58 protein-coding genes (2 of these 58 running past the window's edge) are annotated in these 55,445 nt (G+C 63.4%); 25 read left to right on the forward strand and 33 right to left on the reverse strand.

The genetic code is table 11. From position 1 onward, the window contains the following. A protein-coding gene (locus tag FJ543_RS25550) for an ABC transporter substrate-binding protein (protein ID WP_140878062.1) crosses the window boundary here: on the reverse strand, nt 1-532 show its start. 1,124 nt of this gene lie to the left of the window's left edge; the window shows 532 of its 1,656 coding nt (coding positions 1-532); its start codon is at nt 530-532; its stop codon lies beyond the left edge, outside the window. A 116-nt stretch (nt 533-648) separates the two neighbouring features. Between FJ543_RS25550 and FJ543_RS25555 the strand changes: the two genes are divergently transcribed. Next, nucleotides 649-1,551, forward strand: a complete 903-nt coding sequence (locus tag FJ543_RS25555) for a LysR family transcriptional regulator (RefSeq protein ID WP_140878064.1) — start codon at nt 649-651, stop codon at nt 1,549-1,551. A gap of 22 nt (nt 1,552-1,573) precedes the next feature. On the opposite strand, the gene FJ543_RS25560 is transcribed toward FJ543_RS25555, so the two are convergent. The 10 genes from FJ543_RS25560 to FJ543_RS25605 all read right to left on the reverse strand — a co-directional run bounded on the left by FJ543_RS25560 (nt 1,574) and on the right by FJ543_RS25605 (nt 15,376). Continuing rightward, on the reverse strand, nt 1,574-3,637 hold the full coding sequence (locus FJ543_RS25560) for an ABC transporter ATP-binding protein (protein ID WP_140878066.1): 2,064 nt from the start codon (nt 3,635-3,637) through the stop codon (nt 1,574-1,576). Further along, on the reverse strand, nt 3,630-4,508 hold the full coding sequence (locus FJ543_RS25565; RefSeq protein WP_140878068.1) for an ABC transporter permease: 879 nt from the start codon (nt 4,506-4,508) through the stop codon (nt 3,630-3,632). Before FJ543_RS25565 ends, FJ543_RS25560 begins: the two co-directional genes overlap by 8 nt. Continuing rightward, nucleotides 4,505-5,458, reverse strand: coding sequence for an ABC transporter permease (locus FJ543_RS25570; RefSeq protein ID WP_140878189.1), 954 nt, complete (start codon nt 5,456-5,458; stop codon nt 4,505-4,507). Before FJ543_RS25570 ends, FJ543_RS25565 begins: the two co-directional genes overlap by 4 nt. Before the next feature lie 69 nt (nt 5,459-5,527). Beyond that, nucleotides 5,528-7,192 (reverse strand): ABC transporter substrate-binding protein, encoded by a 1,665-nt coding sequence (locus FJ543_RS25575; protein WP_140878070.1) that lies wholly within the window; start codon nt 7,190-7,192, stop codon nt 5,528-5,530. Nucleotides 7,193-7,457: 265 nt separating this feature from the next. Beyond that, nucleotides 7,458-8,642, reverse strand: a complete 1,185-nt coding sequence (locus tag FJ543_RS25580) for a mandelate racemase/muconate lactonizing enzyme family protein (protein ID WP_140878072.1) — start codon at nt 8,640-8,642, stop codon at nt 7,458-7,460. Nucleotide 8,643: 1 nt separating this feature from the next. Then, nucleotides 8,644-9,750: a mandelate racemase/muconate lactonizing enzyme family protein gene (locus FJ543_RS25585; RefSeq protein WP_140878074.1), complete on the reverse strand. Its 1,107-nt coding sequence runs from the start codon at nt 9,748-9,750 to the stop codon at nt 8,644-8,646. Between the two features lie 33 nt (nt 9,751-9,783). Next, the gene (locus FJ543_RS25590; RefSeq protein ID WP_140617351.1) at nt 9,784-10,476 is read right to left on the reverse strand and encodes a GntR family transcriptional regulator; all 693 of its coding nucleotides are present in this window, start codon (nt 10,474-10,476) and stop codon (nt 9,784-9,786) included. Nucleotides 10,477-10,664: 188 nt separating this feature from the next. Next, the gene (locus FJ543_RS25595) at nt 10,665-11,816 is read right to left on the reverse strand and encodes an efflux RND transporter periplasmic adaptor subunit (RefSeq protein WP_015318882.1); all 1,152 of its coding nucleotides are present in this window, start codon (nt 11,814-11,816) and stop codon (nt 10,665-10,667) included. Nucleotides 11,817-11,831: 15 nt separating this feature from the next. After that, the gene (locus FJ543_RS25600) at nt 11,832-15,008 is read right to left on the reverse strand and encodes a multidrug efflux RND transporter permease subunit (RefSeq protein ID WP_140617599.1); all 3,177 of its coding nucleotides are present in this window, start codon (nt 15,006-15,008) and stop codon (nt 11,832-11,834) included. Beyond that, nucleotides 15,002-15,376 (reverse strand): hypothetical protein, encoded by a 375-nt coding sequence (locus FJ543_RS25605; RefSeq protein WP_224622707.1) that lies wholly within the window; start codon nt 15,374-15,376, stop codon nt 15,002-15,004. The genes FJ543_RS25600 and FJ543_RS25605 overlap by 7 nt, the downstream gene beginning before the upstream one ends. A gap of 123 nt (nt 15,377-15,499) precedes the next feature. Between FJ543_RS25605 and FJ543_RS25610 the strand changes: the two genes are divergently transcribed. Continuing rightward, nucleotides 15,500-16,090, forward strand: a complete 591-nt coding sequence (locus FJ543_RS25610; protein ID WP_015318879.1) for a TetR/AcrR family transcriptional regulator — start codon at nt 15,500-15,502, stop codon at nt 16,088-16,090. Between the two features lie 310 nt (nt 16,091-16,400). Here the strand turns inward: FJ543_RS25610 and FJ543_RS25620 are convergent, their stop codons facing one another. The 5 genes from FJ543_RS25620 to FJ543_RS25640 form a co-directional block, all read right to left on the reverse strand. Continuing rightward, nucleotides 16,401-17,423, reverse strand: a complete 1,023-nt coding sequence (locus tag FJ543_RS25620) for a LacI family DNA-binding transcriptional regulator (protein WP_140878076.1) — start codon at nt 17,421-17,423, stop codon at nt 16,401-16,403. Nucleotides 17,424-17,454: 31 nt separating this feature from the next. Continuing rightward, nucleotides 17,455-18,246, reverse strand: a complete 792-nt coding sequence (locus FJ543_RS25625) for an ATP-binding cassette domain-containing protein (protein ID WP_015318877.1) — start codon at nt 18,244-18,246, stop codon at nt 17,455-17,457. A gap of 3 nt (nt 18,247-18,249) precedes the next feature. After that, complete coding sequence (locus FJ543_RS25630) at nt 18,250-19,236, reverse strand: ABC transporter permease (RefSeq protein WP_015318876.1); 987 nt, start codon at nt 19,234-19,236, stop codon at nt 18,250-18,252. 117 nt (nt 19,237-19,353) lie between these two features. Next, nucleotides 19,354-20,289 carry a substrate-binding domain-containing protein gene (locus FJ543_RS25635; RefSeq protein WP_015318875.1) on the reverse strand — a complete coding sequence of 312 codons (936 nt, stop codon included), beginning with the start codon at nt 20,287-20,289 and terminating at the stop codon, nt 19,354-19,356. Nucleotides 20,290-20,584: 295 nt separating this feature from the next. After that, the gene (locus FJ543_RS25640; protein ID WP_140788066.1) at nt 20,585-21,742 is read right to left on the reverse strand and encodes a fumarylacetoacetate hydrolase family protein; all 1,158 of its coding nucleotides are present in this window, start codon (nt 21,740-21,742) and stop codon (nt 20,585-20,587) included. Nucleotides 21,743-22,354: 612 nt separating this feature from the next. On the opposite strand from FJ543_RS25640, the gene FJ543_RS32000 reads away from it, so the two are divergent. Both FJ543_RS32000 and FJ543_RS25650 read left to right on the forward strand, forming a co-directional pair. Beyond that, the gene (locus FJ543_RS32000) at nt 22,355-22,603 is read left to right on the forward strand and encodes a hypothetical protein (RefSeq protein WP_246678881.1); all 249 of its coding nucleotides are present in this window, start codon (nt 22,355-22,357) and stop codon (nt 22,601-22,603) included. Between the two features lie 125 nt (nt 22,604-22,728). Then, nucleotides 22,729-23,082, forward strand: coding sequence for a SnoaL-like domain-containing protein (locus FJ543_RS25650; RefSeq protein ID WP_015318872.1), 354 nt, complete (start codon nt 22,729-22,731; stop codon nt 23,080-23,082). A 94-nt stretch (nt 23,083-23,176) separates the two neighbouring features. Here the strand turns inward: FJ543_RS25650 and FJ543_RS25655 are convergent, their stop codons facing one another. Together FJ543_RS25655 and FJ543_RS25660 are read right to left on the reverse strand one after the other, a co-directional pair. After that, nucleotides 23,177-23,656 carry an SRPBCC family protein gene (locus tag FJ543_RS25655; protein ID WP_140661449.1) on the reverse strand — a complete coding sequence of 160 codons (480 nt, stop codon included), beginning with the start codon at nt 23,654-23,656 and terminating at the stop codon, nt 23,177-23,179. Continuing rightward, nucleotides 23,653-24,009, reverse strand: a complete 357-nt coding sequence (locus FJ543_RS25660; protein WP_140661448.1) for a metalloregulator ArsR/SmtB family transcription factor — start codon at nt 24,007-24,009, stop codon at nt 23,653-23,655. Before FJ543_RS25660 ends, FJ543_RS25655 begins: the two co-directional genes overlap by 4 nt. A 174-nt stretch (nt 24,010-24,183) precedes the next feature. Here FJ543_RS25660 and FJ543_RS25665 point away from each other — a divergent pair, with 174 nt between their 5' ends. Further along, nucleotides 24,184-24,534: an ArsC family reductase gene (locus FJ543_RS25665; RefSeq protein WP_140878080.1), complete on the forward strand. Its 351-nt coding sequence runs from the start codon at nt 24,184-24,186 to the stop codon at nt 24,532-24,534. A gap of 96 nt (nt 24,535-24,630) precedes the next feature. Here the strand turns inward: FJ543_RS25665 and FJ543_RS25670 are convergent, their stop codons facing one another. Genes FJ543_RS25670 through FJ543_RS25680 form a run of 3 tightly spaced genes read right to left on the reverse strand, consistent with a single transcriptional unit; the run spans nt 24,631 to nt 27,253 of the window. Then, nucleotides 24,631-24,984 carry a DUF488 domain-containing protein gene (locus tag FJ543_RS25670; protein WP_015318868.1) on the reverse strand — a complete coding sequence of 118 codons (354 nt, stop codon included), beginning with the start codon at nt 24,982-24,984 and terminating at the stop codon, nt 24,631-24,633. A gap of 23 nt (nt 24,985-25,007) precedes the next feature. After that, complete coding sequence (locus tag FJ543_RS25675; protein WP_015318867.1) at nt 25,008-26,264, reverse strand: aminopeptidase; 1,257 nt, start codon at nt 26,262-26,264, stop codon at nt 25,008-25,010. After that, entirely contained in the window at nt 26,261-27,253 is a 993-nt protein-coding gene (locus tag FJ543_RS25680) for a LysR substrate-binding domain-containing protein (RefSeq protein WP_140878082.1), read from the reverse strand. The genes FJ543_RS25675 and FJ543_RS25680 overlap by 4 nt, the downstream gene beginning before the upstream one ends. Before the next feature lie 84 nt (nt 27,254-27,337). Between FJ543_RS25680 and FJ543_RS25685 the strand changes: the two genes are divergently transcribed. The 3 genes from FJ543_RS25685 (at nt 27,338) to sbmA (ending at nt 30,183) form a co-directional block, all read left to right on the forward strand. After that, entirely contained in the window at nt 27,338-27,568 is a 231-nt protein-coding gene (locus tag FJ543_RS25685) for a hypothetical protein (RefSeq protein ID WP_246678882.1), read from the forward strand. Between the two features lie 78 nt (nt 27,569-27,646). Further along, nucleotides 27,647-28,807, forward strand: coding sequence for a YbfB/YjiJ family MFS transporter (locus tag FJ543_RS25690; RefSeq protein ID WP_140878084.1), 1,161 nt, complete (start codon nt 27,647-27,649; stop codon nt 28,805-28,807). Between the two features lie 113 nt (nt 28,808-28,920). After that, nucleotides 28,921-30,183 carry a peptide antibiotic transporter SbmA gene (gene sbmA / locus FJ543_RS25695; protein ID WP_140878086.1) on the forward strand — a complete coding sequence of 421 codons (1,263 nt, stop codon included), beginning with the start codon at nt 28,921-28,923 and terminating at the stop codon, nt 30,181-30,183. A 28-nt stretch (nt 30,184-30,211) separates the two neighbouring features. Here sbmA and FJ543_RS25700 read toward each other — a convergent pair whose 3' ends face one another. Next, entirely contained in the window at nt 30,212-31,219 is a 1,008-nt protein-coding gene (locus tag FJ543_RS25700; protein ID WP_140878088.1) for a polysaccharide deacetylase, read from the reverse strand. 213 nt (nt 31,220-31,432) lie between these two features. On the opposite strand from FJ543_RS25700, the gene FJ543_RS25705 reads away from it, so the two are divergent. Beyond that, complete coding sequence (locus FJ543_RS25705; protein WP_140878090.1) at nt 31,433-32,098, forward strand: tetratricopeptide repeat protein; 666 nt, start codon at nt 31,433-31,435, stop codon at nt 32,096-32,098. 61 nt (nt 32,099-32,159) lie between these two features. Further along, the gene (gene der, locus FJ543_RS25710) at nt 32,160-33,590 is read left to right on the forward strand and encodes a ribosome biogenesis GTPase Der (protein WP_140878092.1); all 1,431 of its coding nucleotides are present in this window, start codon (nt 32,160-32,162) and stop codon (nt 33,588-33,590) included. Nucleotides 33,591-33,626: 36 nt separating this feature from the next. Here the strand turns inward: der and FJ543_RS25715 are convergent, their stop codons facing one another. Further along, on the reverse strand, nt 33,627-34,547 hold the full coding sequence (locus FJ543_RS25715; RefSeq protein WP_140878094.1) for a LysR substrate-binding domain-containing protein: 921 nt from the start codon (nt 34,545-34,547) through the stop codon (nt 33,627-33,629). A 116-nt stretch (nt 34,548-34,663) separates the two neighbouring features. On the opposite strand from FJ543_RS25715, the gene FJ543_RS25720 reads away from it, so the two are divergent. The 7 genes from FJ543_RS25720 (at nt 34,664) to FJ543_RS25750 (ending at nt 40,205) form a co-directional block, all read left to right on the forward strand. Next, nucleotides 34,664-35,950, forward strand: a complete 1,287-nt coding sequence (locus FJ543_RS25720; RefSeq protein WP_140878096.1) for an MFS transporter — start codon at nt 34,664-34,666, stop codon at nt 35,948-35,950. A gap of 144 nt (nt 35,951-36,094) precedes the next feature. Next, a complete protein-coding gene (locus FJ543_RS25725) occupies nt 36,095-37,276 on the forward strand; it encodes a cell wall hydrolase (protein ID WP_140878098.1) in 1,182 nt (393 codons plus the stop codon). A 257-nt stretch (nt 37,277-37,533) separates the two neighbouring features. Continuing rightward, nucleotides 37,534-37,935 (forward strand): AtpZ/AtpI family protein, encoded by a 402-nt coding sequence (locus FJ543_RS25730; protein ID WP_140617331.1) that lies wholly within the window; start codon nt 37,534-37,536, stop codon nt 37,933-37,935. Nucleotides 37,936-37,991: 56 nt separating this feature from the next. Continuing rightward, nucleotides 37,992-38,750, forward strand: coding sequence for a F0F1 ATP synthase subunit A (locus FJ543_RS25735; protein WP_140617330.1), 759 nt, complete (start codon nt 37,992-37,994; stop codon nt 38,748-38,750). A 66-nt stretch (nt 38,751-38,816) separates the two neighbouring features. Further along, nucleotides 38,817-39,041: a F0F1 ATP synthase subunit C gene (locus FJ543_RS25740; RefSeq protein WP_013896722.1), complete on the forward strand. Its 225-nt coding sequence runs from the start codon at nt 38,817-38,819 to the stop codon at nt 39,039-39,041. Nucleotides 39,042-39,103: 62 nt separating this feature from the next. After that, nucleotides 39,104-39,703: a F0F1 ATP synthase subunit B gene (locus FJ543_RS25745; protein ID WP_140617329.1), complete on the forward strand. Its 600-nt coding sequence runs from the start codon at nt 39,104-39,106 to the stop codon at nt 39,701-39,703. Between the two features lie 10 nt (nt 39,704-39,713). Continuing rightward, nucleotides 39,714-40,205 carry a F0F1 ATP synthase subunit B gene (locus tag FJ543_RS25750; protein ID WP_015318854.1) on the forward strand — a complete coding sequence of 164 codons (492 nt, stop codon included), beginning with the start codon at nt 39,714-39,716 and terminating at the stop codon, nt 40,203-40,205. Between the two features lie 129 nt (nt 40,206-40,334). On the opposite strand, the gene FJ543_RS25755 is transcribed toward FJ543_RS25750, so the two are convergent. Together FJ543_RS25755 and FJ543_RS25760 are read right to left on the reverse strand one after the other, a co-directional pair. Beyond that, a complete protein-coding gene (locus tag FJ543_RS25755) occupies nt 40,335-41,030 on the reverse strand; it encodes a ribonuclease HII (RefSeq protein WP_015318853.1) in 696 nt (231 codons plus the stop codon). 152 nt (nt 41,031-41,182) lie between these two features. Beyond that, on the reverse strand, nt 41,183-42,337 hold the full coding sequence (locus FJ543_RS25760) for a PA0069 family radical SAM protein (RefSeq protein WP_041163509.1): 1,155 nt from the start codon (nt 42,335-42,337) through the stop codon (nt 41,183-41,185). Nucleotides 42,338-42,487: 150 nt separating this feature from the next. On the opposite strand from FJ543_RS25760, the gene FJ543_RS25765 reads away from it, so the two are divergent. Next, entirely contained in the window at nt 42,488-43,015 is a 528-nt protein-coding gene (locus tag FJ543_RS25765; protein ID WP_015318851.1) for a glycosyltransferase, read from the forward strand. Nucleotides 43,016-43,043: 28 nt separating this feature from the next. Here the strand turns inward: FJ543_RS25765 and moaB are convergent, their stop codons facing one another. The 6 genes from moaB to FJ543_RS25795 form a co-directional block, all read right to left on the reverse strand. Beyond that, nucleotides 43,044-43,598, reverse strand: a complete 555-nt coding sequence (gene moaB, locus FJ543_RS25770) for a molybdenum cofactor biosynthesis protein B (RefSeq protein WP_015318850.1) — start codon at nt 43,596-43,598, stop codon at nt 43,044-43,046. Beyond that, nucleotides 43,585-44,496 carry a 4-(cytidine 5'-diphospho)-2-C-methyl-D-erythritol kinase gene (locus tag FJ543_RS25775; RefSeq protein WP_041163508.1) on the reverse strand — a complete coding sequence of 304 codons (912 nt, stop codon included), beginning with the start codon at nt 44,494-44,496 and terminating at the stop codon, nt 43,585-43,587. The genes moaB and FJ543_RS25775 overlap by 14 nt, the downstream gene beginning before the upstream one ends. Before the next feature lie 17 nt (nt 44,497-44,513). Further along, nucleotides 44,514-44,699: a membrane protein gene (locus FJ543_RS25780; RefSeq protein ID WP_015318848.1), complete on the reverse strand. Its 186-nt coding sequence runs from the start codon at nt 44,697-44,699 to the stop codon at nt 44,514-44,516. 82 nt (nt 44,700-44,781) lie between these two features. Continuing rightward, nucleotides 44,782-45,645: a S49 family peptidase gene (locus tag FJ543_RS25785; protein ID WP_140823537.1), complete on the reverse strand. Its 864-nt coding sequence runs from the start codon at nt 45,643-45,645 to the stop codon at nt 44,782-44,784. Nucleotides 45,646-45,722: 77 nt separating this feature from the next. Beyond that, nucleotides 45,723-46,523, reverse strand: a complete 801-nt coding sequence (locus tag FJ543_RS25790) for a methyltransferase (RefSeq protein WP_015318846.1) — start codon at nt 46,521-46,523, stop codon at nt 45,723-45,725. Then, nucleotides 46,523-46,747: a DUF2007 domain-containing protein gene (locus tag FJ543_RS25795; RefSeq protein ID WP_015318845.1), complete on the reverse strand. Its 225-nt coding sequence runs from the start codon at nt 46,745-46,747 to the stop codon at nt 46,523-46,525. Before FJ543_RS25795 ends, FJ543_RS25790 begins: the two co-directional genes overlap by 1 nt. A gap of 188 nt (nt 46,748-46,935) precedes the next feature. On the opposite strand from FJ543_RS25795, the gene FJ543_RS25800 reads away from it, so the two are divergent. The 5 genes from FJ543_RS25800 to FJ543_RS25820 all read left to right on the forward strand — a co-directional run bounded on the left by FJ543_RS25800 (nt 46,936) and on the right by FJ543_RS25820 (nt 51,785). After that, nucleotides 46,936-47,952 carry a polyprenyl synthetase family protein gene (locus tag FJ543_RS25800; protein WP_015318844.1) on the forward strand — a complete coding sequence of 339 codons (1,017 nt, stop codon included), beginning with the start codon at nt 46,936-46,938 and terminating at the stop codon, nt 47,950-47,952. A 99-nt stretch (nt 47,953-48,051) separates the two neighbouring features. Next, nucleotides 48,052-48,720 (forward strand): GntR family transcriptional regulator, encoded by a 669-nt coding sequence (locus FJ543_RS25805; RefSeq protein ID WP_015318843.1) that lies wholly within the window; start codon nt 48,052-48,054, stop codon nt 48,718-48,720. Nucleotides 48,721-48,827: 107 nt separating this feature from the next. Next, a complete protein-coding gene (locus tag FJ543_RS25810; RefSeq protein WP_140878100.1) occupies nt 48,828-49,421 on the forward strand; it encodes a biotin transporter BioY in 594 nt (197 codons plus the stop codon). Then, nucleotides 49,418-49,867, forward strand: coding sequence for a DUF1284 domain-containing protein (locus tag FJ543_RS25815; protein ID WP_140878102.1), 450 nt, complete (start codon nt 49,418-49,420; stop codon nt 49,865-49,867). Before FJ543_RS25810 ends, FJ543_RS25815 begins: the two co-directional genes overlap by 4 nt. 142 nt (nt 49,868-50,009) lie before the next feature. Beyond that, nucleotides 50,010-51,785 (forward strand): tetratricopeptide repeat protein, encoded by a 1,776-nt coding sequence (locus FJ543_RS25820; RefSeq protein WP_140724901.1) that lies wholly within the window; start codon nt 50,010-50,012, stop codon nt 51,783-51,785. A 74-nt stretch (nt 51,786-51,859) separates the two neighbouring features. Here the strand turns inward: FJ543_RS25820 and FJ543_RS25825 are convergent, their stop codons facing one another. Next, entirely contained in the window at nt 51,860-52,321 is a 462-nt protein-coding gene (locus FJ543_RS25825; protein ID WP_140878103.1) for a GNAT family N-acetyltransferase, read from the reverse strand. A 196-nt stretch (nt 52,322-52,517) separates the two neighbouring features. On the opposite strand from FJ543_RS25825, the gene FJ543_RS25830 reads away from it, so the two are divergent. Then, the gene (locus tag FJ543_RS25830; RefSeq protein ID WP_140617319.1) at nt 52,518-53,462 is read left to right on the forward strand and encodes a glycine--tRNA ligase subunit alpha; all 945 of its coding nucleotides are present in this window, start codon (nt 52,518-52,520) and stop codon (nt 53,460-53,462) included. A gap of 3 nt (nt 53,463-53,465) precedes the next feature. Here the strand turns inward: FJ543_RS25830 and FJ543_RS31585 are convergent, their stop codons facing one another. Beyond that, a complete protein-coding gene (locus tag FJ543_RS31585; RefSeq protein WP_181174086.1) occupies nt 53,466-53,642 on the reverse strand; it encodes a hypothetical protein in 177 nt (58 codons plus the stop codon). 195 nt (nt 53,643-53,837) lie between these two features. Between FJ543_RS31585 and glyS the strand changes: the two genes are divergently transcribed. Continuing rightward, a protein-coding gene (gene glyS, locus FJ543_RS25835) for a glycine--tRNA ligase subunit beta (RefSeq protein WP_140878104.1) crosses the window boundary here: on the forward strand, nt 53,838-55,445 show its 5' portion. It continues 708 nt past the right edge of the window; only the first 1,608 of its 2,316 coding nucleotides appear in the window; the start codon lies at nt 53,838-53,840; the stop codon falls past the right edge of the window.

Consider the following 55,445-nt stretch of genomic DNA (forward strand, 5'->3'; position numbering starts at 1 on the left):
ACAACAGGCCCTTGAACACCGACAGCGCGTTGGAGGCGCCGTTGGGATCGGCCAGCCGGTCGAACGTTGCGACGACGTCATCGGCTTTGAATTCCTCACCATTGTGGAATTTCACGCCCTTGCGCAGCTTGAAGGTCCAGACGCTGCCGTCCGCATTGGGCGACCAGCTTTCCGCCAGAACCGGCTTCAGCGTGAGGTCCGGCTGTGTGACGCAGAGGAATTCGGCGGTCTGGAAAACCAGTTGGTAGCTGCCACTGTCATAGTAGGTGACGGGATCAATGGCGCCGCCTGGCGTCGCCACGCCGGCGCGCACCGTGCCGCCCGGCTTGCCCTCGGCGCTGGCCTTCCGCGTGTCGAAACCGGCCGCTCCCAAAATGCCGCCAAGCAACGGCAGCGACAAGCCAAGCATGCTGCCGTGGCGGAGAAAATCACGCCGGTCGAGCCTGCCTGCCAGCAACTCGTCGACAGCGGAATTTTCGATTTCCGTGAGGCTTTTGCGGGCGGCGTCGATCGTCATGAAGTGCCTTGGCATGGCTGCATTCCTCGCTTGCCCTCGGGAGAGTGGCCATTTAGGTCATTGTTGACCGCGACCGGAAAGCGATATTTTTTGATGAGGCCCATCGAAATTTTCGATGCTGGAGTGATGGCATGGATACCGAAAACCTGCGCAGCTTCCTGGAGGTCGCCGAGCATGGCAGTTTCACGGTCGCTGCCAGCCGGCTCAATCTCGCGCAGTCAACCGTCAGCGCCCGGATAAGGGGGCTGGAGGAGCAGTTGGGGCGCCGGCTTTTCGTAAGGGATCGCGACGGCGTCACGCTAACGCCGGCTGGCCGGCAGTTCCTGCCGCATGCCTCCTCCATCACCCGCACTTGGGAGCAATCGCGGCAGGACATCGCCGTTCCCGACGGCTACGAGTCGCTGTTGCGCTTCACCGCGCCCGCCTATCTCTGGGATCGCGTCACCTCGCCATGGATCGCGTGGATGCGGGCCCAGCGGCCGAACGTGGCGCTGCGGCTCGAAGGAAGCTTTCCCGACCTGGCGATCGACCAATTGGCCGAAGGACTGCTCGACATCTGCATTCTCTATCTGCCGCGGCCGCATCCCGGCATCGTCTACGAGACGCTGGCCGTCGATCAGGTCGTGCTTGTCCAGCATTCCGCACAGACGAAGCCGTGGACCGAGAACTACATCCTGATGGACTGGGGACTCGAATTCCGCATCGAGCATGATCGGGCGTTCGCTGGCATGGTCAAGCCGGCCATTTCGGCCGGGCTGGTCTTCATCGGCTTGCAGCATGTGCTGTCGCAGCAAGCCGCCGCCTATCTGCCGCTCAGCGCCGTCAGCGGCCATATCGAGCGTGGCGAAATGAAACGCATCGCGAACACGCCCGTGTTCCAGCGGCCGATCTATCTTGCCTATCCCAGCAATCCGGCGTCGTCGGACGTGCTCGACGTGGCATTGGCGGGATTGCGGGCGCTGACGAGGGATTGGGCCGGCGAGCAGGGCTTTGCCGAAGGCGACCGGCCCTTCAGCATGGCCGGCCAGCCGTGAAGGGCAGGGGCCGCGTTTCCGACTACGCCGGCTCGGTATCGACCGCTGCCAGCCTCTGCAGCCTGGCGAGTTCCGCGTAGGGAATATGGCAGCGGATCGAGTGTTCGGGCCGCGCCTCGGCCAGCGGCGGCTCCTGCTGCTCGCAGATCGGCCCGATCTTGCGTGGGCAGCGCGTGTGGAAGACGCAGCCCGATGGCGGGTTGCTGGCGCTGGGGATTTCGCCATCGAGCCGGATGCGTGCCGTCTCGGTCTGATCGAGCTTGGGCACGGCCGATAGGAGCGCCTCGGTATAGGGGTGATGCGGTCCGGAAAAAACGTCCTCCGATGGCCCGATCTCCATGATGCGGCCGAGATAGAGCACGGCGATCTTGTCGGAGAGATAACGCACCACGCCAAGGTCATGCGAAATAAAGATGTAGCTGACGTCTTCCTTGGCCTGCAGGTCGGCGAGCAGGTTGAGGATCGCCGCCTGGACGGAAACGTCGAGCGCCGAGGTCGGCTCGTCGCAGACGACGATGCGCGGGTCGCCGGCGAAGGCACGCGCAATGGCGACGCGCTGCTTCAGTCCGCCCGAAAGCTGGCGCGGCTTGACCGCCAGATGCCGGTCGGTGAGCCGCACCGAGCGGACGAGATCGTTGAGGCGTGCCTCCAGTGCGGCACCCCTCAAGCCCGCCAGCCGCTTCAGCGCACGGCCGATCAGATGGCGGATCGAATGCGAGCGGTTGAGGGCGGAGTCCGGGTTTTGGAAGACGATCTGCATCGCCTTGACCTGGTCGTCGCCGCGGTTCTCCAGCTTCGACGCCAGCGCCTTGCCCTCGAGCTCGATGGTGCCGCCCTCATCGGGAGGCACCAGCCCGAGCAGCAGCCTGGCGAAGGTGGTCTTGCCCGAGCCGGATTCGCCGACCAGCCCGAGCGTCTCGCCGGGCCTGAGATCGAGCGAAACGTCCTTGACGGCGCGCAATGCATGGCCGTGGCTGGCGTAGGTCTTGTTCAGCCGGGCGACGCGCAGCACCGGCGCCGTCGTGGGTTTCGGTGCGGGCACCACGTTGGCGGGCGTGGCACGTGGCAGGGCCTGCGCCTGGTCGTGGTAGTGGCAGCGCGACAGCCGCCTCCCGCGCTCGTCGGTCAGATCATAGAGCGGCGGCAATTCGGTGCGGCAGCGGTCGGTGGCCAGCGCGCAGCGGTCGGCGAAGGCGCAGCCCTTGATGTCAGCGCCGATGCCGGGCAGGAAGCCCGGGATGGTGTCGAGCCGGCCCTGGTCCTTGCGCTGGCCGCCGCGCGGCAGGCAACGCAGCAGTGCCACCGTGTAGGGGTGGCGCGGATCGTTGAAGACGACATCGGTCGGTCCTTCCTCGACCAGCATGCCGGCATAGAGCACGCCGACCCGGTCGCACATGTTGGAGACGACGGCGAGGTTGTGGCTGATGAACAGGATCGACGCCGACAGTTCCTGCCTGAGCTGCGCGATGAGGTCGAGCACCTCGGCCTCGACCGTCGCGTCGAGGCCGGTGGTCGGCTCGTCGAGGATCAGCATCGAGGGATCGTTGGCCAGCGCCATGGCGATCGCCACGCGCTGCTGCATGCCGCCCGACAGCTGGTGCGGATAGCGCTGCATGACGCTTGGCGGATCGGAGATGCGCACGCGGTTCAGCATGGCGATGGCGCGATCGGTGGCAGCTTGGCCCGTGATGCCGCCAAGCTCGAAAATTTCGGTCAATTGCCGGCCGATGCGGATCGACGGGTTCAGCGCCTTTCCCGGGTCCTGATAGACCATGGAGACGCTTTCGGCGCGCGCGCGCCGAAGCGCCTCCGCGTCGAGCTTCATCACGTCCTGGCCGTCGAGTGAGATGGCGCCACCCGATATCGAGCCGTTGCGCGGGAGGTAGCGCACCACCGTGAGGGCTACAGTCGACTTGCCGCAGCCGGATTCGCCGACCAGCCCATAGGCCTCGCCCTGACCGATGGTGAGGCTGAGATCGCGCAGCACCGCGCGATTGCGGCCGGCGACCCGGTAGGCGACCGACAGGTCCTTGATATCGAGCGCGTCCTTTGCCTTCCCTGTCGTTGTATTGGCGGGTTCAGTCATTGAAGGCCCCATGCACGCCGTCGGCGGCCAGGTTGACGCCGATCACCAGCGAGGCGATGGCGAGCGCGTCGAACAGCACCGTCCACCAGAAGCCGCCGCCGATCATGCCGTAATTGCTGGAAATGGAGAGCCCCCAGTCGGGTGACGGCGGCTGGATGCCAAAGCCCATGAAGGAGAGGGTAGCGACCGCAAAGATGGCGTAGCCCAACCGCACCGTGGTCTCGACCAGGATCGGCGGGATGACGTTGGGCAGGATCTCGACGAACATCGTATGCAGCGCGCTCTCATGCCTGAGCTGTGCGGCGGCGACATAGTCGAGCTCGCGCTCGGCCAGCACCGCCGAACGCACGGTACGTGCGATGATCGGCGCGAAGCTCAGGCCGATGACGATGATGACGGTGGTCTTGGATGTGCCCAGCGCGACGATGGCAAGCAGCGCCACGATCACCACGGGGATCGCCATGAAGGCTTCAAGGATGCGGCTGACGACATCGTCGACGAGGCCGCGGAAATAGCCGGTGAGCAGGCCGAGCGCGGTGCCGGCGACCGTCGCCAGCAAGGTCGCCAGGGGCGCGACGGTGAGGATATCGCGCGAACCGACGATGACGCGCGAGAACACGTCGCGGCCGATCTGGTCGGTGCCGAACCAGTGTTCGCGCGAAGGCGGCGCCAGCGCGTTGATGATGTCGTCGGCGAGCGGATCGTAGGGGACAAAATGTTCGCCAAACAGCGCGCAGGCAACCCAGAACAGCACGATGGCGATGCCGACGAGGAACGTTCGCGAGCGCAGCAGTGAAAAAAACACTTCGGCCAGCGGGCCGCGGCGCCGCATGTCGTCCTGTGCGGGGGCGGGGGTCTGGACGGCGCTCATTGGCTCGACCCCAGGCGGATGCGCGGATTGAGCACGGAGTAGAGGAAGTCGGCGATCAATGTGGCCACCGCATAGACGATGCCGATGGTGAGGATGCCGGATTCCAGCATCGGAAAATCCTTGCCGCGCGCGGCGGTGAAGATCAGCGAGCCGATGCCCTGGTAGCGGAACAGCGTCTCGATCACGACAAGGCCGCCGATGAGATAGCCGGTCTGGGTCGCGATGACGGTGATGGTAGGCAGCAGCGCATTGCGCAGCACATGGCGCCAGATCACAGTGCGCCAGGGCAGGCCTTTGAGCACGGCGGTTCGCGTATAGTCGGAATCGAGCGCCTCGATCATGCCGGAACGCGCCATGCGCGCGATATAGCCGAACAGCACCAGGAACAGCGGCAGCGACGGGAGGATCAGGTAATAGAGCTGGGTGAAGAAGCCGGCATCCCTGGGCCACGCGGCCGAGATCGGCAGCCAGCGCAGCCACACGCCGAAGATCAGGATCAGGATGATGCCAGTGACGAATTCCGGCAGCACCGTCACCGACAGGCCGCCGAGGCTGATGATACGGTCGAGCGGGCGGTTGAGGTTGAGTGCGGCAATGACGCCGCCGAGGATGCCGATCGGCACCACCAGCACGAAGGCGACCCCCGCCAGCTTCATCGAATTGCCAAGCGCACCGATGACGAAGGGCGCCACCGGCGAACGGAAAATGTAGGACGTGCCCATGTCGCCCTGGACGAAGTTCGATATCCAGCTCCAGTACTGGGTGAGCAGCGGGCGATCGACGCCGAGCGTGTGATTGAGCGCGTCGACCGCGCGTTGGTCGGCGAACGGGCCGAGGATCGCGCGCCCGACATTGCCAGGCAGGACCTGGCCGCCCAGGAACACCATGATGCTGAGCAGGAACAGCGTCACGAGCGACAGGGACACACGCCGCGCAAAGAAGGAGAGAATGGCTAAGACTCCTTGCAAAGCCAGCCCCCTGGGGAGCTGGCTGTTAGAGGACTGGCTTTCCCTTTTCGCTTACGCCTTCGATGCCTTTTCGAGGAACAGCTGCGACATGGCTGTCGGTTGCACGCCGGCCACGCTCTTCGACGTCGCCGTCAGGTAGTCGTAGAAATAGCCGAAGATGACAGGCGTTTCCTCGAACAGAAGCTTCTGGATCTTGCCGGCGTCAGCCTTCTGCGCCTCGAGGTCGAGCGCCGCGATATAGCTGGTCGCCAGCGCGTCGTAGTCCTTGTTCTTGAAGTGCGCGGCATTCCAGGTGCCGTCGCTCTTCAGGGGAGCGGCAAGATAAACATTCGGCACGCCGCGATGGCCATAGTCGGTGATGCCCATCACCGAATCCAGCCAGTTCGATTTGCCGAACACCGCGTCACCATAATAGGCGCTCTGGTCGAGGATGTTGAGTTCGAGCTCGATGCCGATCTCCTTGACCCAGTTCTGGATGAGCTGGGCATATTCGGGGATTTCGAGATAGCGCTCGGTGGTCAGCGTGATCTTGAAGCCCTTGCCGGCACCGGCCGCTTCCATGAGCTGCTTGGCTTGTGCGATGTCCTGCTTGCGCTGCGGTATGCTTGTATCGGTCGAGGGGTAGACCGCGGCGAATGGACTGTCATTGCCAAGCGCCGAGCGTCCCTTCATCAGGCCGGCGGCGAGCTTGTCGCGATCGAGGCAGAGCGCGATGGCGCGGCGCACGCGTGCATCCTTCAACGGGCCATCGTCGCAGCGCAGATGCAGTTGCTGGTGAGCCGACGACTTCAGGCTGAGGATTTCGAAGCCCGGATCGTTGAGCAGGGCCACGCCGGCCAGCACCGGCATCTGGTTGATGACGTCGACCTGCCCACCCTGCAGCGCCAGGATCATCGGCTGCACGTCGGTAAAGAAGGTGAACTCGGTACGGTCAGGCAGCGCCTTCGCTCCCCAGTAGTTCTCGTTGCGGACGAAGGAAGCGCCGACCTTCGGCGTGTATTTCTCCACCTTGAACGGGCCGGTGCCATCGAAGCTCTTCTCGTAGTCGCCCTTGTAGTCCGCCGGGATGATGACGGCGTTGTAATTGTCCGACGAGACCATGTAGGGAAAATTGCCGTTCGGCGCGTCGAGGTGGAATTCCACGGTGTAGTCGTCGACCTTCTTGCTGGCCCCCTTCGACAGGATACCGGTGAACACCGACAGCGCGTTGGACGAGTTTGCCGGATCGGCCAGGCGGTCGATGCTCGCCACCACGTCCTCGGCCTTCATTTCGCCGCCGCTGTGGAATTTCACGCCCTTGCGCAATTTGAAGGTCCAAACCGAGCCGTTGTCGTTCGGCTTCCAGCTCTCGGCCAATGCGGGCTGCAGCACCAGGTCGGGGCCGTCGACACAGAGGAATTCCGCAACCTGCTGCATGATCAGCAGGCCGCCGGCGTCGGCGATCGTGACGGGATCGATGGCTGCCGCCGGCACGCTGCTGGCGACACGGATGGTGGCGCCGGGTGCGCCCTGGGCGCGGGCCAGCGATGGCATGCCGCCAAGGCCGGCAGCCGTGGTGATGCCTCCAAGCAGCGGCAGCGACAGGCCAAGCAGGCTGCCATGGCGGATGAAGTCGCGGCGGCTGACACGGCCGTCGACGAGGCCGTCGATCAGGTGATTTTCAAGCGGCGAGCGATTGCGCCGGATCAGGTCGAGAATGCGGTAGTTCTTGATCATGGGTTTTAACCCTTCCCCTGTTTCTTATGGTTTGATGAATGCGTTTTTCAGTTGACGAAGTCCGTGGAGTTCTCCTGTCCCGGCCATCAACGTTGTCAGTCGACCGGACTGTAGCATGCGGTTTTCCCTGGTCCATCCGATCCTTGCGGCGCGGGGGTCAGATTTTCTTGAGGCAATGCTTCCACCCGTCCGGTCCTGCCGTCGCCATCGATCGCGGCGGCGGACTCTTGTTCTTGAAATACGTCTCCTTTCCCGTGTCGTTCTCCTAGTTCAGCGGCAAACGGCGATATGTCCCTGGCTTGGCCGGGTCATGATATTTGTTGCAAGGGCCGTTGTCGGCAAAGTCGCGATGGCAGGCCGCGAGATTTTTCCGCGACAAGGTGACACCAAGACCGGGACCTTCCGGGACACGCACCGTATTGTTCCTGGGGCAAAACGGCCCCTCCTCGGTGATATCCATAGGTTGCATACGAAACAGCGACTGGTTCGGCTCCCGGATCCAGCCCAGGGCCGCGCACAGATGCAGGTAGGCCGCGCTGCCGATGCCGCTGTCGCCGCTGTAGCACCAGAAATCGATGCCCGCGTGCTCGCAGGCGCCGACAAAGCGCAGCATCCGGCCGATGCCGCCATGCGCGGTCGGGTTGCCGACGAATGCATCCGGCACCTTGAGGTCCATGGCGCGCGCGATGTCGATATTGTGGGTCGAGAACGGGATCGAGCAATGGCGGCGCAGTTGGCGCATCTCCTCCGATGTCGCCACCGGATCTTCCCAGTTGCGCACGCCGAGCTCTTCCAGCGGCCGTGCTAGCCGCCGCGCCGTGGCCAGCGAATAGGCCTGGTTGGAATCGATGCGGATCATCGCCTCGTCGCCGAGTTTTTCGCGGAGCAGCTCGACCATTCTCAGCGAGACTTTCGGATCTTCGGTCGAGAATTTGCCTTCGAAGAAGGTCGTTCCATGCGTCTCGTGCAGTTCGACGCAATAGTCGGCGACTTCTTCCGGCGTCGTTTCGCCCTTTACACCATCCCCATCGCCGCGCAGCGAGAAATAGTCGGTGAACGGGATGTCCTTGCGCACGGCCCCGCCGAGCAACTGATAAAGCGGCTGGTTCCAGGCCTTGCCGCGCAGGTCCCAAAGCGCCATCTCGATGGCGCCGAAGGCCATGATGCGGGTGCGGTCGTTGATCGACTGCACGCCGGTCCAAAACGGCAGGCAGACATGTTCGGCGCCGGCAATGTCGAAGGCGTCGCGGCCGACCAGCCGCTGGGCAAGAACATCATTGATGATGGCGGCCGCTGCCGGCGTCGGTGCTTCGCCCAGCCCGACAAGGCCGTCCTCGGTCTCGACTTCGACGATAACAGGCGAAAAACCGTCGAGTTCGCCGAACACCCAGGCATAGGGCGCTTCGAGGCGAAGATTGATCGGCGTGGCCTTGATGCCGCGGATCTTCATCTCAGCGTCCAACTTCGAAGAAGGGCTTGCCGAGCAGGTCTGGAACGACGTCGATGCCAAGGCCTGGGCCGGCGGGAATACCCATGCGGCTGCCGGTGACCGGCGGCGCGTTCGACGCGGTGCGCACCGTCACCCATTCATGGAAGGCGATCGCGTGCAGCCGGCGCTCCTCCGGCGTCGACAGCGACAGATGCGCCATGGCGGATGTGTCGATCTCGGCGCCGCCGGTATCCTCGACCGTGATCATGAAGCCGAGATCGACGGCGACGTCACGGATCAGCCGGGTCTTGGTGACGCCGCCGAGCCGCGAGATCTTCAGTGTCAGCCCGTCCGCCGCGCCGAGGCGACGGATTTCCAGCATCGCCTCCAGCGAGGTGACGGATTCGTCGAGCACCATCGGCTTGTCGAGCATGCGGCGCACCGACATGTTTTCGTCGATCGTCGTGCAGGGCTGCTCGAACGTATAGTCGATCGCCCGCGTCGCGTCAGTGAACTGCCGCGCCTGGTATGGCGTCCACCCGGCATTGGCGTCGCAGAAAATGACAGTGCCTTTCGGCACCGAGGCGGCGACCGCCATGACGCGCTCGACGTCGTCATGGACATTGCCGCCGACCTTGACCTGGAGCCGGCGGAAACCATCCTCGACGATGCGCTTGGCAAGTGCGGCCATTTGATCGACCGTGCCATGGGTGACGACCTTGTAGAGTTCGGCCGTGTCGCTTTCCCTGCCGCCGAGCAGCGTCACCAGCGGTACGCCGGCGGCCCGCGCCGCCAAATCCCAGCAGGCCATGTCGAGCGCCGATTTGATGTAGGGATGGCCCTTGAACACCGTGTCCATCAGTCGGCCGATGCTGGTCAGCCCGCACGGGTCCTGGCCGATAAGGTGCGGTGCGATCTCCGGCACGCCGGCCCGGGTGCCGGCCGGGAAGGCGGCCGAGTAGAAATTGCCGAGCGGCGCCGTCTCACCCCAGCCGGTGACGCCGCTGTCGGAGGTGATGGAGACGATCACAGCGTCGAAGCAGTCGGCCACACGCCCCTTGGACATGCGATAGGGGCCGTCAACGAAAGGCTGCACGACGTGATAGGCTTTGATGGTTTCGATCTGCACGTGGAGTATCCATTATCCGCGGTGAGGGGAGGGTCAGGCGCCTTTCGACGGGCGCTTTTCGAGGTCGCGCGCGTAGGCAAGAAGCTCTTCGAAATCGTGGTCGATATGCTCTCGTGCGTGGCGCTGGGCGGCACGCATGTCGTCGCTCTTGAGCAGCCGCACGTAAGTCTCGTGAACGTCTTCGGCGGGCACGGCTTCGTTGCGTGCCTGCTGGTGCAAGGCGAAATACATCTGCAAACGGCTGGTCAGTCTTTGCCAGGTTTCCAAGAGCACTGAATTGTCGGCCCATTCATGGATCAGGCCATGCAGTTGCAGCGCGGTCTCGATCTGGCGCGTGGTGTCGCGGTCGCGCGTCGCCTGCTTCACCGCCTCGTGGCGCCGGTCGAGCTCATCGAAAAAGCGCTGGTCGCGCAGTTCCCACGTCCGCTCGATGGCGAATTCGTCGAGCACCTTGTTGAGCGAATAGACGTCGTCGATGTCCTTGGCGGTGACATTGATGACGAAGGTGCCTGCATAGGGAATGCTGGTCAGTATGCCTTCCTGGACCAGCTCGCGCATCGCCTCGCGCAGCGGGGCGCGGCTGACCCGCATCTGTTCGGAAATCCTGAGCTCGTTGACCTTCTGGCCTGGCTCGAGCTGACCGGTCAGGATCGCGCGTCTGAGCAGCGCCACGATTTCGGCACGGCGTGTCGTGTCGGCAATCGGACTGAATTCCGTCTTCACCATCCGGCCCACTCCCGCGAGAACAGAAGCAGAGACAATCAGATTGTCGACAATCTAACAAGAGCAAGTGATCGGATTTTTCGGTCTCCCAGCGCCAATGTCGCCGCTCTGGTCGGCCTGCTCGTGAAAACGGCGCCCGCGACCTGAGAAAAGGTCGGGGGCGCCGCGCGGAAACCGGGCCTGCGGGGGAGTCAGGTAGCCGGTTTCTGTGGCAGGGGCGAAATCGGCATTCCGGGGCCGATCTTCTGCAGATTGCCTGTGATCACCTGGTCGCCTTCAGCGACGCCGCTGAGGATGGCGACCATGTCGCCGCTGGTCGGCCCCAGCGAAACCAGCCGCTGGTCGACCGTATTGCCCTTGCCGACGACATAGAGATACTTGCCGAGTTGGCTCGATCCCAGTGCGACCTGCGGCACCATCAGCGCATCGGGCTGTTGTTTGACGTGCAGCCGCACGCGAACATACTGGCCAGGCAAGAGCGTGAACTTGGCGTTGCCGATTGTGGCGCGTGCGGTGATCGTGCCGGTCGAGTGATCGATCGTGTTGTCGATAAAGGTGAGCTCGCCCTTCTGGTGGGCCTCGGTCTCACCGGGAAGCAGGACCTCGACCTCGATCGGGCCGGCGGCACGCGCTTCCTCGATCTGCGCCAGATCCGTCTCGCTCGGATTGAAGGTGACGTAGATCGGATCGAGCTGCACCAGCGTGTTGAGCACGGTGCCGGCAACGCTGACCAGCGTTCCCACGGAAGCCTGGTTGCGGCCCAGACGTCCAGCGAACGGCGCGTGGATTTCAGCGTAGCTCAAATTGAGCTCGGCCGTGCGCACAGCCGCCTGGTTCAGCGCCAGCGACGCCTGCGCCTCGCGCAAGGTGCTGGTGCGCTGGTCGAAGCTGTCCTTGTCCAGGTAGCCGCTCTTGGCGAGTTCGGTACCGCGACCGAGATTGGAACGTGCATAATCGAGGGTCGCCGTGTCGCGCTGAACCTGTGCCTTCGCCTGGTCGAGCGAGGCCTGGAAGTCATCGGGCGAGATCCTGTAGAGCAGGTCGCCTTGCCGCACGTCGGCGCCGTCTTGCGCCGTCTGTTCCTGCAAATAGCCGGGGACGCGTGCCTGCAGCGTGATGCTGCGGATCGGCTCGGTCCGCGCGGCATAGTCGAGATAGATCGGGATCGTCTTCTTGACCACGTTCGCCACCGGCACCGGCATGACGAACGCTGCTGGAGCCGGCGCGGCCCCGGCCGTGCCGGCATTCAGGCTGAGATTGCCCATGTCCAGCAGGTGGACACTGGCCACCGAGATCGCACCCAGCGCGACAGCCGTTCCCAACGCGATTTTCCATTTACGCATGATGATTCTCCAATCTTATTCGGCCGCTTCCGCCAGAGGAGGAAAGGCGGGTTTGGCCGTTGGTTCAGTGTGTTGAGAAGCGGGCTCGTCGCCGCCGCGCCGTTCGCGCAGCTGTTCGATGACCGCGTAGAAGACCGGCACGAACACCAGCGACAGGATGGTCGCGGCGACCATGCCGCCGAACACGGTGGTGCCGATGGACTGGCGGCTGGCGGCACCCGCACCGGTGGCGATCATCAGCGGCACCACGCCGAGGATGAAGGCAAACGCGGTCATCAGGATCGGCCGCAGTCTCAGCCGGGCGGCCTCCATTGATGCCTCGACGATGCTGAGGCCTTCCTCGCGCCGCCGTCTTGCGAACTCGACGATCAGGATCGCGTTCTTGGCCGCCAGGCCGATCAGCATGACGAAGCCGATCTGCGAATAGACGTCGATCTGCATGCCGCGCACCCAAAGTGCGGCGAACGCGCCGAACAGTGCGAGCGGCACGGCCAGCAGCACCATGAAGGGCATCGCCCAGCTCTCGTACTGCGCCGCCAGGATCAGGAAGACGAAGACGATGGCGAGGGCAAAGACCACCGACGCGATCGACCCCGCCTTGAGCTCCTGGAAAGTGATGCCGGTCCATTCGAAACCGAAATCCCTGGGCAGCGCGGTCGCCGCGGCCCGTTCCATGGCGGCGACCGCCTGGCCCGACGAATAACCGGGAGCGGCGCCGCCATTGATGGTGGCCGAGGCGTTGTTGTTGTAGTGCGGCACGGTTTCCGGGCCGACGAACGGCACCAGTTTCCCCAACGTGCTGAGCGGCACCATGCCGCCGGAGGCATTGCGCACATAGAGCCGTGAAATGTCGGCTGCACCGGCACGTGAATCCTTGTCGGCCTGGATGGTCACCCGGAAGGTGCGGCCAAACAGGTTGAAGTCGTTCACGTAGAGCGAGCCGAGATAGATCTGCAGCGTGTTGAAGACGTCGGGCAGGTTGAGGCCGAGCAGCTTCGCCTTGGCGCGGTCGAGATCGTAGTTGAACTGCGGCGTCGAGGTCGAGAACGGCGAAAACAGCTGCTGCGGATTGATTTCAGGCTGCTTGCGGGCCTCGGCGATCACCGCTTGCGTGGCGTCGTTGAGGGCCGTGCTGCCGCGGCCGGTGAGGTCCTCGACGACGAATTCGAAGCCGCCCGTGGTGCCGATGCCGGGGATGGAGGGCGGATCGAAGGAGAGCGCGAAGGCCTCCGGAATCTGCATCAGCTTGCCACGCACGTCGCCGACGAGCTTCGAGGCGCTCTGGTCGGGGCCACGCTCCTCCCACGGCTTGAGGATGGCGAACTCGACCGCCGAGTTCGACTGCGCCGCGCTGGTGAGGAAGTTCAGGCCGCTGATCGAGCCGACGATGTCGACGCCTGGCGTTGCCTGCAGGATGTCGCGCGCCTTCTGTGCCACCGCATCGGTACGCTCCAGCGAAGCGCCGTCGGGCAGCTGGATGACGACGAAGAAATAGCCCTGGTCCTCGACCGGAAGGAAGGTCGAGGGCAGCTTTTGCCAGACGAAGTAGGTGGCGACCAGGCCGGCGGCGAACAGGCCAAGCATGATCCAGCGCAGCCGGATAAGGATGCGCACGCCATGGGCATAAGCATGCGACAGTCTGTCGAAGCCCGTATTGAACCAGCGGAACAGGAAGAATTGCGTTTCGCCGCGATGGCGCAGGAAGGCTGCACTGAGCGCCGGGCTGAGCGTCAGCGAGTTGAAGGCGGAGATGCCGACGGAGATCGCCACCGTCAGCGCGAACTGGTTGTAGAGCTTGCCGGAGACACCGGGAATGAAGGCAACCGGCACGAACACCGCCATCAGCACCGCGGTGGTCGCAATGATCGGGCCGGTGACCTCGGCCATGGCGGCCTTTGTCGCCGCCAGCGGTTTCAGTCCGGCCTCGAGCTGTCGTTCGACATTCTCGACCACGACGATGGCATCGTCGACGACAAGGCCGATCGCCAGCACCATGCCGAGCAGCGAGAGCATGTTGAGCGAGAAACCCATCATCTCCATGATGACGAGCGTCGCCACCAGCGACACCGGAATGGCGATGGTCGGAATGATGGTCGTGCGCCAGCTCTGCAGGAAGATGAAGACCACGGCGACGACGAGCACCAGGGCTTCGCCAAGCGTGATCAGCACGTCATGCATCGAGGCCGAGACGAAGCGCGTCGTATCGTAGTGCATCGCATAGTCGACGCCCTTGGGAAAACGGGCCGAAAGTTCCTGCATCTTGTCCTTAACGCGCTGCTGCAGATCGAGCGCGTTGGAGCCGGGCATCTGATAGACGGCGAGCACCACGGTCGGGTCCTTGCCGAAAAAGGCCGAGGACGAATATTGCAGGGCGCCAAGCTCGATACGGGCGACGTCGCGCAGCCGCACCAGCGAACCGGTATCGGTGTTGGCACGTACGACGATGTCGCCGAATTCCTTCGGGTCGCTCAACCGGCCGACGGCGTTGACCTGCATCTCGAAGGCGGTGCCGGCGGGCGCCGGCGACTGGCCGATCTTGCCGGCCGCCACCTGGACGTTCTGTTCGGCGATGGCATTTTGCACATCGACCGCGGTGATGCCGAGATTGGCGAGCTTGTCGGGATCGAGCCAGACGCGCATCGAATAGCGCCGTTCGCCGAAAATCTGCACGTCTCCGACACCAGGCAGCCGCTTCAGCGGGTCCACCACCTGCAGATAGGCAAGGTTGGAGAGCGCCACCGGATCGACCGAATGGTCGGGCGAGGTCAGGTTGACGATGAGCACGAAGTTCGGGTTCTGCTTCTTGATCGTCACGCCGCCCTGGTTAACGATCGCCGGCAGCGACGAGGCCGCCTGCGAGACGCGGTTCTGGACGTCGACGGCGGCCGTGCTCAGGGAATAGCCGACATCGAAGGTGATGGTGATGGTCGACGAGCCGTCATTGGAGCTCGTCGAGGACATGTAGGTCATGCCCTGCACGCCGTTGATCTGCTGCTCCAGCGGCGTCGTCACCGTGTCTGCCACCACTTGCGCGCTGGCGCCCGGATAGTGGGCGCTGACCACGACTTGCGGCGGTGTGATGTCGGGAAACTGCGAGACGGGCAGCAGGAAATAACAAATCGTGCCGGCGAGCACCATGATGATGGCGATCGCCGAGGCGAAGATCGGACGATGGATGAAGAAGTTTACCACGACACGCACGCCTCTCCGGCCGCTCTTGCCCGCCCGAAGGCGCTGGCGACCCTGGATAACTGGCCGCGCCCGTCCCCGGACCCTTCCCGTGAACGCAGCAACGGCACCTCGCGACGCTGCCCATCGGCAAGCGAACGCAACATGTTCTCGAACGCGCGGGGGTCGACCCCATCTGCTTTCATGACCAGCCGGATCATCGGATCCCGGACGGCCTCATCTATGGTAAGATCGCGGCGCTGTGGCATTGGCCGGCTCCTTGTCTGTCGATTCGCAGCCCGTGCTCGCGAACCGTTTTTCATCTCTTCACCGGCCGAGGCCGCATGATTGGCAATCTTTTCGTCCATCTCGATCTGGTAGGACCAGTTCACGACCTTGTTATTGACGACGGACGATATAGGTGTTACCAGTAAGTAACATTCAGGAAGTTACAGACCGGTAACACCCTAGTCAAGAGGTGGCCGAGGGTTTTTTGGAAACGAAAGGAGATCATGATGACAGACGGCGTCGTGGAGCGCTCTCGTCCCCGGGATCGAATTCTGGAGACGGCGCGTGACATGTTCCACAAGCACGGCATCAAGGGCGTCGGCGTCGACGCCATCACCGAGGCTGCCGGCACGAACAAGATGACGCTCTATCGTCACTTCGAATCCAAGGACGAACTGATCGTCGAATGCCTGCGCGCCAACGCACTGAAAGCTGGCGCGATGTGGGAAACGTTCGAGGCCGAGCATCCGGGTGACAAACTCGCTCAACTTCATGCCTGGGTTCGCAAGGCCGCCGCCATGCTCAACACCGACGGCCGTGGCTGCGACATGGCCAACGCCGCCGCCGAGCTGACCGAACCCGATCATCCGGCAAGGCGCGTCATCAAGGAACTCAAGGAAGCCCAGCGCGAACGCCTGGTCGGGCTCTGCCGGGATGCCGGCATCGGCCAGGCCGAGCTTCTCGCCGATACGCTGTCGCTGCTGTTTGAAGGTGCGCGGGTCAGCGTGCAGACCGTCGGTGCCGAGGGCCCGAGCACGCAGTTCGTGCGGATGGCTGAAGGACTGATCGTTTCCTTCCGGGGCACTGCCGCCGGTTAAGTATTGCCGTGGCTGCTGGTGATTTTGCGGTCGCGTGACCGAAACGATGTCTGCTGCCCTATAGGCAGCACGCTATTTCCCGTTGACTGAACGAAAAAAGCCCGCTGCCGGGAGGAGGTGGCAGCGGGCTCGATTTCGAATGTGGCGCGGGAGGAGGTGCACCCCATTCAGCGTCGGCATCGCATCTGGGAGGAGTAGATGGCCGACAACCAGAACGTACGAGTTGCCCAATGATTCGGCAACAATGAATTGTGCATAGCTGCTGTGCAGATTTGCAGGGGCGGTCAGGTTCCCCAGGAGATGCGGGATCTCACTGCACGGGTACGTTTTCCCGGAAGATCAGTCGCGGCTCGATGAATTTGCGGGTGAGATAGGGCGCCGATGATGCGATCGAGCCGAGCAGTTGGATCACCGACTGCTCCGCGATCAACCTGGCGTTCTGGTCGATGACGACGTCGGCGAGGTCGTCGACGAGGTAGCCGCGTGTCTCCCTGGTCAGGTCGTGGCAGATGAAGACCGGCTTGCGGTTGGGCCTGGTTTCCCGGATCGCCTTGGCAATGCCGGAGCGCCCGGCGCCGACACAATAGATGCCGAGCAGTTCCGGCTCGTTGCGCAACGCTTTCATGGTTGCGGCATAGCTGGCGTCGGGCTCGTCATTGATCTCGACGGCGCTGCTGACGGTGAGGTTGGGAAACTCCTCGCCAAGCACGGAGCGGAAGCCCATCTCGCGCTCTTCATGGCCGCGATAGGAACGCGAACCGACGACCATCGCCAGCTGCCCCTCGCGGCCGCCGAGAAAGCGTCCCATCAAAAGTGCCGCCGTCCGTCCCGCCACGCGGTTGTCGATGCCGACATAGGCCGAGCGGGGAGCGGCCGGAATATCGGACACCAGCGTCACCAGCCGGATACCGGCCTCGACCATGTCGCGCAGGATGTTGCGCGTCCTGGGATGATCGACCGCGATGACACCGACGCCGTTGGCGCGCAGCGACAGCTTTTCGACCGCGGTCTGCAAGGCATTGGGCGAGATACCGGCGAGATTGTGAATCCGGCAGGACGCCACCAGCGGCAGGCGCGAGGCGTAGTCCTCGACGTGCTTTGCCAGGTCGTGCATGAAGTCGTTCGAGCCGATCGGCAGGAAGAATTCCAGGTTTGCGGGCCTCGAGGGAAGCGTCACCTGGTCGGCGACCGGCAGATAGCCGAGCTGCTTGGCGGCCTCCATGACGCGTTGCCGGTTGGCGGCACTCGCTCCGGGCCGGTTGTTGAGCACCCTGTCGACCGTCGCGGTCGACAGCCCGCAGTTCCTGGCGATGTCGGAGACGGTAGCCTTCATGCCGCAACCCTACACGTCGCTTCGTACGTCCTCAGTGCGCCGGCTTGCCGTCGGCGAGGGCGTCGCGGATGTCCTTGTCCGACATGCCGGTGATGATGCGCTCGACTTCCGTCACGGTTGTCGTCTTCGGATCGATGTCGTCGGCGACCACCTTGCCCCTGCGCATGACGACGATGCGGTCGACCACCTGGAAGACATGGTGGATGTTGTGCGCGATGAAGATGCAGGAGTGGCCGGAATCGCGGGCGTTGCGCACGAAGCTGAGCACGCCTTGGGTCTCGGCCACGCCGAGATTGTTGGTCGGCTCGTCGAGGATGATCAGGTCGCTGTCGAAATGCATGGCGCGCGCGATCGCGACCGCCTGCCGCTCGCCGCCGGAGAGCGAGCCGATCGGTGTCGTCGGCGGGATGTTCTTGGAGATTCCGACCTGTTTGAGCAGATCGCGGGCGACCGTGTTCATGGCGTCCTGGTCCATGCGGTTGAGGAAGCGCGGCGGCTTGATCGGTTCTCGACCCAGGAACAGGTTGCGCGCGATCGACAATTGCGTGACCAGGGCGGAGTCCTGGTAGATGGTCTCGATGCCGTGGGCGATGGCGTCGCTGGTATCGCGCAAGGTGACCTTCTTGCCGCGGATGAAGATATCGCCGCTGGTCAGCGGCACCGCGCCGGAGAGAACCTTGATCAGCGTCGATTTGCCGGCGCCATTGTCGCCCAGAAGGCCGACGATCTCACGCTCGTTGACATGGAAATTGGCGTCCACCAGCGCCTGCACGCGGCCATAGGACTTGCGGATGTTGTGCATGCGGATCAATGGCTCGGCCATGGTTCAAGTCCCCGCCTGGTGCCGGCGTTCCAGCCATGAATGCAGCGCCATCATGCCAAGGATGATCGCGCCGATGAAGATGTTGTAGGCAAGGCCGGGCACGCCGATCAGCACGATGCCGTTGCGCATCACGCGCAGGATCAGGATGCCGAGCACGGTGCCGATGATGGTGCCGCGCCCGCCGGTGAGTGCGGTGCCGCCGATCACCACCATGGCGATCACCTCGAGCTCGTAGCCGGTGCCGCTGTTGGGGTTGGCGGCGGATGTGCGCAGCGAGGAGATGACGCCGGCAAGCGAGGCCATGACCGACGACAGGACGAACAGGCCGACCTTGACGCGATTGACATTGACGCCGCGGGCACGCGCCGCGTTGGGATTGCCGCCCGCCGCCTGGATCCAGTTGCCGGTCCGGCTTTGCGTCAGGACATAGCCGAGCGCGATCGCCGCGGCGATGAACCAGAACAGCGACATGTAGATGCGGAACGGCCCGATGAAGAAGTCGCCGACCAGAGCCTCCGCCAGCCAGCTGCCTTCGGCACTCCAGGTGCGCTGCGGAAACCCGTCGGTGATGAAAAGCGCGCTGCCGCGCACCACCAGCAGCATGCCGAGCGTCACCAGGAAGGACGGGATCTTGAGCTGCGTGACGAACCAGCCATTGACCAGGCCGATCAAGGCGGCAACCACCAGCGCGACAAGGAAGCCCATTTCCAGCGAGGTGACGCCGGCATTGAACAGCGTCCACATCAGCACGGGCGAGAAGCCGAACAGGGACCCGACGGAGAGGTCGAATTCGCCCGAAGTCATCAACAGCGTCATCGCCAGCGCGATCAGGCCGAGCTCGACCGTGAAGGCCAGCGTGTTGGAGATGTTCTGCGGCGACAGGAAGTCGTGGTTGAAACCCCAGAAAACGGCGATCTCCACGATGAGCAGAATGAAAGGTCCGAATTCCGGCCGCGCGATCAGGCGTTGGATGAGCGAATGATTTTCCACTGGGAACCCGCGACATGGTTGGGACGGGCCGCGAGCTCCACCGCATCGGGTGGCATGCCACGGCACAGGAAGATATCTGGCGCCGTGCGAAAACGCGCGGCGCCAGGGGATCGCGGATTATTTGCCGGACAGGATCTTGTCGTAGACCGCCGCGGTGTCCTTCTCATAGAGCGCGCCGGTGATGACGTTGAAGCCCGGAGGAATGCCGCTGGCCGCCATGTTGGCGAGCGACAGCGCCACATAGCTGGTCGCCTGCGGATCCTGCCACTGGCCGGCATTGACATAGCCGTTCAGCACTTCCTGGGTGGTGTCGAGCGAGTTGCCCCAGCCGACGACCGGGATTTCGCCCGGCTTGACGCCGACCTGGTCGAACACGCGCTTGATCGAACCGGTTACGAGGTCGCCCAGGCCGATGATGGCGTTAACCTTGCCCTTGTGGGCGGTGAGGTAGTCGACCATGCGGTTGATCACCTCGGCCTGGTCGAGCGTCGCTTCGGTCACTTCATAGGTGATGCCGAGCGGGCCGAAGACGCTCTTGATGCCTTCTTCTTCCTGCACGCCGTAGGTGGCGCCGGGGATCTCGACCGGCATCCAGACGAAGTCGCCCTTCTTCACCAGGCCCTTGTCGACCAGATACTGCGCCCAGTGCTTGCCGAAAGTGACGTTGTCACCGCCGACATAGGCGTTGAAATTGGCCTTGGGATCGGGCGTGTTGAAGTTGATGATCGGGACGTTGGCCGCGCGCGCTTCCTTGACGATCTCGACCAGGCTGCCCGGATCGGGGCTGGTGGTGACGATGCCGTCGGCCTTGGCCGAGAGGGCGGCGCGGACCGCCTCCTGCTGCGAGGCGACGTCGCCATTGTGGAACGACGTGTTGACGGTGTTGCCGGTGTCCTTGGCCCATTGCTTGGCGCCGGCGAGGAAGTAGGTCCAGACCGGGTCGGCCGGGCCGCCATGTGAAATCCAGTAGAACGTCTTGGCCTGCGCGGCTGCCGGAATGACCGTCAGCGCGATCAGCAGGCCGTAGAGCACAAGTCTTAGTCTCGTCAGCATTTGATTTCCTCCCGGTTGAAGATGATCCGTCCCTTGTTCCGGCTTCAGCCGGATTGCGTCTTTTTGCCAGCGCCGCTCGGATGCATAAGAGCATTCCCTTTTTCGACGAATGGCAAGCCTCCATCTGCAGATGTAGTTGGCGCCTGACGCGGCGCCATCAGCGACCCCATCAGATCGCATCAGTCGGGATGATTTTTCCCGGGCAGTCGGATGATTGTCGCCGAGAGCTCAGCCGGGCGGACTATCCCGATCACGTCTGGGCGGTCTCTGAGGGCGAAAGCCCCCAAAGAGCCGCTTAGAGCAGGCCGGCCTTGGCCAGGTCGCGCATCAAATGGCTGGCGCCGTAGGTCCAGTGCGGGCAATCGGGCGACAGCCGCACGCGGTTGACCAGCGCGCCGAATTTTTCCGACGAGATGGTGACGATGTCGCCGACCTTGTGCGTGAACCCCTTGCCCTTTTCGCCGCGATCCTTCGACGGCACGAACATGGTGCCGAGATAGAGCGCCAGCCCGTCCGGATACTGGTGATGCGGGCCCATGGCCGCGGCAACCAGCTCCTCCGGCGAGCGGCTGATCTCGGCCATCGAGCTTGCCCCCTCCAGCGAAAACCCGTCCTCGCCCTCGACCTTCAGGCGCACGACGGCCTGCTTCACGTCGGCGATGGAGAACGTGTCGTCGAACAGCCGGATGAAGGGGCCAAGCGAGGCCGAGGCGTTGTTGTCCTTGGCCTTGCCGAGCAGCAGCGCCGAACGGCCCTCGACGTCGCGCAGATTGACGTCGTTGCCGATGGTGGCGCCGACGATCCTGCCGCTCGAGGCGGCGATCATGGCGATCTCCGGCTCCGGATTGTTCCAGGTCGAAACCGGATGCAGGCCGACATCGGCGCCGAAGCCGACCGAGGCCATCGGCTGGCACTTGGTGAAGATCTCGGCATCGGGGCCGATGCCCACTTCCAGATATTGCGACCAGGCGCCGCGCGAAATCAGCTTGGCCTTGATCTCCATCGCCTCTGGCGAACCGGGCTTGAGCTTCGAAAGATCATGGCCGATCAGACCCGCAATGTCGGCGCGGATGGCGTCGGCCTTATCAGCCGAGCCACGCGCCTGTTCCTCGATCACCCGTTCGAGCAGGCTGACGACGAAGGTGACGCCGGAAGCCTTGATCGCCTGCAGGTCGACCGGCGACAGCAGAAAGGGTTTTGCCCGGTCGCGCGTGGCTTCGAAACTGTTGGACGCGATATCGTCGAGTGAACCGATCGGCTTGCCCGTGGCCGAGCGCACATGGCCGGCCGGGTCGGCCAATTCGCAGACGTCACGCACGGTGGGCGCCGCGCTGGATGTGATGTCGAAGACGGTGCCGTCGCGCACCGTGACGACCAGGGGGTGCGAGGCATCGCCGCTCCTGGCGCGGCCGACAAACAAGCCTTCAGCGGGCAGATGTGTCGGGTTGGTCATGAGTTGGGTTCCTCGTTGAATCGAAAATGCTGGCCCGGTCGGCGCGGCACTTTCGCCGGATTCCATTCAAAGGTCTATCCCATCCAAGCAGTCGAGCGGTGGCCGCGAATATGCCGACTGGGTCATCCACGATGTCCGGATGTCAAGGACATCACCGGGCTTAGGGTCCGGTTACTCGAACTTGACTCAGAGAATTGTTCGTGTTTTGTTCTGGGCGCCAGAACAGAACGGAGGCGTTCCTTGGCGAGCGTATAGGTAATGTACCAAGGCGAACTAGATTTCGGAATTCCAGAACCGCCAAGGCGGCCCAAAAAGCCCGATCGTGTCTTCTTCGGCGTGTTTCTGCAGGCAGGGGATTATTTTCGGTTTGCTGATTGTCAAAGCCGGCTATGCGACAAATGTGGCATAGCCGGCTCACCGCTGATACCGGAGCGTTTTCATGTCAGCCAGCAGCATGTCGGGGACTACAAGTGGCTGCGGTCGAAGATCATCTTTGCGGCCACCCGATCGGGGCAGCGCGTCAAGATGCCTGCTTTTGAGATCACCTTTCGCCACGCCAGGAGCTTTCCTGGCCGCCCGGCGACAACAGGCCGACCGGCCAAGCATCCCTTCGTGCTTGTGGCCGATGACGGACCGGTTTGTGAACTGAGCGGGAATCTCGGCGCCGAAATGCTGCGTGAAGGCCTGAAGGCGTCAGCCGGGTTCGTCCCTCATATGACCCTTGCCTATGACCAGAAACTTATCCCACAACTGCCGATCGAGCCGATCAGCTTCGTGGCGCGGGAGTTCATTCTCGTGCACAGCCTGCGCGGGCTGACGCAATATGACTTTCTGGAACGTTGGCCGCTGATTGCGATGTAACGAAGGACGCGCTGGTTCGCGCGACACCCCATCCTGACAGGGTCATGTCAGCTATCGACCTGTCCGCGATGGCAGGTCCGCAAGCGGTTCCCTACTTGCAATGCGTCTGAACAGGAGGAACAAAAATGACCGTCACGGAAATCGCCAAGGAGTTCACCGAACTTCTCAAGCAGGGCAACAACGAAGGTGCTGCCGAAAAATACAATGCCGACGATATCGCCAGCTACGAAGCGATGGAGGGACCGATGGCCGTCAGTCACGGCAAGGAGGCCCTCAGGCAGAAAAGCCAGTGGTGGCAAGAGAACCACGAAGTGCATGGCGGCTCGGTCGAGGGCCCTTATGTCAACGGCGATCAATTCGCGGTGCGCTTCACCTTTGACATAACGCCCAAGGCCACCGGCGAGCGTGTCACCATGGATGAGGTTGGCCTGTACACGGTCAAGAACGGCAAGATCACCGAAGAGCGCTTTTACTACTGAGGCCGGAAATCGGGTCTTCCCAGCTTTGCTCTCTTTGCGGCAAGGTTGAAAATGTGCACGGCGGCCAGAGCGATCCTCTGGCCGCTGGGAGCGTTCAAATCGTCTTCACATACTGCGCAAGTTGATCGGCCACCGTGCCCCAGCCGTCGAAGAAACCCATCTCTTCATGGTTGTCGCGGGTGGCTTGGTCACGGTGAATGGCTGTGGCGGTATAGCGCGTACCCTGGCCATCCTGATGGAGCGAAATGACCGCGGTGATGAAAGGCTCGCCCGAGGGTCGATAGCCGGGCAGCAGCGCATCCGTCCACACCAGCCGCTCGTTGGGCACGATTTCCAGATAGCAGCAGTGGCGGTCACTGACCTCCTTGCCGTCGGGCGACTGCATGCGTGTCCGAAACAGGCCGCCCGGCCTGAGGTCGATCTCGCAGTCGGTGATCAGCCACGGCTTCGGCGTGAACCACTGCCTGACATGCTCAGGTGTCGTCCAGGCTCGCCAAAGCAATTCGCGCGGCGCATCGATTACGCGCTCCAGCGTCAGGTCCAGTCTGGGATCCGGCTTGAACGGATAGCTCATTTTTCTGTCTCCTTGAGGGTCATGACATAGGCATCGAACTGGTCGAGGCGGCGTTCCCAAACTGTACGCTGTTCGGCCAGCCAGCTTTCGGCGAGCTTCAACGGTTCAGGCGCAAGCTCGTAAGTCCTGACCCGTCCGGTCTTTTGCGAACGAACCAGCCCGCAGCCTTCGAGAATCTTGAGATGGTCGATGAAGGATGGCAGGGCCATCTCGAAAGGCTGGGCCAGTTCGCTAACCGAAGCAGGGCTCCTGTTCAGTCGCTCGACCACGCGCCGTCGCGTCGGGTCGGCAAGCGCGCGAAAAATGCCGTCGATCGGCGGGAGGCTTGGATTTCTACTCTGGAGGCTGGTCATCGATCGGTCCCCGGGTTGTCAAAGCGGTCGAAAACACTTAGGTAATTTCCTTAGTGTTGGCAAGCGCAAATTTACGGCAATGCTGGCCAAGCTGCTGGCCAAGCTGCTGGCCAAGCGGGAAGGGCGGTTTTAGGCTGCGAAACGGTTCGACTGTCAGCCCAAGGGAAGAGCACTTTGACGATCACCATGTACGGCATCACCAATTGCGACACGATCAAGAAGGCGCGCGTCTGGCTGGAGAGCCATGACCTTCCCTATCGTTTCCACGACTATCGGGCCGAGGGGATCGAGGCGGGCAAGCTGAATGGCTGGGTCGGCAAGGTCGGTTGGGAAAAGCTGCTCAACAAGGGCAGCACGACGTTTCGCGAATTGCCGGAGGCGGACAAGCAAGGCCTCGACGAGAAGAAGGCGAAAGCGTTGATGCTGGCCAAGCCGACGATGATCAGGCGGCCGGTGCTGGAGATCGGCGATCGGGTGGTGGTTGGCTTCAAGCCGGAGGTTTATGAGCAGACGGTGGGGAAGTAGGCGGAAGCGTCGCGCCGTCCGATCTCCACCCTCGTGGGGAGATGTCCGGCAGGACAGAAGGGCGCTGTCCCGCCTGCTCGCGAAGGTCCGAGCGCCTCAACCCGCGCTCAAATACTCCGCCAGTGCCACCGCATTATTGTGCGCCTCATCATGCGCGCCGTAGAGCAGCGTTACCTTGCCCTCGCCAAGCAAGCCGCGCAGCTGCGCAACCGCCTCACCATTCCCGTCGAGCTCAGCCCCGTACCGCTTCCGAAATTCCGCCCAACGTGCCGGCTCGTGCCCGAACCACTTCCGCAGGTCGTCGCTCGGTGCGATCTCCTTCAGCCACAGCGCCAGCGCGGCATGCTCCCTGCTGACGCCGCGCGGCCAGATGCGGTCAACCAACACCCGCTGCCCGTCATCGGCAGCGGGCGGTTCGTAAATCCGCTTGACCATCAGGTCGAAAGCCATTCGACCTCCCTACGCCGAACCCCTCAGGCCCACTCGCCCTTGCGCATCACCGGCACGCGGCTGCCATCCTTGGCGACGCCGTCAATGTCGATCTTGTCCGACCCGATCATCCAGTCGATATGGATGAAGCTCTTGTTGCCGCCGCGCGCCGCGATTTCGTCAGGGCTGAGCGAGGCGCCGTCGACGAAGCATTTCGAATAGCATTGGCCGAGCGCGATGTGGCAGGCGGCGTTTTCGTCGAACAGTGTGTTGAAGAACAACAGGCCGCTGGCCGAGATCGGCGAGGAATGCGGCACCAGCGCCACTTCGCCCAGACGACGCGCGCCCTCGTCGGTGTCGAGCACCTTCTTCAGCACGTCCTCACCTTTCGACGCCTTGGCCTCGACGATCCTGCCGCCCTCGAAGCGCACCGAGATGTCGTCGATCAGCGTGCCTTGGTAGGACAGCGGCTTGGTCGAGGAGACATGGCCCTCGACGCGCCGCGCATGCGGAGTTGTGAAAACTTCCTCGGTCGGGATGTTGGGATTGCAGGTGATGCCGTTCTTGGCGGTCGAGGCGCCGCCCATCCACTCATGGCCATCCGCCAGCCCGACCGTCAGGTCGGTGCCCGGTCCAGCGAAATGCAGGGCATGGAAATCATGGCCGTTGAGCCATTCGGTGCGGCCGCGCAGCGCCGCATTGTGCGCCGTCCAGTTGCCGATCGGGTCTTCCACATCCACCCGCGAGGCGGCGAAGATGGCGTCGGCGAGCTTCGCGACCGCCACGTCGTCGGCATCGCCGGGGAAAACCTGCCTGGCCCAGGCCAGATCCGGATAGGCGACGATGTTCCAGTTGATGTCGAAGCCGGTGATCTTCTCCAGCGCCGGCTGGTAGGCCATCGAATTGGCCTTGTTGGCGCGCGCCACCTTCGCCGGATCCTGCGCCGACAGGAGCGACGGATCCTCGCCGCGCACGGCAAGCCGGGCTGCGTTGTTGGAGAAGGCCTTCGCCATGCCTTCGTAGAGCCAGCCGGCGGCATGGTCGAAGCCAGCATCGGCGCCGAAGCGGTAGCGCGCCAGCGTCATCTCGTCATCGTTGAAGATCGGCGTCACCAGCCCGGCACCGGCCTTGTAGGCGTGTTCGACGATGCGCCTGGTCAGCGGCAGGGCCGCGATCGACGATGTCAGCACCAGGTCCTGTCCGGGCTGCAATTGCAGCCCCACCTTGATGGCGACTTCCGCCAGCCTGTCGAGCTTCACCGGGTCGATCGTTGCGGAAACGCCGCGCGAATGTGTGGTCATGATCCTGCCTGTCGTCTTGGGATGTTTGATTGAACATAGACCGGTGCCGCGGTGCTTTCCACCGTGATCGTGCCGCTGGGCTCCGCGACCGACGATCCGAACCGCGCCATCGTCGCCGCGATCTCTTCCTTGATCCAGATCATGAAGTCCCGGACCTTGCGGCTCTCGGCCTTGGTGGCGGAGGTCACCAGCCAGTAGCCGAGGCCGCTCTGGGCGCGAATTCCGAACGGCGCCACCAGGCGCCCGTCGGCCAGCGCATCGGCCGTCAGCAATTGCCAGCCGAGCATCACGCCATGGCCGGCGATCGCCGATTCCAGGCATAGCATGGGGTCGGTGAAGCGGGCGCCTTTCTGGAAGGTGACAGGTTGAACGCCGGCGGCGGCGAACCAGCTTTCCCAGTTGATCATCGCCCGCTCGTCGGTGATGGCGCAGGTCTGGGCGAGGTCGCCGATCGAGGTCAGTTTTCGGGCAATGCCGGGCGCGCAGACCGGGAAGACTTCCTGCGCCAAGAGCAGCTCCGCCTTTCCACCCGGCCATTTGCCGTCGCCAAGCCGGATGGCAACGTCGACGTCCGAGTGATCGAGATTGGCCAGCCGCACTGAAGCGTCGATACGCAGCAGCACGTTAGGATGCCGGTCGAAGTGCCGCGACAGTCGTGGCAGCAGCCATTTGGAGGCAAAGGCCGGTGCCGCCGAAACGACCAATGTGCACTGGCTGGCTTCGTCGGCCAGTGCCACGGCCTGGGCAAGCTCGCGAAATCCAGCGCCAAGGCGGGCCGCGAAGACGGCGCCGAATTCGGTCAGGACGAGGCCGCTTGTCGTGCGCTCGAACAGTGCCTGGCCGAGCTGTTTTTCGGTGCGGCTGATCTGCTGGCTGACGGCGCTGACGGAAACATTGAGTTCGCCGGCGGCGGCGGCGAGCGAGCCGAGACGGGCGACGGTTTCCACGGCGCGAAGGCCGTTGAGGTGAACGCGGTTGAGCATGGCCATTTGAGATTTTCTAAACCGATCCGGCCGAAATCTCAATTGAAAGCGATATCGAAACGGCAGACCTTGTGGGTGGAAACAGGCCCCATGGAGCCGGAAATGCTGAGCATGTTGCTGAAGGCCCTGGTCGCGGCCACTTCGCCGGAGGACACGCGCTGCGACTTCGATACGCTGAGCTGGCTGACCGATCCGCTTGCCCACCCCGCGCTGGATGTGATGTCGGAGCGCGAGCTCGGTGATGTGCCGTTCCGGTTGACGGCGCGCCGGACCGCCTATGAGACCGTTTCACCGAGCGCCGGTTTCGGCGAGCGCTGCTGAGCGCGCGATCGCGATCAGGGCACTGGCCCAACACGAGGCGGATTGTTTCACCCGCTCGCACATCTATTGTGCACTGCAATGACTTCGCCCCAATCGACAGCGCTGCGTTACGCCTTCGCCGGCATGATCGCCATGGCCGTCGCCATGGGCATCGGCCGCTTCGTCTACACGCCGATCCTGCCTGGCATGATGGAGGAACTGCATCTGTCGCCGGCCAATGCCGGCTGGATCGCCTCGGCGAATTATCTAGGCTATCTCGTTGGCGCGTTGGCGGCGGCGGGCAGCTGGGCACATGGACGCGAGCGTTTGCTGATGCTGGGCGCCCTCGGTGCCAGCGCCGTGCTGGCCGCCTCGATGGGGCTGATCGACGCCATGGCCGCCTTCGTCGCCATTCGTTTTCTGGCCGGTCTGGCGAGCGCTTTCGTCATGGTGTTCATGGCCAGCATCGTTTTCAGCCATATCGCGGCCGCCGGGCGCGGCGACCTGCAGGCCTGGCATTTCGGTGGCGTTGGCCTCGGCATAGCGATATCGGCGGCGATGATGGCGGTGCTGGTCACCGAGCATGCCGGCTGGGCGCAGGGCTGGCTGTGGTCGGGGGCGATTTCGGCTTGCGGCTTCGTCGCCGTGGTGCTGCTGGTGAACCAGGGGCCGCTCACCAATGGCGAGGTCCGCCGTGAACCGGCGTTGCCGAAGGATCGGTCGCTGATGAAGGTGATCGTCGCCTATGGGCTGTTCGGTTTCGGCTATGTGGTGACGGCGACCTTCCTCGTGGCCATCGTGCGCCAAGGCGGCGGCAGCCGCGTCTTCGAGGCCATGGTGTGGATGGTTGCCGGTCTTGCCGGTTTCCCTTCGGTCTGGCTTTGGCAGAAGATAGCGGCGCGGATCGGGCTTTATGCCGCCTATGCCTTGGGATGTTTCGTCGAAGTTGTCGGCGTTACCGCGAGCGTCGCCACCGGCGGGCGCATGGGGCCGCTGCTTGGCGGCGTGCTGCTCGGCGGCACGTTCATTGCCATCACGGCACTTGGCCTGCAGGCCGCCCGGCAGCAGGCCCCAGCGTCGCCCCGGCGCATCTTTGCCCTGATGACCGCCTCCTTCGGGCTTGGCCAGATCATCGGCCCGATCGCGGCCGGGCTTTTGGCGCAGGCATCGGGCGATTTCTTCCTCGCCTCGATCGTCGCCGCGGCCGTCCTGGTCGTCTCCGGCGCCGTCACATGGTCGGCTGCGCCAAAATCGCCATGATTTGTGGTCTTGCTCTGCACCGGCATCGGGCAGGCATTTTCTTTCCTCCTAATGTGTGACCTTATGCCGGCTCAAACCTGCTGATTTGCGCATCGATCGAGGAATTCGCCACAGTGTTCGTATCCTTCTTCCCTCAGCCGAAGCTGTTCTTCTCTTCGGTAGTTGTCTGGGTCCTAGCGGCGATTTTGTTCTGGTTTTTTGGTGGAGAACAACTTGGCGCCGTTTTTGGGTTGCCTCCTGCAGCCGAGGGCGTAGACAAGATAATTGGTGTGTCACTCTTTTGGTCTAAGCCATTTCTCTGGTTTTATATATATTTCGCCGCTGTCGTCCTCATTTTCTACGCCTTTTGGACTTGGTATCGACCTCATCCATGGCGAAATTGGTCGATCCTTGGCACGTCACTGATCCTTTTTGTTATTTACTATCAGGTACAGGTAAACGTTGCGTTCAACGACTGGTATGGTCCTTTCTACGATCTCATTCAGAAGGCTTTGGGCACACCGTTTTCCACGACGCCGTGGGACTTTTATAGCCAGCTGCTGACAATTATGTGGATTGCGCTTCTGGCGGTTACCGTAGGGGCCCTCAATCGATTTTTTGTAAGTCACTGGATATTTCGTTGGCGTACCGCGATGAACGAATATTACATGACCAACTGGGAAAGATTGAGAAAGATCGAGGGTGCGTCCCAACGTGTTCAAGAAGACACGATGCGCTTTTCAACCACGATGGAAGACCTGGGCGTAAGCTTGGTCGGGTCTGTCATGACGCTGATAGCATTCCTTCCTGTGCTGTTGCATCTTTCTCAGAACGTCACGGAACTGCCGTTTGTCGGCACGGTGCCTTACTCCCTCGTCGTTGTGGCAATCCTCTGGTCGATCTTCGGAACCACTTTCTTGGCGTTGGTTGGCGTCAAGCTGCCAGGGCTCGAGTTCCGCACTCAGCGCGTCGAGGCGGCTTATCGCAAAGAACTGGTCTATGGTGAGGACGATGTGGGTCGCGCGCAACCACCAACTGTAGCTGAGCTTTTCCGGAACGTAAGAAAGAACTATTTTCGTAAATATTTTCACTATCTATATTTTAATGTTGCTAGAATATTCTACCTGCAGATCGATAATATTTTCCCATATATTGTACTTGTTCCTACAATGGTCGCGGGGAAAATCAAGCTTGGCGCTCTGAACCAGATTCTAAATTCATTTGATCAGGTCCGATCTTCATTTCAGTATCTGGTCAATTCATGGCCGACCATTGTCGAACTGATCTCCATCTACAAGCGCCTGCGTGCATTCGAGGCGACGATTCACGGCGAGCCGCTTCCCGACATAGACCGTCGCTTTGTAGAGCGTCAGGCACAGGAACCCGATCCGGCGTGACTTGTGAGGAGTAAACGACCCGGGCGGCTCAGCCGCCCACCGATGTCTGTGTCCCACCAGCATCCTGCCGCGAGATGTAATCTCGAAAGCTGATGCACTCGACATCTGATTTGACGCAGACTTCGCCGGCAAAACGCTCCAGCGCATTCCAGTAGGCGCCGTCATTCATCAGCGTGAAGTGGAAGCCGAGTTCCAGCGGAACGCGCTTGCCCCGATATTGCGCGTCGAAGGCGGCGCGAAACGCCTGATAGCTCCGGTCCGCGAACTCCCCGGCGTTGCTCGGCCGCTCGAAGCCGCCGGAATGGCGGACGTACAGATTGTAGTCCATGGCGATCACCGGCCGTGATTTCGGCCCTTCGGGAATCTGCGGCAGGGAAAAGCGGGTGACGCCGCCAACGGTCGGCGGCAGGGCAGGACCCATTGAAACGCCGCTTGCGTCGAACCGATAACCGGCTGCCGGGAGTGCCTCGTAAAGCGCTTTGCCAGTCGACAGATACGGCGCCCGGAAACCCGCCACCGCATGCCGCGCGAATTCCCGCCAGCCCTCGGGCTCGGGCGCAATGCCGTTGATGGCATAGGCGTTCTCGAAAATGTGCTCGAAAGAGGCGAACTCTTTCAGCCAGTCGGCCTTGCTCCAGTCCTTGCCGTCGAAATGGCCGCAGGCATGGCTGGCAATGTCGTGACCCTCCTGGGCGGCGAGGCCGATCTGTTCCAGCCGCTCGGCCACGTCCTGCCTGGAGGCGGCGAAGCCGATGTTGGATTTGCCCGCCGTCTTGCCAGGCGCGGTGTATTGGCCGCGTGTCTCGGGCGACAGCAGGAAGACGCAGGACAGGAAATAGGTGAAATGCGCGCCGGTGCGCTGGGCCAGCGCCCGGCTGCGCTTCCACTGCGAGATGTCGCGCGCGCTGTCGAAGGAGATGATCACGATCTGCTTCGGCCTTGCCGGTGCTGGTGGCGCGGGCGGATCGGCCAGGGCCGCGCCGGCGGTGGCGAGTGAGGCAAGCGAGAACAAAACAACGCGGGACAAACAAGGCATTGGCAAATTCACGGGCTCCGGGTGTCGGCAAGCCGGCTATCGCGCAAATGTGGCGCCTGCGCGATTGGGATTTCGTGGGCTTGCCCCGGGGACAAACAGTTGTTTGCCCCGGGAATAGCCGATTTTCCGGCCGAACCCCTTCCATGCCGACAAAATTTCGCTAAAACGCGGGCTCATGAACCGCCCCGGCCCGGGGCAGGAATGGTTTGATTGATGTCCGACGACAGTTTTATTCGCGAAGTCAATGATGAGATGCGTCGCGAGCAGGCGCAGAAGCTGTGGGACCGTTTTGGCCCGGCCTTGCTTGTCATTGCGGTGCTTGTGGTGCTCGGCACCGCGGCCTTCGTCGGCTATCGCTATTGGGACGAGACGCGCGCCAATCGCTCCGGCGATGCCTTCTCGCAGGCGCTGAAGCTCGCCAATGACGGTAAGAACGATGACGCGCTGGCCGCGCTCGATCAGCTGGAAAAGGATGGCTACGGCGCCTATCCGCTGCTCGCTCGCATGCGTGCCGCGACGGTCAAGGCCAACAAGGGCGACGTCGCTGCCGCCGTCAAGGACTTCGACGATGTCGCCGCCGACACCGCCATTCCCCAGGGCCTGCGCGACATGGCGCGGCTGAGGGCGGCGTTCCTGCTCGTCGATCATGGCTCCTTCGCCGACGTGTCGAGCCGCGTCGAGGCGCTGACGTCGGACACCAACACGCTGCGCCACAGCGCGCGCGAGGCGCTTGGCCTTGCCGCCTGGAAGGAAGGCAAGACCCAGGATGCGCTGAAGCTGTTCGATCAGATCGCCGCCGATGATGGCGCCCCGCGCAACACGCGCGAGCGGGCGACCTTGATGTCCGAGCTGATCCGCGGGTCGGGCAGTGCATCGTGACCCCTTGCCCAAGGCGCGCAGCGGTTTGGCACCACGACATGCGTGGAAGATGTAGGGTCGGATGACATTCAAAGTCGCCATCATCGGCAGACCTAACGTCGGCAAGTCGACGCTTTTCAATCGGCTGGTGGGAAGAAAGCTGGCGCTTGTCGACGACACGCCGGGCGTCACCCGCGACCGCCGCGTCCACGCCGCCAAGCTTTACGATCTGCATTTCGATGTCATCGATACCGCGGGCTTCGAGGACGCCGGCGCTTCGACCTTGCCGGGCCGCATGCGCGCGCAGACCGAAATCGCCATCCGCGAGGCGGATCTGATCTTTTTCACCATCGACGCCAAGTCCGGCCTGCTGCCGGATGACAGGACCTTTGCCGAGATCGTGCGAAAATCCGGAAAGCCGGTCGTGCTGGTCGCCAACAAGGCCGAGGCGAAGGGCGCCCAGGGCGGCATGCTGGAGGCCTGGGAACTTGGCCTTGGCGAACCGATCCCGGTTTCTGCCGAGCACGGCCAGGGCATGCCCGACCTGCGCGACGCCGTGATCGAAGCGCTCGGCGAGGCGCGCGCCTTCGGTGAAGACGAGGATACAGACGACGAAGACGCCGCCGCCAGCGAGGTGCTGATCGGCGAGGACATCGCCGATCCGGACGCCGAGCCATCCTATGACGACACCAAGCCGATGCGCATCGCCGTCGTCGGCCGGCCGAACGCCGGCAAATCGACGCTGATCAACGCGCTGATCGGCGAGGAGCGGCTGCTGACCGGACCGGAAGCCGGCATCACCCGCGATTCCATTTCGGTCGACTGGGACTGGCGCGGCCGCCGCATCAAACTGTTCGACACCGCCGGCATGCGCCGCAAGGCCAGGATCCACGAAAAGCTGGAAGTGATGTCGGTGCAGGATGGCCTGCGCGCCATCCGTTTCGCCGAGATCGTCATCATCGTACTCGACGCCACCATTCCCTTCGAAAAGCAGGACCTGCAGATCGCCGATCTGATCATCCGCGAGGGCCGGGCACCGGTGATTGCCTTCAACAAATGGGACTTGATCGACAACCCGCAGGAACTGTTGGCCGAACTGCGCGAGAAGACCGAGCGGCTGTTGCCGCAGGCGCGCGGCATCCAGGCCGTGCCGGTCTCGGCCGAGACCGGACGCGGCCTGGACAAGCTGATGGATGCGGTGTTGAAGACGCACAAGGTCTGGAACAGCCGTGTTTCGACCGGCAAGCTCAACCGCTGGCTTGAAGCCATCCTGACGCATCACCCGCCGCCTGCGGTCGCCGGGCGCCGGCTGAAGGTCAAATACGTCACCCAGGCCAAGACCCGGCCGCCGGGCTTCGTGGTCCAGTGTTCGCGGCCGGACGCGATGCCGCAAAGCTATGTCCGTTATCTCTCCAACAGCCTGCGCGAAGCCTTCGACATGCCGGGCGTACCGATCCGCATCGCGCTGCGCACTTCGGACAATCCGTTCGCCGGCCGTGCGAAGAAGCGTTGACGATAGGGTGGCAACCGCCTCCGCCGAGAGCTGCGGCTAAGCGACTTTCAGCAGGTTTTCTTTGATCTCGGCACCCTCGGGCAACGCTTCGAACGCCGATTGCAGCAGGATGCCGGCCAGCCGCGCCGCGACCGGATCGAGCTCGGCATCCTTCTGATGCAAATGCAGCGCCATTTTCGGCAGCGGCGGCAGTCCTAGCATTCCGGGCGCGAGCGCCCGGACATTCGCGGGCAGGCCGATATCGGTGCGGATCGTCAGCCCGAGGCCAGCCGCCACCGCCGCCCATATGCCGCCAAGGCTGGGGCTGGAGAACGCCATCCGCCAGGGCCGCCCGGCACGATCCAGCGTCTCGGTCGCCACGGTGCGCAGCAGGCAAGGCGCCTCGAACACGACCAGCTGCAGCGCCTCGCCATCGTGGGGACCTGCCTCCATCGGTTTCGCCGGGCCGATCCAGCGCGCCTGCACGTCGGCGACATGCCGGCTATACGGCAGCGTCGTGCCATCATGCCAGGCGAGCGCAATGTCGAGGGTGCCGGAGAGGACACGCTCGGCCAATTCGTGGCTGCGTCCAATCCGTGCTTCGATCCGGACCTTGGGGTGGGCGCGAGCGAAGCGACCGAGCACTTCCGGCAACACGGCCTCGCCGAAATCCTCCTGCAGGCCGAGCCGCACCCAGCCCTCCAGTTCGACGTCGCGGATCGCCAGGGCTGCCTCGTCATTGAGCTCGATCAGGCGCCGCGCATAGCCGAGCATCGTCTCGCCGGCTTCGGTCAGTGACAGGCCGCGCCCCGCCTTGCGGAAGATCGGCGTATCGGCCTGCTCTTCCAGTTTCTTCAGCTGCGCGCTGACGGCGGAGGTCGAGCGGCCAAGCCGCTCAGCTGCCCTGGCAAAACTTCCCAGTTCCATGCCGGTGACGAAAGTCCTCAGCACGTCGAGATCGAATGTGACGTGGCGCATAAGATCGTCCTTATTTTCAGGATTATCGATCAAAATCTTCCTGATTTTATGGATGAAGCTATGGCGCTATATGCCTCCCGTCAAGGCCGCTCGGCCGGCGTCACGGGAATGGAATCATGTCTGCCACCGTCATTCGCAACGATTGCCAGCTATCCGGGCGAGGCACCGCCACGACCGCGGCCGGCCGGACCTTCGGCCCCAACCACCGCTGGAAGGTCCTGGGCATCGGGGTGGCCGCGAATGCCGGGTTCTCGGCTACTTTCTCCGGCATACCGGCAACGGCGGTCGTGCTTCGCCAAGGCTATCACTTGAGCAATGCCGAGCTTGGCCTGGCGCTCGGTCTTCTTGGCCTGGGGGTTGCGCTCAGCGAGCTGCCATGGGGCCTGCTCACCGACCGCTGGGGGGATCGCCGCGTGCTTCTGGTCGGCCTCGGTGCAACGTCGGCCTGGCTGCTTGCGATGGCGATGCTCGTCGTGCCGACAAGCTCAAGCATTCCCGATGTCACGTTGCTGGCGGCAGGCCTGCTCGTCACGGGATTGCTCGGCGGCAGTGTCAATGGCTCGAGCGGCCGCGCAATCATGGCCTGGTTCCGGCAGAATGAGCGTGGTTTTGCCATGAGCATCAGGCAGACGGCGGTGCCGCTTGGCGGCGGCCTCGGCGCGCTCGTCCTGCCTTCGCTTGCCTTGGCTTTCGGTTTCGCCGCGGTGTTCGGGCTTCTGGCGGCGGCATCCGCTCTCTCCGCCCTGTTCGCCTGGCGTTGGCTGCACGAACCGCCGATGGCGGGCGACGCCGTCTCATCTGATGTTGCCGGGCCGGCACCGTTGCGCAACATCGAGGTTTGGCGCATCTCGACCGCCATCGGCCTGCTCTGCTTTCCGCAGGTGGCGGTCCTCACCTTCGCGTCGGTGTTCCTGCACGACTTCGCCGGGCTTGGCACGACGGCGATCAGCGCCAGCCTCGCCGCTGTACAGGTCGGCGCCATGGTCATGCGCGTCTGGAGCGGCCGCTTTACCGACCGCCACGGCAACCGCCGTCAATTTCTTCGCTTGTGCAGTGCGCTGAGCGCACTGGCCTTCGTGGTGCTCTGGCTGCTGGTTCTGGCCGCTGCCACGATGCCTGCCAGCCAATCCTTCCTGATCGCTGTCCTGCCCCTGGTGCTTGTCGTTGCCGGCATCTCGGTCTCCGCCTGGCACGGCGTTGCCTATACCGAGCTTGCCACGCTTGCCGGTGCAGGCCATGTCGGAACCGCACTCAGCCTTGCCAACAGCTTTGTCTTCGTCGGCTTCTTCCTGGTTCCGGTGGCCATTCCAGGGCTGCTGCACCTCTGGTCATGGCCCGGCGTGTGGCTGTCGGCAGCCGCCTGCGCCCTGGTCGCCTGGCCGATCTTCCTGCGGCGGACCTGAGCCTCCCGCCGCAAAACCGCCCGACTTCGAACCCACGACCTCTAGCCGACCGAGAAAACCTGACCGACCTCGTTAACGTCCCATCAAGGTTAATGCATCATTTTGCTCTCCAGTGGGGTCAGTTGCGTTCCTGGAGAGAGTTCCGTGCATCGACGTGTCTTGAAGCGGCTGATGGCCGCCGCCGGTGAGAAACGCAGCCTTGTGTCTCCGTTCATCATTGGTCTCGGTATCTGGATCGGCTTTCCGACCGTCGCTGCCTACCAAGACATGACCAGCCTCGTTTCCGGCCTTGAATCGCCGACCACGCGCTGGAATTCCTATGTCGAGAAATCCGTCGCCGGTTCGGTCCACGCCGCCGAGATGCCGTTCGTCGATTCCGACATCACCAGCTCGATCTCGGGTTCCGGTGTTCGCCTTCCCGGTGTCGGCGCCGTCTCGTTTCGCGGCAAGGGCGGCAAGGTCAGCGGGTCGCCCGACGAGGATCGCGTCGTGCGCGCCGACAAGAAGGGCCGCATCGTCCAGGTCTCTCCCGTGGCGCCACCGAAGAACTTCAATGCCGGCTCGATCTTCCAGCGGACCTCCTCGCTGATGCGGCCGAGCATGGACGGCGACCTGAAAATGGCCTTCGCCAAGCCGCGGATCAAAGGCAAGGAAATCCAGATCGCCGCGGCATTCCATGCGCGTGAGGACAAGAAGCCGGATCCCGGCGTGCCGGCCATGCTTGCGGCCCTGGTCAACAACGACCATCCCGATGTGCTGGCGACCGCCTATGCGCAATCCGCGCCGGACTATGCCAAGGCCTCGCCCTTTGAAGCCCTGCTTCAGGATGAAGAGCCCAACAGCGGCCGCTTCATTCCGCCGATGGCCAAGGGCGACCATTCATGGATCCAGAATCCGCTTCCGGCCAGCGTCTTCTCCAAGCCGGAGCAGAAGTGCCTGGCCAACGGCATTTATTTCGAGGCCCGCGGCGAAGCCGTGCGCGGTCAGGCCGCCGTCGCCCAGGTGATCCTCAACCGGGTCCGCAACCCCGCCTATCCCAATTCGATCTGCGGCGTCGTCTACCAGAACGACAGCTGGTTCAACCGCTGCCAGTTCTCCTTCGCCTGCGACGGCAGGAAGAAGCGCATCGACAATCCGGTCGCCTACAAGACCGCTCAGGATGTCGGCATGGCCGTCACCGCTGGCAAGATCTTCATTCCGGAAGTGGGATCGTCGACCCACTACTATGCCAATTACGTCCATCCCGGCTGGGCCCGCACGATGCAGAAGATGACCAAGATCGGCCTGCATATCTTCTACCGGACCTATGGTGGTGGCTGGAGCTGAACGGTCCGCCGCCCGCCCGTCTTTTCGCACGGTCGCACGGTCGATCGGAGAGACATTGTCGGGGGGATTCGCGCGGCGCATCCCGCCGATCGCAAAGGGCACGATGTCGCACCTTTATAACCCTTTGATTTTATTAGCTAAAATACACAGCGCGGAACTTCCCTCCGTGGCTTGACGGGCGCAAACCCTCTAACTATGTTGCCGGCGACTTTAGAAGCGGACGGACGGTGACGGTCTGCCCGGGCAGGGGGGTTGCGATGGCCGAGAAAAACAGGCCAGACGGAACCGGAGAAACCGGCCGCGGCAAGCAGCATGACCCCGAAATCCGCGACGACGATCTTGAGCGACGTCGGCGTGAACTTGGAGCATCGCTTGCGACAAGGCTGCCGAACCGGCTCGAGGGGAAAGACGACGCGAAACCAGTGACCGGATACGGTCAGGCGATCAAGCTATCCAGCGAGTTTATCGCCGGGGTGGTGGTAGGCGCCGGCATCGGCTGGATCATCGACCGTATGGCGGGGACATCGCCGTGGGGTCTGATCATTTTCCTGCTGCTTGGTTTTGGCGCCGGCGTGCTCAATGTCATGCGTTCAGCTGGCGTTGTGGCGGAATTCGGACAGGGCGATAAATCGCGTCCTGACCGAGACGACAGCAAATAGCCGCCCTGGCGCGGCAATGGTAATTTAGCCGTGCGCGGCATTGACGGGGTTTGAACGTGGCAGCTGACAAGGTCGATCCGATCCACCAGTTCCATATCATCAAGCTGGTTCCGATCGAGATCGGCGGCTATGATCTGTCCTTCACCAATTCCGCGCTGTTCATGGTCGCGACCGTGGTCATTGCCGCGGCCTTCCTGTACCTGACGACGTCGAGCCGCAGCCTGGTTCCCGGCCGGCTGCAGTCGGTCTCCGAAATGGCCTATGAATTCGTCGGCAACATGCTGCGCGATGCCGCCGGCACGCAGGGCATGAAATTCTTCCCCTTCGTGTTCTCGCTGTTCATGTTCGTGCTGGTCGCCAATCTGCTCGGCCTGTTCCCGTATTTCTTCACCATCACCAGCCACATCATCGTCACCTTCGGTTTGGCCATCATGGTGATTGGCACCGTGATCGTCTATGGATTCATGAAGCATGGCCTTGGCTTCCTGAAGCTGTTCGTGCCGAAGGGCGTGCCCCTCCTGATGATGGTGCTTGTCGTTCCGATCGAGGTGATTTCCTTCGTGTCGCGCCCGGTCAGCCTCTCGGTTCGTCTGTTCGCAAACATGCTCGCCGGCCACATCACGCTGAAGGTTTTTTCGGGATTTGTGGTCAGCCTCAGTGCGCTGGGTGCGCTCGGCATTGCGGGATCGATCCTGCCGCTAGCCATGGCGGTGGCGTTGACGGCGCTCGAATTGCTGGTGGCGCTGTTGCAGGCCTATGTCTTTGCGGTGCTGACCTGCATGTATCTCAACGACGCCCTCCATCCTTCGCACTAATCAGGTTTCCGGCACGACGCCGGATGGAATAGCAACGGAATTTTCAGATCCAAAGGAGTTGAACAAATGGACGCAGAAGCAGCAAAGTACATCGGCGCCGGCATCGCTTGCCTGGGCATGGGTGGCGCGGGCATTGGCCTGGGCAACATCTTCGGCAGCTACCTCTCGGGCGCGCTGCGCAATCCGTCGGCCGCCGACGGCCAGTTCGGCCGCCTGATTTTCGGCTTCGCCGTGACCGAAGCTCTGGGCATCTTCTCGCTTCTCATTGCGCTGCTGGCCCTGTTCGGCTGAGTACTGAGAAGATTGGACAGGTCGGCCGCGCAAGCGGCGGGCCTGATATCTGGGGATAGTCCATGTTCGTGACATCTGCCTTCGCGCAAGAGTCCGCGCCATCAGCCGACACCAGCCACGCTGCGACCGGAGGAGACACGCATTCCGGCACCAGCGTGCCTGCCGAAGCGCACGGCACGTTTCCGCCATTCAATCCGGAGACGTTTCCGTCGCAGCTTCTGTGGCTGGCGATCACGTTCGGGCTGTTCTACCTGTTCCTGAAGCGGGTCGTGATGCCGCGCGTCGGCGGCATCATCGATGTCCGCAACGACCGCATCAGCCAGGATCTCGACCAGGCGGCCAAGTTGAAGGGCGAGGCCGACGCCGCCGTTGCCGCTTACGAACAGGAACTGGCGGAAGCCAAGAAGAACGCGAACTCGATCGGCCAGCAGGCCAGCGATGCGGCGAAGGCGGAAGCCGACACCGCGCGCAAGAAGATCGAGGCCGCGCTCGATGAGAAGCTTGGCGAGGCCGAGGCACGCATTTCTTCCATCAAGGCCAATGCCATGAAGGAAGTCGGCAGCATCGCCGAGGATACCGCTTCGGCGATCGTCGAGGCACTCGTTGGCGGCAAGGCCAGCAAGGCCGAGATCGCGGCCGCGGTCAAATCCGTGGCCCGGTGAGGAGCGCATCATGGACGCTACATCTCTCGCAACGCTCTGGGCCACGATTGCCCTGATCATCTTCCTGGCCATCGCCATCTACATCAAGGTGCCCGGCATGATCGCCAAGGCGCTCGACGCCCGCGCCGCCAGGATCAGCAGTGAGCTCGACGAGGCCCGCAAGCTGCGCGACGAAGCCCAGCAACTGCTCGGCCAATACAAGAAGAAGCGCAAGGAAGCCGAGCAGGAGGCCGCCGACATTGTAGCGGCCGCCAAGCGTGAGGCCGAACTGCTGGCTGCCGACGCCCACAAGAAGACCGAGGACTACGTTGCCAGGCGCACCGCGCTTGCCGAGCAGAAGATCGGCCAAGCCGAGCGTGACGCGGTTGCCGAAGTGCGGGCCAGCGCCGTCGATATAGCCGTCGAGGCGGCACGCGCATTGCTCGCCGCCAAGGTTGACGCCAAGGCCGGAGCCGACCTGTTCAGGTCCGCGCTGCAGGATGTGAAGGCCAAGCTGAACTGAGCGTTCTTCAGTCGCTGACACGAAGCCGCCCGGGCAACCTGGCGGCTTTTTTGTTTGGGAGAAAGCGGCGCGTCAAAGCGGCCAATCTCCGCCCTCGTGGGGAAGATCGGAATTGCCACTGCCGTCGCCTTACTCCAGCCCGGCCAAGCTCTCTTCCTCAACCACTTCAGTCCCGCCCAGCCGGAACGGCGCAAACGAGGTGCGATGCAGCCGAGCCACTGGCCCATGCGCCTCGATCGCCGTGCGGTGCCGGACCGTGGCGTAGCCCATATGGACTTCGAAGCCGTAGCGGCCGTGATGGTTGCCGCAGCCGCGCATCATGCGGTCGCGCATGACCTTGGCGACGATCGAGGCTGCGGCGATCGATTGGGAGCGCTGGTCGCCCTTGATCAGCGCGCGCCCCTCGCAGGGCAATCCCGGCGGCACGTCGCGCCCATCCGCGAGCGCGAGCTTAGCCTGCACCGGCAGCCCGACCAGTGCGCGGCGCATCGCTTCGAGGCTCGCCTTGAGGATGTTGGTGCCATCAATGCCCTCGGCGCTGATCGACGCCATCGAGACGCCGAGAGCGGAGCCGATGATGTGCAGGAACAGCGCTTCGCGCTGCAGGTGGCTAAGCCGCTTGGAATCGTCGAGACCCTCGGGAATATTGGCGGGGTCGAGCACCACTGCCGCCGCGACCACGGGACCCGCGAGCGGGCCGCGGCCGGCTTCGTCCATCCCGGCGACCGGCCACAAACCATCGGCCATCGCCTTCGTCTCGAAGGAGAAATCGGGTTTCTCGACGATTTCGAAGAGAGGCGGAGAATCAGAACGCGCGCGAGCCATGTTGCGGCGAGGTTCGCATCGGCTCCGATTCTCCGCAAGTCCCTCCGGGTCGGGTGGGGCGCCGGACCGGGAGGGCACCGTCTGCAGGCCGGGGCAGGCCGGACGGGATTTCTTTGCCACGGCGGCAATGAACAGCCGAGGCGATTTTCGGTTCAGAGCAGCATCAACTGCTCCTGGTCCTTGCCGGCAGCGACGAACTGGTCGGTCCGCAGCGTACGCCGCTCGGCATTAAGGCCGAGCCGCTTTGCGGTGATTTCGAAGCGCCGGCCGATCTGCCAGGCATAGGGTCCGGCGCCCTTCATGCGCTTGCCCCATTCCGAATCGTAGTCCTTGCCGTCGCGCATCGAACGGACCAGCGACATGACGTGGCGATAGCGGTCGGGATAGTGGCGCAGCAGCCAGTCCTTGAAGATCGGGCTGACCTCCAGCGGCAGGCGCAGCACCACATAGCCGGCTTCGCGCGCCCCGGCATGGTGCGCCGAGTCGAGGATGCGTTCCATCTCCTGGTCGGTCAGGCCCGGAATGATCGGCGCCACCATCACCGAAGCGGGGATACCGGCATCCGAAAGCTGCCTGATCGCCTCCAGCCGCTTGGTCGGCGTCGATGCCCGAGGTTCCATCGTCCTGGCCAGCATGCGGTCAAGCGTCGTCACCGACAGCGCCACCTTGGCCAAGCCCCGCTCCGCCATGCGCGACAGAATGTCGATGTCGCGCACGACCAGGGCTGACTTGGTGACGATGCCGACCGGGTGGCCGCGCGCCTCCAGCACTTCGAGGATTTCGCGCATGATCCGGTACTGCTTCTCGATCGGCTGGTAGGGATCGGTGTTGGTGCCGATGGCGATGGTGCGCGGCTGGTAGCCATCCTTTGACAATTCCTTGTCGAGCAGGCGTGCCGCGTCGGGCTTAGCGAACAGCTTGGATTCGAAGTCCAGGCCCGGCGACAGGCCCATGAACGAGTGTGTCGGCCGCGCGAAGCAATAGACGCAACCGTGTTCGCAGCCGCGATAGGGATTGATCGACCGGTCGAAGGAGATGTCGGGCGATTCGTTGCGGGTGATGATGGTGCGCGGCTTTTCCACCTGCACCTCGGTCTTGAAGGGAGGAAGTTCCTCCAGCGAACTCCAGCCGTCGTCGAAGACATGCCGGCTGACAGGTTCGAACCGGCCGGACGGATTGATGCCTGCCGACCGGCCGCGGTTGCGGTCCGGACGGACCCGCATGCCGCTCTGCTCGATCATTGCATTGGCCATTTCGGCTCGTCCTGCTCCGAAGGCTGCAATGTCGGCTCGCATGATCGGTTCCATCTTCGCCCGCTCCCATGGACTGTCCATGTTGTGTCGAATCGCTCTGTTCATGAAATTATTCCTATTTTATCGATGAGAACAAATCAAGAACTTTCTATGGTGCGCTGCAAAAACTGGCGCCGACCAACGCTTTCCGCTATTCGGCTAATCATGCTCAGTGTTCTGATTGAAACGCACAATGACGAGGAGGGGCTCGCCCGTACGCTGGCGACGCTGATTGGCGGCGCGGTCGAGGGCGTGGTGCGTGAGGTTGTCGTCTGCGACACGGGCTCCAGTGACCAGACCCATCGCGTCGCCGAGCATGCCGGCTGCCACTATGTGGGGAGCGGGGGCATCGCCGCCGGCATCCGCCAGGCCAAGGGTGACTGGCTGCTGTTTCTCGAACCGGGTGCGAGGCTGGTGGAGGGCTGGATCGACGCCGTCGTCGCCCATACGGCCAGGCAGACAATAGCGGCCCGGTTCTCGCGGGCGCGGGGCAGCCGTCCACCGTTCCTGGCCCGGGTCTTTTCGGCAAACCGCGCGCTCGCCGACGGACTGGTGATCAGCAAGCGACAGGCGGCATCGCTGTCCAAGAATGCCGGCAGCGCCGAGGCCTTAGCGCGCGGGCTGGCGACCAGACGGCTCGACGCCGAAATCTGGCCAGCGCAGCCGAAGCAGCAGCACCGCTCTGGGGGGTGATTTTTGCAACGGCTCTGCGTGGCGTTGCTTACGACGCCGATTTGCCGCGCCGCAGATGTTCGTCCAGGCGCGGCATGATCTCGACGAAGTTACAGGGCATGTGCCGGTAATCGAGCTGTGGCTCGAGGATGCCGTCCCAGGCGTCCTTGCAGGCGCCGGGCGATCCCGGCAGCACGAAGACGAAGGTGGCGTTGACGACACCGCCGGTCGCCCGGCTCTGGATAGTCGAGGTGCCGATCTTGTCATAGGAAATGCGGTGGAACACTTCCGAAAATCCGTCCATGCGCTTTTCGAAGATCGGCTCCAGCGCCTCGGGCGTCACATCGCGTCCGGTAAAACCGGTACCGCCGGTGGTGATCACGACGTCGATGGCCTTGTCCCGCGACCACGCCAGAACGGCGTCGCGGATTTTTTCGCGGTCGTCGGTGACGATATCGCGGGCGGCCAGGATGTGGCCGGCCTTGGTAATGCGATCGGCCAGTGTCTGGCCAGATTTGTCGTCGGCCAGGCTGCGTGTGTCGGAAACAGTCAGCACCGCGATGCGCACCGGAATGAAGGCACGGCTCTCGTCAATTCTGGCCATCTCGCCCAGCCTCCGACGCCATGCTGCGCGTTGCCGCGACGAACCAGTCGGGCTGGCGGTCGCGGATCTCGGCCGCCGCGCGCTTGGCGACATTGCCGGTCTCGAACAGGCCGAAGCACGTCGCGCCCGATCCGGACATTCGTGAAAAGCCCGATCCGGCCTTATCAAGCCATGAAAGCGCCCTGCCTATGGCGGGCTGCATCGCAAGGGCTGGCCGCTCAAGATCGTTGCGGGTGATTTCCAGCCAGTTGCGCAGGCTGTGAAAATCGATGCTGCGCGGCAGCGGCGGCAGCGGCTCATTATCGCGACGGGAGAGTGCGGCGAAGATTTCCGTCGTCGAGACCGGCACGCCCGGGTTGACCAGCACGAGACCCAGTGCTGAAAAATCCGGCACCATCGACAGTTCCTCACCGATGCCGCGCGCGACCAGCGGCTTTGCCGCCAGGCACATCGGCACATCGGCGCCAAGCGAAAGACCGATCCGCGCCAGTTCGGCGCTATCGAGCTCCAGCCCCCAGCTCTCGGTCAGCCCGCGCAGCACGGCCGCCGCGTCGCTCGACCCTCCGCCCACGCCGGATGCGACCGGAAGGTTCTTTTCGAGCCTGATGCTTACCGGCGGCGTGCTCCGAACGCCGGCGGCCTGCCGCAGGGCGTCGCGGCCCTTCAGCACAAGATTGCCGCCATCGAGCGGTACGTCCGCCGCATAGCGGCCGGACACGCTGAACTCATCGGCGTCGGCCGGCGCGATCTCGATCCTGTCGCCAAAGCGCGTGAACACAGCCAGGCTTTCGATGAGATGATAGCCGTCGGCGCGCCTGCCGGTGACGTGCAAAGCTAGGTTTATCTTGGCGGGTGCGGCCCATGTCCGGACACGCTGACCCGATTCCGCAGTCTCGATTGCGAGTGAAATGAGGGTCAGTCCTTGGCCAGCCGGTATTCGCCGGTCTGCGGATCCTTGACCAGCGTTCCCATCGCGCCGTTGGCCGCCTGTTTTTCGGTGCGCCGCACCTTGGCCGTCACGCGTTCAGCCTCGCGCACGAAGGTGCGGTAACCGAAATAGGCGGCGACGCCGACGACGGCGAAAAAAATGAGCTGCGGCATGTCAAACTCCTACCACGCTGGGCCGGTAAGACCGGCCGGTCGGGTCTTTCGGGCAACCATGCTAGACGCTTTCATGGCTTTTTCAAAGCCCGAAGCGCGCCCACGATGCGCGCTCTTCCGCCGCATTGATGACGCCGCTGGCGGCAGCCGCCGCGATATCGGGCGCCGAAAAGCCCTTGCTCGAGCCGAACAGGCCAAAGCGGCCGAACAAACCGCGCGGCGCCGCCACCAGCCTGAGCTGGGTCTTCGGCCCGAAGCGGGTCTTCAGCACCGTGCGCATGTCGCCCAGCGCATCGACGAGGCCGAGCTCCAGGCCTCGCTTGCCGGTCCAGAACAGCCCGGTGAACAGGTCCGGATCGTCCGCCAGCTTCGTACCGCGGCGCTCCTTGACCAGATCGATGAAGGTCTCGTGCACTTCGAGCTGCAGCACCTTGAGCCGCTCGACGTCTTCCTTCTTCTCGGGCTTGAACGGATCGAGCACCGCCTTGTTCTGGCCGGCGGTGTGGACACGGCGCTCGATGCCGATCTTCTTCATCAGTTCCGGGAAACCGAACGAGGCCGACACCACGCCGATCGATCCGACGATGGACGACGGATCGGCGAAGATCTCATCGCCGGCGACCGCGATCATGTAGCCGCCGGACGCCGCGACATCCTCGACGAAGACCAGGACCTTTTTATTCTTCTCGATCGCAAGGTCGCGGATGCGCTTGAAGATCAGCCGCGACTGCACCGGCGAGCCGCCCGGCGAATTGATCGAGATCGCGACCGCCGGCGCCTCGAAGGAAAACGCCTTTTCGATCAGTCCGGCGGTGGAAGCAAGCGACAGGCTCGGCCGGAACTGGCCTCCGCCGGCCATGATGGTGCCGTGCAGTCGGATGACCGGAACGGTGACGACGGAGGAGCGCCAGGACTTCGGCAGCAGGCGGTTGAAAAGACGTTTCACGATGGCGTGGTCTCCGGCGATGGTTGCAGGCATGTAGGGATTTCCCGGCCAACGGCAATGTGTAGGCCGCCAACAGCTCAGTCTCCGAACAGCGAGGCGAGCCCGTTGGTGATCATTTCGCTGCGCTCGTCGGGGCCGTTGCCCGATCGCGCGTGAAGCATCAGGGGCGGACGGATGGCGAGCTTTCCTCGTGCCCCAAGTGCTGCCCGCACGATAATGCGGATTGCGGCCGCGTCCGGGCGAGGGTGCACGGCGAGCATCTCGGCTTCGCCGAAGCGGCCTGAAATCGCGTCGAGAATGGCGCCGAGCTGTTCGGGCCGGGCGATGACGGCAAGCCCGCCGCGCGGCCTGACAACCGCCGCCGCACTGCGGATCCAGCTTTCGAACAGCCCGTCCTCCATGACGTGCGCTTCCTTTCTTAGCGGCTCGGGTGTGGCGCGGTCCCGGGCGGCGTTGAAAGGCGGGTTCATGATGACGAAGTCGAAATCATTGTCGGCAAGGCCGGTGGCGGCCCGGGCGCGGCCCGACACGGTGACATCGGCGACGAGCACGGCAGCGCGATCGCTGAGGTGCGCGTTGCCCGGATGGGCAAGCGTGGCTGCCGCGAAGGCCGCCATCTCAGGCGCGCGTTCGACCAGCACAGCCTGGGCACCCGGACAGCGCGACAGCACCGCAAGACCGGCAGCACCGGCGCCGGCCCCGAAATCGGCGAGCCGTCCGCCAAACGAGGACGGTACGGATGCGGCCAGCATCATTGCATCCATCCCGGCGCGATGGCCGCCATGCTTGGGCTGCACGAGCCAGAACCGGCCGCGGTGGAACGCGTCGACCGTGTGGGCCGGCGTATCCGGGACAAGGGCGGCTGGCGCGGCCGACATTATTTCCCCCGGATCTCGTTGGCGATGCCGGCATCGGTCAGGATGCGGCGCGCGGCGTCGGCCTGGTCGGCATCGACCATGACGCGTCGCGGCAGGATACCAAGCGAGCCGTCGAGCACGCTCATGTTCTGGTCGGCGACGAAGCAGCCGATCCCGGCATCGCGCATCAGCGATTCGACAAAGGAGATGATGACGGCGTCGTTGGTGCGGATGAGCTCTATCATCGCAAGAAACTCGCAGGTTGCGGCGTGCATGTAAACGTGCGGCCGCATTCCCGCATTTCCCGGCGTTGACACGCTGTCGCCGCCGCCGCGCCAATTCGCCACTTGCCGTGGCCGTGCCAGCGGCCCTAGAGTCTTGTCGGGACTAAGGGTGCCGTCGCACGCGTTATACCAAGACGGGAGTGATTGTCGTGGGTGTCGTTCTCAACATCGAAAACGGGAAGCGGGAGCCCGCCTCCATCAAGGATCTCATCGATCTGACTGCTGCCGATATGGGACGTGTCAACGAGCTGATCCTGTCCAAGGCCGGCTCCGACGTCGAGATGATCCCCGAGGTCGCCAATCACCTGATCTCGTCCGGCGGCAAGCGGCTCAGGCCAATGCTGACGCTGGCCGCGGCGCAGATGTTCGGCTATGCCGGCGAGGGCCACGTCAAGCTCGCCACTTCGGTCGAATTCATGCATACGGCCACGCTTCTGCATGACGACGTGGTCGATGAAAGCGGCATGCGGCGCGGCAAGAAGACCGCCCGCATGATCTGGGGCAACCAGGCCAGCGTGCTGGTCGGCGACTTCCTGCTCGGCCAGGCCTTCCGCATGATGGTCGATGTCGGCTCGCTCGAAGCGCTCGACATCCTGTCCAGCGCAGCCTCGATTATCGCCGAGGGCGAGGTCATGCAGCTGGCCGCCGCCAAGAACCTCGAAACCACCGAGGACGAGCATTTCGCCGTCATCAAGGCCAAGACCGCCGCGCTGTTTTCGGCCGCCGCCGAGGTTGGCCCGGTCATCGCCCAGGCGACCCGCAACGACCGTGCGGCGCTGCGTTCCTACGGCATGAATCTCGGCCTTGCCTTCCAGCTGATCGATGATGCGCTGGACTATGGCGGCACCAGCAAGGATCTGGGCAAGAATGTCGGCGACGATTTCCGCGAGGGCAAGGTGACCTTGCCGGTCATCCTCGCCTACCGGCGCGGCAGCAAGGCCGAACGCACCTTCTGGAAGCGCGCCATCGAGGACAATGTCACCGACGACGCCGGGCTGGAAAAGGCGATCGGCCTGATGACCCGCCACGGCGCCATTGCCGACACGATCGGGCGCGCTCGCCATTTCGGCGAGATCGCCCGCGACGCGCTGGCGCCGCTGGAAGAGACGCCGCAGAAATCGGCGCTGATCGACGTCATCGACTTCTGCATCAGCCGCGTGAACTGAGCGCCTGACGGCTTGCTACCGGGGCCGTCAGTGAAAAGACGCCTGTGAATTCGCCCTGCCGTCTCGACAAGCAGCCCAGTCGCAAATTATCTATAAAACATGGCCAAGGGCACTGACGACACCATCGCGGTCCGCATCGGCAAGGTTTTGGCGGATCGCATCATCTCCGGCGCGATCGAGCCAGGGGCGAGGTTGCGGCAGGATCATGTCGCCGAGGAATTCAACACCAGCCACGTTCCCGTGCGCGAGGCCTTTCGCCGACTCGAGGCGCAGGGCCTCGCCGTCAGTGAGCCGCGTCGTGGCGTGCGTGTCGCGGCCTTCGATCTGGGCGAGGTCAAGGAGGTCGCCGAAATGCGGGCCGCACTCGAAGTGCTGGCACTGCGCCAAGCCGCGCCGCATCTGACCTCGGCCATTCTCGACCAGGCCGAGGAGGCGACGAAAGCCGGCGACAAATCCCATGACGTCAGGTCGTGGGAGGAGGCCAATCGCGCCTTTCACCGGCTGATCCTGACGCCCTGTGGCATGCCCCGCCTGCTTGCCACCATAGACGACCTGCACGCGGCGAGCGCCCGCTTCCTGTTCGCGGCCTGGCGCTCGGAGTGGGAGACGCGCACCGACCAGGACCACCGGGCGATCCTCACCGCCTTGCGGCAGGGGAACACCGAATCGGCCGCGACAACATTGGGACGGCATGTCCAATGGATTGGCCGCAAGCCGGTCAGGACAGCCTCCGGCGCCACGCGCGAAGCTTTCGCGATCGTGGGTTGAACGATCTTTTCCCAAGCCTAGGCTTGCTATCGCTCCAGAAATGTGGATTCGATAATAGATCGAAGGCAAAAATTATCTATAATTTCGGATCGACCGAAGGGAAGCCTATGACCAACCTCGCATTCTCGTCCGCCAGACCGTCCTTCAGCCCGCTGCGTCTCCAGCAGCGATCGCTCGGTTGGCGGGCCGGCGCCGTCGTGCTCGGCACGCTGTTGCTGGCGCTGTCCTCCTACATCGAGGTTCCGATGGTGCCAGTTCCGGTGACCATGCAGACCTTCGCCGTGACGCTGATTGGCGCACTCTATGGCTGGCGGCTTGGCGCGGTGACGATCGCGGCATGGCTGGTCGAAGGTGCTGTCGGCTTTCCAGTCCTGGCCGGCGGCGCTGCCGGCATTCAGCATTTCGTCGGCCCGACGGGTGGCTATCTCTTTGCCTTTCCTGTCACCGGCGCACTGGTCGGCTGGTTGGCCGAGCGCGGCTGGAACGGCAACAGGGTTTTGCCTGCCTTCGCCGCCATGCTGCTCGGCAATCTTGCCTGCCTGGCTCTCGGCACAGCCTGGCTTGCCGTCATGATCGGCGCCGAGAAGGCCATCACCTTCGGCTTCGTGCCGTTCATCGTCGGCGGGTTGCTGAAATCGGCGCTTGGCGCCGCGACGCTGATGGCGCTCCCGCACGGCAAGATGAACTTGCCCAAGCCGTGACGGTCAGGCTGCGCGCCCACCATCTCCTTTGCCTGCTCACCTATGTGGGCAAGGGGTACAGCCCCGCTTTTACCGCCAATTATGACGGGATCGCGGAGCGCTTGAGCCGGGGCGAGGACATCCTCCTCGTTTCCGGACCAGACGACATCTGCGCTCCGTTGCTTGGCGAGCCGGAACCGCACTGCCTGCGTGACAGTGCGGCCGGACGGGACCGGCAGACCGCGGAAGACGTGGAAGCGCTGCTGGCTCGGCCGATCCGGCACGGCATCCGCCTCGATCTCGATGCCGCCATCCTGACAAGGCTGCGGCAGGCGTTTTCGACCGGCCACGTGCGCAAGGCGTGCGGCGGCTGCGAATGGATCGGGCTGTGCGGCGCGGTGGCAAGCGGCGGCTATCGCGATACGCGGCTGCGGCGGCCTGTTGACGCGCAAAACCGTCCCATTTAGCCATGGTTTGTTAATCGGGTGACCCGATTGTGAATTTCAGGCGGATTGAAGCGCGACCCCAAAAAGGCCATGCTTTGCCTGGAAAGATCGAGTCTGGGTCGATCCGCTGACGCGGAGATGGCGCCTGGCTGAAAGGGATATGATGCAGCAAGGACGTGCGCGCTGGCTGACAAGGCTGGCAATTGTGACGGGCATGGCGATTTCGGCATTGCCGGCCTATGCCAAGCAATCCACCGAACCGGTCAAGATCTCGTCATTCTCGGGCGCCTATCTGGCTGCCAGGATCGCCGAGGGCGACAACGACCTCGACAGCGCCATCGCCTATTACAAGCAAGCCCTGGCCTTCAATCCTGGTGACACAGCCCTGCAGCAGAGCCTGATGCTGTCGCTGATCGCTCAAGGCCGCTTCGACGAATCGCTGGTCTATGCCGACAAGCTCAAGGAAGTGCCCGATGTCGAGCGCTTCTCGCGCCTGGCGCTGGCGGTCGACACCTTCCACAAGAAGGATTTCACCAAGGCGCAGTACTGGCTCAAGCTGTCGCTGGAATCCGATCTCGACCGGCTGATCTCCGGCGTCATGTCCGGCTGGGCCGAGCAAGGTGCCGGCCAGGCCAGCGAAGCGATGGCTTCGATCGACAAGTTGCAGGGGCCTGACTGGTTCGGCCTGTTCAAATCCTTCCACCGCGCCCTGATCGCCGATGCGTCTGGTATGCCTGAAAAGGCCGAGGCTATCTATGCCGCGACGATGCAGGACACCACCGCCGGCGGTGCGGCGCCTGAAACCTGGATGCGCAATGCGCAGGCCTATGCCTCGTTCCTGGCCCGTAAGGGCGACAAGGCCAAGGCGATGTCGGTTCTCGACCAGGCCGAGGCGTTCTCGCCGGGCAAGTTGGAAATCGTCGCCTTGCGCGACAGGATCAGCAAGGGCGACAAGATCGCGCCCTTCGTGTCCGGTCCGTCCGACGGTGCTTCCGAAATCCTGCTCGATCTTGCCACCGCGCTCAACCGTGGCGGCGGCGAGCCATTCGTGCGCCTCTATTTGCAATATGCCTTGGCCCTGAAGCCCGACAGCGACGCTGCCCTCGTGCAACTCGCCGCCGTGGCCGAACAGCTGAAGAACGGCGAGGGCGCCATCGCGCTCTATCGGCGCATCCCCGACTCTTCGCCGCTGAAGGAGATTTCGGACCTGCAGCTTGGCCTCAACCTTGCCGATCTCGACCGCCATGACGAGGCGATCACGCATCTGAAGGCCTTCGTCGAAGCTCATCCAAACGACATGCGCGCCTATCTGGCGCTCGGCGGTGTCTACTCCTCGAAGGAGGATTTCCGCTCCGCCGCCAATCTCTACGACAAGGCCGTCGAGGTGCTGAAGACACCGACCGCCGCCAATTGGAACATCTTCTACCAGCGCGGCATCGCCTATGAGCGGCTGAAGGAATGGCCGAAGGCCGAGCCGAATTTCCGCAAGGCGCTGGAATTGCAGCCAGACCAGCCGCAGGTGCTGAACTATCTCGGCTATTCCTGGGTCGACATGAACACCAACCTGAAGGAAGGCCTGGAGATGATCCAGAAGGCCGTCGATCTCAAGCCGAGCGACGGCTACATCGTCGATTCCCTGGGTTGGGCTTATTTCCGCCTCGGCCGGTTCGATGACGCGGTGCGCGAGATGGAACGCGCGGTCTCGCTGAAGCCGGAAGATCCGGTTCTGAACGACCATCTCGGCGATGCCTACTGGCGCGTCGGCCGCAAGCTGGAAGCCACCTTCCAGTGGAACCAGGCCCGCGACCTGAAGCCGGATCCCGACGTGCTTGCCTCCTTGCAACAGAAGCTGATGAAGGGCCTGCCGCCGATCGAGTCCAACACGGCGCAGGAAACCCCGAAGGTCAAGCCGGAGCCGGTTCCCGCCCCGAAGGGGTGAAACGCCTTTTTGGAATCCGAACGGGGCTCTCGGAGCCCCGTTTTCGTTTTGATGTCCGTCTGCTCAGAACGCGCTCAGAACATCTTTCGATAGACGACGAAGCCAGAGCGTTCGCCGACCTTGTCATAAAGCTTCATCGCGGTGTGATTGGTTTCATGCGTCAGCCAGTATACTCGGCCGGAACCGGCCTCCTGGGCGCGCTCGTAGACGCCTTCGATCAGCGCCCGGCCGACGCCTTTGCCGCGCGAGGCTTCGCTGGTGAAAAGATCCTGCAGATAGCAGTTTGGTGCGATTGCCGTCGTGCTGCGGTGGAACAGGTAGTGGACGAGGCCAAGCAACTCGCCTTCATTTTCCGCGACCAGCGCATGCACCGGCTCATAGGCGTCGAAGAAGCGGGACCACGTCATTGCGGTGATCTCGCTTGCCAGCGCCGTCTCGCCCGAACGGCCATAGAACGCGTTGTAGCCGTCCCACAGCGGCAGCCATCGGTCGAAATCCTGGTCCGTGACGGGGCGGATGGTGACGGGGTTGGACATGGCTTGGCCTGTCGTCGTTGACATGGGTGATACAGGGCTTCGAAGAGAGCGCAGGTCGCCACGTCCGGCAATGGGCCAGCCGCTCGCAAAGCTTTCGGCCGGTCCTGCAAAGGTCGCGGGCGCGCGCCTTGCTTGACGCTTCGCCGCCGTGTCTCTAGGACGTGGCCGCAAGCTAGCCTGTGTCGCCGAGGCCACCGTGACGATTGAAATCCCAGCCCATATGCATCCCAGCCGCTCGTTCCAGGGGCTGATCCTCACTTTGCACAATTACTGGGCGGCTTATGGCTGCGTCATCCTCCAGCCCTATGACATGGAGGTCGGCGCCGGCACCTTTCACCCGGCAACGACGTTGCGCGCGCTAGGGCCCAGGGGCTGGAACGCCGCCTACGTCCAGCCTTCGCGCCGTCCCAAGGACGGCCGCTATGGCGAGAATCCCAACCGGCTGCAGCACTATTACCAGTACCAGGTGATCCTGAAGCCCAATCCACCGAACCTGCAGGAGCTTTACCTCGGCTCGCTTGCGGCGATCGGCGTCGATCCTCTGCTGCACGACATACGCTTCGTCGAGGACGATTGGGAAAGCCCGACTTTGGGCGCCTGGGGGCTTGGCTGGGAATGCTGGTGCGACGGCATGGAGGTGTCGCAGTTTACCTATTTCCAGCAGGTCTGCGGCATCGAATGCGCGCCGGTGGCGGGGGAACTCACCTACGGCCTGGAGCGCCTGGCCATGTATGTGCAGGGCGTCGACAATGTCTACGACCTCAACTTCAACGGCCGCGAGGGCGCCGACAAGGTGACCTATGGCGATGTGTTCCTGCAGGCCGAGCAGGAATATTCGCGCCACAATTTCGAATACGCCGACACGGCGATGCTGCTCAGGCATTTCGAGGACGCCGAGGCCGAGTGCAAGGCGCTGCTCGAGGCCGGCGCGCCGGCCTCGAACGACAATCTGCCGATGCACAAGATGGTCTTCCCGGCCTATGACCAGTGCATCAAGGCCAGCCATGTCTTCAATTTGCTGGACGCGCGTGGCGTGATCTCTGTCACCGAGCGCCAGAGCTACATTCTGCGTGTGCGCAATCTGGCGAAAGCCTGCGGCGAGGCGTTCTTGAAGACGCAGGCCGGTGGATTGGCGGCCTGAGCATCAAGCGCCCTCGGTCATTTGGAGGGAAGCATTGATCGGCGGCAGGATCTGGCCGCTCGGACCAGCCATTGTCCTTAGCGCCTGCCGCACGCCCGGCATCGAGAAGGCGCCGTGGGCCTGCGCGGTGAAGCAGGCGCTGAGCGCAAGGATCTGAAGAAGTCTGGATGCCGTTTTCATTGTCGTTCAGCCAATAGTTCCCTGCCTGAGCGTGGGTCGCTTCAGCGCAGCTTTCGGTTCATGGAAATCTTTGATCCAAGGACGGGCGGGTTCGGCTCGTCCCGACAGGCCTATTGAAATTTATGGAAAGGGTGACAGCGGCCAGCCGAGTTGCTATGCCCCGCCCGGACCACTCTCCCGCATGAGCTGACCCCGATGCCTGACCTGCTTCTTGAACTTCGTTCCGAGGAAATTCCTGCCCGCATGCAGCGCAAGGCGGCGGGCGATTTGAAGAAGATGCTGACCGACGGTCTGGTCGAGGCGGGTCTCACCTATGAGGCGGCGCGTGAGTATTGGACGCCCCGGCGCCTGACGCTCGATATACGCGGGCTCACCGCACGCTCAAAAGACATTCACGAGGAAATCAAGGGTCCGTCGACATCGGCGCCAGAACAGGCGGTCCAGGGCTTCCTGCGCAAGGCCGGCCTGTCTTCGATCGCCGAGGCGCATGTCCATTCCGACCCGAAGAAGGGCGACTTCTACGTCGCCCATATTTCGAAGCCGGGCAGGGCGGCCGAAGAGATCATCGCCGGACTGGTGCCTGACCTCGTCCGCGATTTTCCGTGGCCGAAGTCGATGCGCTGGGGACCGGCCTCGGCCAAACCGGGCTCGCTGCGCTGGGTGCGCCCGCTGCAGTCGATCCTGTGCACCTTCGGCCCCGAGACCGAGGAGCCGGTGGTGGTCGATTTCGAGATCGACGGCATCCGTTCGGGCAACATCACCTACGGCCACCGTTTCCTCGCGCCCGGCGAAATCACCGTGCGCCGCTTCGACGATTATGTGAGCAAGCTGGAGGCGGGCAAGGTCGTGCTCGACGCCGACCGTCGCAAGGAGATCATCCTCGCCGACGCCCGCAACCTCGCCTTCGCCAACGGGCTCGACCTGGTCGAGGACGAGGGCTTGCTTGAGGAAGTGTCGGGGCTGGTCGAATGGCCCGTCGTGCTGATGGGCGAGTTCGAAGAGGCTTTCCTTGCCATTCCGGCCGAGGTGATCCGCCTGACGATCCGCGCCAACCAGAAATGCTTTGTCACGCGGCCGCAGGGGGAAAGCGATGCGCTCTCCAACCGCTTCATCCTCACCGCCAACATCGAAGCGAAGGACGGCGGCAAGGAGATCGCTCACGGCAACGGCAAGGTGGTGCGCGCTCGCCTGTCCGACGCGCTTTATTTCTGGACCACCGACCAGGGCGATTTGCCGGACCTTGACCAACTCCAGGCATCGGCCGAAAAGTTCGGGCTCGATCTGAAAAAGCCGCTCGACCAGCGCATGGCCCGGCTCGACCATCTCAACGTGACCTTTCACGCCAAGCTCGGCACGCAGGGCGAGCGGGTAGAGCGCATCAAGCGATTGGCGGAAGAATTGGCGCCGGTCGTTGGCGCCGATCCCACGCTCGCGGGCCGTGCGGCGGTTCTCGCCAAGGCCGATCTCACCACCGAAGTGGTCGGCGAGTTTCCCGAATTGCAGGGGGCTATGGGCCGCAAATATGCGCTGCTGCAGGGCGAGCATCCATCCGTGGCCGCGGCCATCGAGGAGCACTACAAGCCACAAGGACCGTCCGATTATGTGCCGTGCGATCCAGTGTCGGTCGCCGTGGCGCTCGCCGACAAGCTTGATACGCTGGTTGGTTTCTGGATCATCGATGAAAAGCCGACAGGCTCGAAGGATCCTTACGCGCTGCGTCGCGCTGCGCTGGGAGTGATCAGAATCTTGGTTGAGAATGAGGTCCGATTGGATCTTGCTAGGCAGCTCATCCGCTCGGGGCGT

It is taken from the genome of Mesorhizobium sp. B2-5-7 (assembly GCF_006440875.1).
GTDB lineage: Bacteria > Pseudomonadota > Alphaproteobacteria > Rhizobiales > Rhizobiaceae > Mesorhizobium > Mesorhizobium australicum.

Coding starts and splice junctions, on each gene's coding strand:
- FJ543_RS25765 (WP_015318851.1), top strand. CDS start 42,488: ATGCTCAGTGTTCTGATTGAAACGCACAATGACGAGGAGGGGCTCGCC.
- FJ543_RS25755 (WP_015318853.1), bottom strand. CDS start 41,030: ATGGCTCGCGCGCGTTCTGATTCTCCGCCTCTCTTCGAAATCGTCGAG.
- FJ543_RS25810 (WP_140878100.1), top strand. CDS start 48,828: ATGACCAACCTCGCATTCTCGTCCGCCAGACCGTCCTTCAGCCCGCTG.
- FJ543_RS25715 (WP_140878094.1), bottom strand. CDS start 34,547: ATGCGCCACGTCACATTCGATCTCGACGTGCTGAGGACTTTCGTCACC.
- FJ543_RS25565 (WP_140878068.1), bottom strand. CDS start 4,508: ATGAGCGCCGTCCAGACCCCCGCCCCCGCACAGGACGACATGCGGCGC.
- moaB (WP_015318850.1), bottom strand. CDS start 43,598: ATGGCCAGAATTGACGAGAGCCGTGCCTTCATTCCGGTGCGCATCGCG.
- FJ543_RS25555 (WP_140878064.1), top strand. CDS start 649: ATGGATACCGAAAACCTGCGCAGCTTCCTGGAGGTCGCCGAGCATGGC.
- FJ543_RS31585 (WP_181174086.1), bottom strand. CDS start 53,642: ATGAAAACGGCATCCAGACTTCTTCAGATCCTTGCGCTCAGCGCCTGC.
- FJ543_RS25640 (WP_140788066.1), bottom strand. CDS start 21,742: ATGACCAACCCGACACATCTGCCCGCTGAAGGCTTGTTTGTCGGCCGC.
- FJ543_RS25675 (WP_015318867.1), bottom strand. CDS start 26,264: ATGACCACACATTCGCGCGGCGTTTCCGCAACGATCGACCCGGTGAAG.
- FJ543_RS25680 (WP_140878082.1), bottom strand. CDS start 27,253: ATGGCCATGCTCAACCGCGTTCACCTCAACGGCCTTCGCGCCGTGGAA.
- FJ543_RS25705 (WP_140878090.1), top strand. CDS start 31,433: ATGTCCGACGACAGTTTTATTCGCGAAGTCAATGATGAGATGCGTCGC.
- FJ543_RS25650 (WP_015318872.1), top strand. CDS start 22,729: ATGACCGTCACGGAAATCGCCAAGGAGTTCACCGAACTTCTCAAGCAG.
- FJ543_RS25670 (WP_015318868.1), bottom strand. CDS start 24,984: ATGGCTTTCGACCTGATGGTCAAGCGGATTTACGAACCGCCCGCTGCC.
- FJ543_RS25560 (WP_140878066.1), bottom strand. CDS start 3,637: ATGACTGAACCCGCCAATACAACGACAGGGAAGGCAAAGGACGCGCTC.
- FJ543_RS25660 (WP_140661448.1), bottom strand. CDS start 24,009: ATGACCAGCCTCCAGAGTAGAAATCCAAGCCTCCCGCCGATCGACGGC.
- FJ543_RS25790 (WP_015318846.1), bottom strand. CDS start 46,523: ATGTCGGCCGCGCCAGCCGCCCTTGTCCCGGATACGCCGGCCCACACG.
- FJ543_RS25825 (WP_140878103.1), bottom strand. CDS start 52,321: ATGTCCAACCCCGTCACCATCCGCCCCGTCACGGACCAGGATTTCGAC.
- FJ543_RS25620 (WP_140878076.1), bottom strand. CDS start 17,423: ATGAAGGCTACCGTCTCCGACATCGCCAGGAACTGCGGGCTGTCGACC.
- FJ543_RS25625 (WP_015318877.1), bottom strand. CDS start 18,246: ATGGCCGAGCCATTGATCCGCATGCACAACATCCGCAAGTCCTATGGC.
- FJ543_RS25575 (WP_140878070.1), bottom strand. CDS start 7,192: ATGATCAAGAACTACCGCATTCTCGACCTGATCCGGCGCAATCGCTCG.
- FJ543_RS25610 (WP_015318879.1), top strand. CDS start 15,500: ATGACAGACGGCGTCGTGGAGCGCTCTCGTCCCCGGGATCGAATTCTG.
- FJ543_RS25750 (WP_015318854.1), top strand. CDS start 39,714: ATGGACGCTACATCTCTCGCAACGCTCTGGGCCACGATTGCCCTGATC.
- FJ543_RS25720 (WP_140878096.1), top strand. CDS start 34,664: ATGTCTGCCACCGTCATTCGCAACGATTGCCAGCTATCCGGGCGAGGC.
- FJ543_RS25580 (WP_140878072.1), bottom strand. CDS start 8,642: ATGAAGATCCGCGGCATCAAGGCCACGCCGATCAATCTTCGCCTCGAA.
- FJ543_RS25700 (WP_140878088.1), bottom strand. CDS start 31,219: ATGCCTTGTTTGTCCCGCGTTGTTTTGTTCTCGCTTGCCTCACTCGCC.
- FJ543_RS25690 (WP_140878084.1), top strand. CDS start 27,647: ATGACTTCGCCCCAATCGACAGCGCTGCGTTACGCCTTCGCCGGCATG.
- FJ543_RS25780 (WP_015318848.1), bottom strand. CDS start 44,699: ATGCCGCAGCTCATTTTTTTCGCCGTCGTCGGCGTCGCCGCCTATTTC.
- der (WP_140878092.1), top strand. CDS start 32,160: ATGACATTCAAAGTCGCCATCATCGGCAGACCTAACGTCGGCAAGTCG.
- FJ543_RS25760 (WP_041163509.1), bottom strand. CDS start 42,337: ATGGAACCGATCATGCGAGCCGACATTGCAGCCTTCGGAGCAGGACGA.
- FJ543_RS25595 (WP_015318882.1), bottom strand. CDS start 11,816: ATGCGTAAATGGAAAATCGCGTTGGGAACGGCTGTCGCGCTGGGTGCG.
- FJ543_RS25685 (WP_246678882.1), top strand. CDS start 27,338: ATGGAGCCGGAAATGCTGAGCATGTTGCTGAAGGCCCTGGTCGCGGCC.
- FJ543_RS25655 (WP_140661449.1), bottom strand. CDS start 23,656: ATGAGCTATCCGTTCAAGCCGGATCCCAGACTGGACCTGACGCTGGAG.
- FJ543_RS25590 (WP_140617351.1), bottom strand. CDS start 10,476: ATGGTGAAGACGGAATTCAGTCCGATTGCCGACACGACACGCCGTGCC.
- FJ543_RS25795 (WP_015318845.1), bottom strand. CDS start 46,747: ATGATAGAGCTCATCCGCACCAACGACGCCGTCATCATCTCCTTTGTC.
- FJ543_RS25745 (WP_140617329.1), top strand. CDS start 39,104: ATGTTCGTGACATCTGCCTTCGCGCAAGAGTCCGCGCCATCAGCCGAC.
- FJ543_RS25805 (WP_015318843.1), top strand. CDS start 48,052: ATGGCCAAGGGCACTGACGACACCATCGCGGTCCGCATCGGCAAGGTT.
- FJ543_RS25730 (WP_140617331.1), top strand. CDS start 37,534: ATGGCCGAGAAAAACAGGCCAGACGGAACCGGAGAAACCGGCCGCGGC.
- FJ543_RS25740 (WP_013896722.1), top strand. CDS start 38,817: ATGGACGCAGAAGCAGCAAAGTACATCGGCGCCGGCATCGCTTGCCTG.
- FJ543_RS25820 (WP_140724901.1), top strand. CDS start 50,010: ATGCAGCAAGGACGTGCGCGCTGGCTGACAAGGCTGGCAATTGTGACG.
- FJ543_RS25635 (WP_015318875.1), bottom strand. CDS start 20,289: ATGCTGACGAGACTAAGACTTGTGCTCTACGGCCTGCTGATCGCGCTG.